Here is a 57,671-nt window from a genome sequence, read left to right as displayed (position 1 = left end):
ATTCGGGCGGGGACACCACGATCGCGGTCACCCCGACCCGCACCGGCTGCTCGGCCACGCCGTCGAACATCTCGACCGAGTAGTTGCGGTCGGCTCCGGCCTGCAGCGAACCCCGATTGAAGTCGGTGACCCACAGCAGGTCGTGGTCTTCGACCTCGTCGACCATCGTGCGCCATTTCGCCGGCCGCCGGCTGTGCACCAGCACATGCGCGCCCAACGCCAGCGACCGCAACACCACCTGCTGGGCCAGGTGCAGCGTGCCGGCGATCTCCACTCGGCGGATCTCCGGACCGAACAGCGCCAGCGCCACCGCGCGACCGTGCTCGTCGGCACCGATCACCTGTCCGCATCCGGACGCCGGTACACACAGCGAGGCAAAGTCCACGTCGGGATCGCCGGTCGAGTAGGCCCAGTTGCGGACCGGCCGCGCCGGTGGCGGCACCGGCAGACTCGCCGCCAGTGCCGAATACTGCTTTCCCCGCAGCGGAGTCAGGCCACGCAGCTGGATCCGGGCGCGGCCGTGGGTGTCGAACCGCGCCAGTCCGCGGATCGCGACGGGGCCGCGCGGATGGTCGCGGCGCAGCGACAGGCTCATGGTGGTGGAGTAGCTGGGGATGGTCCACAGCAGCCCGAGTCCCGCCGTCGTCAGCATGCTCGGCTTGATCGCGAAGCTGCGCAGCCGGAACCGGCCTTCCCGGCAGGTGCGCCAGGTCTCTTCGACGGTGACCAGATCCACCCCGTCGGTCAATTGATTGGTGGCCTGCCCGATCTCGGCGGCGGTCAGCACCCGGGTCCGCAAACCGCCCTCCGTCAGGCGGTTGGCCACCCGCCGCGTCGCGGTGGTGGCGGCCCGCAAGATCCCGTCCCGCCCGCCGCCGCGCCGGCGCACCGCGTCCGCGCACCGGGACGGGTCGAACCGGATCACGATCCACACGTAGCGGTGGGCGATCGCGGGCAGCGGTCCCAGCACGGCGTCGTACACGGCGGCCACCTGGCTACGTCCCTGCGAGCGCGAACCCTGGCTGAGCACGTCGATGGAATCCAGGGTGATGTCGAACTGTTGCAGGCTTTCGACCAGCGCCAGCACCGGCACGGTTTCGCCGGACAGCGTGCTGCCCGGCTCCATGATGGTCATGGCTTGCGGATTCTCTTCGATTTTCAGCAACGACATCAAAGTGCTTCCGTCCCAACGGAAGCCGATCAGGGACCCGTCGGGTATAGGCACATCGAAGGGTTCGGCCGGCGTCATCTTTCGGGATCTGACCCTTCGTTGCCGCCAGAATCCGGAGCGTGCCGCGATCAACCGCGGCAGGGTCGTGCCGCGGAATCGCAGTACCAGGATCAGCGCCACTGCGAAGCCGGCCAGGCTGCCCTGCCAGCCGGCGAATCCGAGCATCGGCGCCGTCACCGTCCCGGCGGCGACCAGCAGTTGCAGCACCAACAGGTCGGGCAGCGGCAACAGACGCTGGGCGCCGATGTCGATCGTCGACCGCAGTCCGTTCGGTTCCGATGACGCATCCGTGCTCGGACGCGTCGCTGCAGGGCGCGGCACAGTCGGATCCTATCCAGTGCGCTGCGCGAAAATTCGCGCGCATTTGGCTGGTGACGGCGTTATAGGCTACCGAGGCTCGGTGCTTGCCCGACTCTGATGGGGGTGGTTATGCCCGCGCAAGTGACGACACGCGCGCAGGTCAACGGCTATCGGTTCCTGATTCGCCGACTCGAGCATGCGTTGATTCGTGCCGACTCGCGGATGATCCACGACCCGATGCGGGGACAGATCCGATCGCTGTTGGTCGGGCTGGTGATCGCGGTGCTCATCACCGGTGCCGCCGGTGTGCTCGCCTTCTTCAAGCCGTCACCCAACATCGGGAACGCGCAGATCCTGCTCAGCAACAACGGCGGCTTGTATGTCCGCATCGGTGATCGCCTGCATCCGGTGCTCAATCTGGCCTCGGCGCGGCTGATCACCGGCAAGCCCGATGCCGCCAAGACGGTCAGTGACAAATGGCTCAATCAGCTGCCCCGGGGTCCGATGGTCGGAATCATCGGCGCTCCCAACAACATTCACGGCGGCGCCGATATGCGCATGTCGCTGTGGACGGTGTGCGACGCTGTCACGACCCCGGATGTGTCCAAGAACATCGGGCTGGCCAGCGTGCAGACCACGGTCATCGCCGGTGACCTCACCCTCGACGACGACATCCGCCGGGCATCGCCCGCACAGATGTTGCTGGTCCGTTCGGGTGACGCGGTCTATCTGATCTTCGACGGGGTGCGCGCGGTCATCGATCCCACGGACGCGGTCGTCGTCAACGCGCTGCATCTGCAGAATGCGCAAGTGCGGCCCATCTCGGTCGCGTTGCTCAACACCTTCCCGCTGGTCCCGCCGATCCGGTCGGTGACGATTGCGGGGGCGGGCCGTGTCCTGGCCGGCTTGGCGGCCTATCCGGTGGGTTCGATCGTGAAGACCGTCGACTCGCGCGGCGAGCAGCTCTACGTGGTGCTGCCCGACGGGTTGCAGCCGGTGTCGCCGGCGGCCGCCGACATCATCCGGTACAGCAATCCCAATGACGCTGCGGCACAGGGCAATCGCGAGGTGTCACCGGCGGTCGTCAGCCAGGTTCCGATCGTGCACACGCTGCCGGTGGACCACTACCCGAGCGTGTCGCCGCAGATCGTCGACGACGAGCCCGACCGGGTCGTGTGCATGGCGTGGGAACGCGGGAACTCCGCCGCGCAAGCCACCGTGCGCGTGCTGGTCGGGCACCGGCTTCCGATTCCGGACGGGGCCCAGCCGGTCGCGCTGGCCAGCGGCGACGGCAACGGTCCCGGCGTCGACGGCGTCTACGTCAAACCGGGCACCGGTGAGTACGTCCAGGCCACCGGCGGTGACGCGGACAGCCGGGCGATGGGTCAGCTGTTCTACATCTCTGATGCCGGCGTGCGCTACCACATCAAGGATCTGCCGACCGCGGCGGCGCTCGGTGTCACCGGCGTGCACGATCCCCGCCTCGACGCCGACGTGCCTCAGTTCGCGCCGTGGCCGGTCGTGGCGTTGCTGCCCGCCGGACCGGAGCTGTCCCAAGAGGCGGCGCTGGTGGCGCATGACGGGATGGGCGCCGACCCGCGCGGATCCAAGGTCGAACAGCCGAAGTCCTGAAACAAGCGGAGGGCTGGGCCGTGCGCCGCTCAGAGCCGCAGTTCGCGAAATACCGCGTACAACCGCACGATCCAGCAGCACAGCGGAAACACCATCACGATGGCGAGGAACTCCAGAAGCTCGACCTGGCGACGCATCACCGGGGAGAACTCCAACCTGGGCGCGACGATGCCGCAGGCGACAGCCAACACCATCAGCAGTATCAGCGCCAGCGTCGCGTCGAGCTCCCAATTGTCCAGGCCGACGGCCGTCTTGACGATGGTGAGCAACCCGATGGTCAGCCCGGCCCCGATCAGCGTGGCGGATTGCACCAGATCGTGGTGGCTGCGTCCGCGCAGGCACAGCACGGTTGCCACGGTGGCTGCGAATAACGTGCCCTGCCAATAGAATCCGCCGCTGACGTCGACCGCCAGGTAGCAGCCGACGGTGGCGGTGATCGCCGCGGCGGTCAGGATGCCGGTCAGGTACTGGCTGGCCCGGCGGACCCGCACGATCATGCCCTCCTCGGTCGGGATGACCTGTTTGCCGACGGCGTTGACGCCCTCCACCGTGGTCCCGCCCTGGGTTTCGATGTCGTCGAGCGGTTCCCCGGCCGTCGGCACCCGCGGCACCGGCAGCTTGGCCAGCAGGATCGTCACCCGGGGGGAGAGGTAGACGACGATCACCGACACCGTTGCCAACACCGCACCGATCGCGCGAGGCGGCGGGTTCCACAGCAGGGCAACCGCACTGGCCGTACCGCCGATCACCGCCAGCGCGATCACCGCCGTGTGCAGCGCGCGCCCGCGGCCGGTCACCAGCAACACCAGCAGCGACGCCAGCCCGGTCAGCGCGAACGCCATCGGCAGCGACTTCGTGCCGAAGCCGTCCGGCACCACGTACAGCGCGCCGCCGAACAACAACGGAGTCGCTACCGCCGCAACCCATTCCGACCGTCGTGCCCCGGCCGAGCGGTGCGCGATCACGCACGCCGCGAGCACTGCCAGCGTCCCGATGCCGAGCGCGGTGGCAGGCACGTAGATCTCGGCCGCATGCCGCGGCAGCAGAAAGGCGACGGCGACCGCAGCGGCCAGGCCCACGCCGAAACACGCGATCTGCCGCGCGTCACGGTGCAGCCAGCCCAGGACCGGGGACCGCGACCGGTCATGGTCGTCCTGCACGTCGTCGAAAAGCATCGGCCGGGCCGGGTGGTCGATCTCCCGGATGCTCAGCAGCTCCCCGTCGTAGACGTTGGCGTCGCTCAACGATCTGGCGGGGTCGATCGGGTCGTCACCGAGGCGGGCCAACGTCCACTTTCCCTCGGAGGTGTCGAAGACGACCTGCTCGAGTCCGGCGCCCGCAGCGGGGTGCGTCGCGATTTGCTCGTTGGCGATGTCGATGACGTCGTCGATGAAGGCGGAGATGCTGGTATTGGCCGGCAATCCGAAGTCCAACCGCAGGTTACCGACCACCAGCGTGACCCGGCTGAGCGTGGGTTCGGACTCTGATTCGGCGTCTAATTCCGAGAGCGACGGCGGTAGAGTCATCGCTGTCGGCCTCCTGCGTGTTGTGGCATTTCGCTGGTGACAATACCCAGGGGCGCCTTGAGAATTTGTCACGAGTTTCGGGGAATGACTATTTGAGTACGCAGGGTTTCGTGCGCCGAACGCGGCTGTCGCCGCCGCGCATGCCGGGCGGTGAAGTGAATCTGCAGGCGCCGCCCGAGGTGCCGCGGGTGATCCCCGGCAACCTCCTGATGAAGTTGCTGCCGTTCGTGATGATCGTCGCGGTCGTCGGGATGATCGCGCTGATGGTGACCGTCGGAGGCCGGGATCTGGCCCGCAATCCGATGTTCCTGATCTTCCCGATGATGATGATCATGTCGATGGCCGGCATGTTCATGGGCGGCGGCGGTCGTAGCGGCAAAGCGGCCGCCGAACTCAACGAGGAGCGCAAGGACTACTTCAGCTACCTGGCCAACCTGCGCGACGACGCCGAGGAGACCGGCGAGGGGCAACGCACCGCGCTGGAGTGGAGCCATCCGGACCCGCGGGCGCTGGCCGATGTGGTGGGCAGCCGTCGGATGTGGGAGCGCCGAACCACCGACAACGACTGGTGCCATGTGCGGGTGGGCATCGGCACCCACCGGTTGGCCACCCGGTTGCTGGCGCCCGAGACCGGCCCGCCGGAGGACCTGGAGCCGGTGTCGACGGTGGCGTTGCGGCGGTTCGTCAAAACCCATTCCGTGGTGCACGCCCTGCCCACCGCGGTGTCGCTGCGGGCGTTTCCCGCCATCACCTTCGAGGGCGACCGGAAGTTGGCCCGCCAACTGGTGCGGTCGATGGTGCTGGAGTTGTGTGCGTTCCACGGTCCCGACCAGGTCCAGGTCGCGGTGGTGACCGCCAACCCCGACAGCGAGAACTGGAGCTGGGCCAAATGGTTGCCGCACGCCCAGCATGCCACCGCCCGCGACGGCATGGGACCGCTGCGCATGCTGTTTCCGAGTCTGGAGCTGCTGGAACGTTCGCTGGCCACCGACCTGGGCGAGCGGGGACGGTTCACCCGCAACGCCGAGCCGACCAAGGGTCTCAAACAACTGGTGGTCGTCATCGACGACGGCTACATCACCGGAACCGAGCGGCTGGTCACCGACGCCGGTCTGGACAGCGTGGTGTTGTTGGATCTCAACGCTTCTGCGGCGCCCGCCAACCGACGAGGGTTGGCGCTGGTGGTGGAGAGCGACTCCGACGGTGAGCACGTGGGTGCCCGCACCGCTGTCGGTGTCGAGCGCTTCGCCACACCCGACACCATCACCGTCGCCGAGGCTGAGGCGACCGCGCGCCGCATCGGCCGCTACCGGCTGGCCAGCGCCGCGCACATCGTCAACCTGGAAGCCGACGCGCGGGCCACCGATCCGGGACTGATGTCGCTGCTGAAAATCTCCGACGCCGCCGAGATCGTGCCCGAGCAGGTGTGGCGCCGACGCTCGCCGCGGGAACGGTTACGGGTCCCGATCGGCTACACACCCAACGGTCAGCCGCTCGAACTCGACATCAAAGAGTCCGCCGAATCGGGCATGGGCCCGCACGGATTGTGCATCGGGGCCACCGGCTCGGGGAAGTCGGAATTCCTGCGCACGCTGGTGTTGTCGATGATCACCTCGCACTCACCCGAGGTGCTGAACATGGTGTTGGTCGACTTCAAAGGTGGCGCAACGTTTCTCGGACTGGAGGGGGTGCCGCACATCGCGGCGATCATCACCAACCTCGAGGACGAGCTGGTCCTGGTCGACCGGATGCGCGACGCATTGGCCGGTGAGCTGAACCGCCGGCAGGAGCTGCTGCGCGCGGCCGGCAACTTCCCCAACGTCAACGAATACGAACGCGCCCGGGCCAACGGCGCCGAACTCGACCCACTGCCTGCGCTGTTCATCATCGTCGATGAGTTCTCCGAATTACTTTCGCAGAAACCCGATTTCGCTGAACTGTTCGTGATGATCGGCCGATTGGGCCGGTCGCTGCATGTGCACCTGCTGCTGGCGTCGCAGCGTCTCGAGGAAGGCAAGATCCGCGGGCTGGAGTCCCACCTGTCCTACCGCATCGGCTTGAAGACTTTCTCGGCCGGTGAGTCGCGCAGCGTGCTCGGTGTTCCAGACGCTTACCACCTGCCCAGCGTTCCCGGCTCGGCCTTCCTGAAATGCGATGCCTCCGAGCCGATCCGGTTCAACACCTGCTATGTGTCCGGAGAGTACGTGCGTCCCCGACGGACCGCGCAGAGCGGCAGAGGGCGCCAACTGGGGGCGCTGGCGCCCAAATTGTTCACCGCCACGCCGGTCAAGAAGGACGCCGTGTCGGTCGGTCCGGTGCCCGGACCGGACGCGGAGCCCGGTGCTTCGTCCGCTCCGATCTCCTCCCCGACCAAGACCACATTGCTCGATGTCGTGGTGTCGCGCCTTCGGGGACACGGCCGACCGGCCCACGAGGTGTGGTTGCCCCCGCTCGACGAGAGCCCGGCGGTGAATCTGCTACTGCCGAACGCGAATTGGCCGGCGCCGGAGAATCTCGACGGCAGGCTGTGGCTGCCGATGGGGGTGGTGGACCGGCCCTACGACCAGCGCCGCGACGTGCTGATGGTCGATTTGTCCGGAGCGCAGGGCAACGTGGCCGTGGTCGGTGGTCCCCAGTCGGGCAAGTCGACCACGCTGCGCACGCTGATCATGTCGGCGGCCGCGACCCACACCCCCGAGCAGGTGCAGTTCTTCTGCCTGGACTTCGGCGGCGGGACGTTGACCAGCCTGGTCAATCTGCCGCACGTGGGCGGGGTGGCGGGCCGGATGGACGCCGACGGTATCCGGCGCACCGTGGCCGAGGTCGCCGGGGTGCTGCGGGCCCGCGAAGTCCGGTTCCGGGATCTGGGCATCGAGTCGATGCGTGACTTCCGCGCCCGCAAGGCGCATCTGGCGACGCTGCCACCCGAGGTCGCCGCGCAGGATCCGTTGAGTCAGGACAAGTTCGGTGACCTGTTCTTGGTGATCGATGGCTGGGCGTCCATCCGCAGCGACTTCGAGATGCTCGAGCCGACTTTGAATTCCCTTGCCATTCAGGGGCTTTCGTATGGTGTGCATCTGGTCATCTCGGCGTCGCGCTGGATGGAGGTGCGTGCTGCGGTCAAGGACATGCTGGGTACCAGGGTCGAGCTGAAGCTGGGCGATTCATTGGACAGCGACGTGGGACGCAAATTCAACGAGCTGATCCCGGTCGGCCGGCCGGGCCGGGGCATCAGTCACGAGCGGCTGCAGATCCTGATCGCGCTACCTCGGCTGGATTCCAGTTCGGGGGTCGAGGATCTGCCCGAAGGTGTCGCGGCCTCGGTCAACGCGATGCGCGCGCACTACGGCAGGCGACAGGCGCCCCGGGTGCGCATGCTGCCGCACAACGTGGATCGTGACGCGGTGGTACGAGCGGCGGGATCGGCCCGGATGCTGAGTCGGGCACGCGTGGCCATCGGCATCAACGAATCCGAATTGCGGCCCGTGGTACTGGATTTCGATACCCAGCCGCATCTGGTCGTGTTCGGCGAGGCGGAATGCGGCAAGACCGGTCTGCTGCGCAACATCGCCACCGGGCTGATGGAGAACGCGACGGCCGATCAGTGCAAGATCATCCTGATCGACTACCGCCGCTCGATGTTGGGCGTGGTGGACAATGACTATCTGGGGGGATATGCCACGGCGTCACAGTCGTGCACCGAGTTGCTGACCGCGCTCGCCGCCAGTTTGCGAGATCGGTTGCCGCCCACCGACATCACCCAGCAGCAGCTCAAGGAACGATCGTGGTGGTCGGGACCGGACATCTTCGTGATGATCGACGACTACGACCTCGTGGCGACCGGATCGATGAGCAGCCCGCTGAGCCCGCTGGTCGAATTCCTGCCGCAGGCACGCGATATCGGCCTTCGAGTCGTCGTAGCGCGCCGCATCGGTGGCGCCGGGCGCGCCATGATGGACCAGTTCATCGGTCGGCTCAAAGACCTGTCGTGCAACGCGTTGGTGATGAGCGGCACCAAAGACGAAGGTTCACTGTTCGGCTACAAGCCCACCGAACTGCCACCGGGACGCGGGATGCTGGTCTCGCGGACCGTCGAAAGCGGCATCATCCAACTGGCCAGAATGCCCGAGCTGTGACCGGCGTCAGCGAACTCAGACAGTTCCGCGTGATATCGGCTGCACCCGAACACGTCCGGGTCTCGGTGTTCGGAGGACACACGCAACTGGATATCGCACTTCCGCTGGATGTCCCGCTGTCGGGCTTCGTCCCGGAACTGGCGCGCCTGGTCGATTCCCGGGACACCGAGCAGGACGGTGCAGGCACGGCCAAGGATGAGCGCCGGAACTTCTGGGTCCTCAGCCGACTCGACGGCGAATCGGTCCTGGCGCCGGACCGCACGCTGCGCGAGGCCGGCGTGACGAACGGCGAACTGCTGCGACTCAGCTCGCAGCGGGCCTTGTCGCCGCCCGTCCGCTACGACGACGTGGTGGACGCGGTCGGACGGCTGAACAAGTCGGCCCACGCGGCCTGGAGCGCGGCATCGGCGCGCTGGATGGCGTTCGCCGGAGTCCACCTCGCCGCCCTTGCCGTCACCTATTGCGTGGTCGGACGACCCGACGCGGCCAACCACTATGTGCTCGTGGCCCTGGCCGGGACGGTGGCGTTGACGCTGGTCGGCGGTGCGGCCCTGGCGCACCGCTCCTACGGACTCGACGATGTGGCCGCCGCACTCGGGTGGGCGGCGATCCCGATCACGGCCGGCATCGCGTTTGCGGTGTTGGGGCGGTTCGGCTCGTACGGGTTGGCCGGCGCCTGCGGCGCGGTGCTGGTGCTGTCCGTCGTCTATTACCGGGTGGTCGGAACGGGACGCTGGGCGTATCTGGCCAGTGCCCTGTTGTTCGGGCTGGTCGGTGCCGGCCTGATGGCCCGGGGCCTGCATGCGCGCGCCGAGGTCGTCTTTGTGACGGCGACGGTGGCGGCGGTGCTGGCCTGCCTGGTCGTGCAGCGGTTGACGGCGCGGTTGAGCAGATTTCCGACACCGCGGGTTGCCGTCGAAACCAGCCGGGAGGACTGGGATTTCAAGAATCCGTTCGAACCGTCGACACCGGTCGACGGTGGCGATTCGGAAACGACGATGCCGACGGCCGAAGCGGTGTGGACCAAGGCGAAGTCGGCGGCCATCACGCGCGCGGGGTTGCTGACCGGATTGGCCGGCGCCGCCGCCGTGTATGTGACGTTGTTGCTGCACGCTGCGCCGGTGGACTGGCCGGCGGTCGCGTTCGGGTTAGCCGCTGCGTTGGTGCTGGCCTTGCACGGCAGGACCTTCCGCACCTGGGTCGAACGCGCCGCGCTGGCGGTGCCGGCCGTCACGATCCTGGTGGTCACCGGCGAAACCGCGCAGCACGGGCCGCCGCCGATGCCGGTGGTCGCCCTCGGCGTGCTGCTGGCGGTGGCGATCGGTGCCGCGTTGGCCGGGTTGCGGGTGTCTGGTGACGGGTCGCCGTCTCGAACGACGACATTGCTCGCTTATCTGCAGTACCTGGCGGTTGCATCGCTGATCCCGCTGGCGCTGTGGGTGGTGGGCCTCTACCAGCGGCTGGGCTTCTGATGAAGCGCGTCGGCGCGGTGCTGGGCGCTTTGCTGGTGCTCTCGGCAATGAATCCCGCGGTTGCCCAGGCGATACAGCCGCCCGTGGTGCAACCGGGGCCGCCGCCTGACGGGCCGCTCGGGCCGCCCGAGACGACGGAACTCAAAGCGATCTGCGGTGTGCCGACCGGGGTCTTGCCGCAATCGGATTTCAGCCTCCAGCCCGGCGCCGAGGCGATGCTCGACTTCACCGCCGCGTGGCGGTTCTCACGTGGTGCGGGACAGACGGTCGCCGTGATCGACACCGGCGTCAACCGGCACCCGCGATTGCCGCTGCTGCAGGGGGGCGGCGACTACGTCTCGAACACCGACGGCCTGCAGGATTGCGACGCCCACGGAACGCTGGTGGCCGGGATCATCGCCGCCCAGCCCAGCCCCGCCGACGGCTTCGCGGGGGTGGCACCCGAGGCGACCATCCTCTCGATCCGGCAGAACAGCACCGTGTACGGCCCGAAAGAGGGCGGCTCAGCGCAGACCAACGATCCCAACGCCACGTCGCCGGGATACGGCAACACCCTGACTCTGGCGTACGCCGTCACCCGCGCGGTCAACCTGGGCGCCACCGTGATCAATCTATCCGAGGTGGCCTGCACCCCGGTCGGCGGCGGTCTCGACGACGCGGCGCTGGGGCGCGCGGTTCGGTATGCCTTCGAGCGCAACGTGGTGGTGGTGGCCGCGGCCGGCAACTTCAGCAATCAGGGACTCTGCAAGACCCAGAACGCGATGCCTGACCCGAACATGCCGCTGCGCAGCGGTTGGGATTCGGTGCGGACCATCGCCAGCCCGGCATGGTTCAGCGACTACGTGTTGACCGTCGGGGCGTTGACGACGTCGGGTGAACCCGCCGATTTCAGCCTGCGCGGGCCGTGGGTGGGCGTCGCGGCGCCGGGCGAAAGGATCGAGTCGCTGGACTCCAACGGGCCCGGACTGATCAACGCGGTCTTGGGCCAGCAGGGTCTGTCGCCGATCAACGGCACGAGTTTCGCCGCGCCGTTCGTCTCCGGGGTGGCGGCCCTGATCCGGTCCCGCTACCCCGAACTGAGCGCCGCTCAGGTGATCGATCTGATCAAACGCACCGCGCATACGCCCGGCGCGGGTCCCAACGAAGCCACCGGCTACGGGGTGATCGACCCGGTCGCGGCGCTGACCTACCGTCTTCCCGCGTCCGGCCAACTGCCCAATCCCGAACGGGCGACACCCATCGCCGGTCGGCCACCGCGCGACCCGGGCAGTCACCGCGCCCAGATCATCGTGCTGTCGGTCACCGCAGGCGCGGTGGCGTTGGCCGGGGTGGCGTGCGCGCTGGCAGTGGCCCGCCGACGTCGCGAAGCACGGACGGATCCCGAACCGGTCGACGCGGTGCATTAGGCATGTCATCGGCCGGCATCGCGGTTCGTGCGTCGCGCGGATGTCTGGCAGCGTCCAACTGAGAATTAACCGTTTGACGCTACGTACGATTGACTACGGCGTGTCGCGTATTCACCAAATGGAAAGGGGGGACGACAGTGGCTGACCGAACGCCGAAGCAGAAGCCGGCGGCCGAAGAGCGTGGGTCACTGGCGCAGCCTCCCTGGCTGACCGGTGAAACGACGCAGCAGCGGCGTGTTCCCCCCGGCCGTGGCAAACAGGACGACGACGGCGAGCAGTCCACCAGGTCCCGCACGCGGCGCAAACCCAAGGAACCTGTTCGCGAACAGGAACCGGACCCGGTTTCACGTACCGAACCGCATGCCGCGCCGCCGCCAGACCCCGAAGACGTTGTACCGCCGCGGCCCGCGCGGGTCTCGGTCCGACGGAACCGTTTCGGCGCCGAGGAGGATTCCGGCTTACCCACGCCGCCGGTCGCGGACGACGCCGACGTGGCGGCGCCCCAGTCAGGTGCGTCGGGTCGGCATTCTGTGGAAGCGCGGATAGCCGATCCACCCGACTCCCCGGCCTTCCAAGCGTCCAATCTCCCGGCCGCGTCCGAGCTTTCGAGGCACGCGGCGCCCGGCCCCGCGTCGCCGAGACCCGAGTCTGAGCCGGAAAATCCGGCGGAAGCTGAACCTTCCGTTGATGTTTCGACTCAGACAGTTTTTGCGCGCGAGGCAGCCCCCGAATCGCTGGTTGAACCCGAGCCACCTGGTTCGAGTCCGGAGTCTTCGGCGCCCGACCGGCCGACAGCTGACGAGGCCACAGCGGGCGAACTCGACGAGATCGAATCGAGGGCGGCGGCGCTCCTCGAACAGATGCAGGCCAAGCGGGCACAGGTAGCGCAGACGGCGCGAGACCCCGAGATCGAAGAGGCAGTCGACCCGCAGCCGGACGTCGTTGTCGAAGATTGGCTGTCGACCGACGTCGAGGTAACCGAAGTTGCGGCGCCTCAAGATGATTGGCTCACCGAAGTCCATGAGCCGTCCGCAGTGGACCACGTGCAGGCCGCCGGCCACGGCGCGACCGTCGCGGAGCCCAAGGAGTGGCGATGGAACGACCTGCTGGATGATGTGGCCACGTCGGCGGAGCCGGTCGGTCAGCATCAACTTGCCGAGCCGACCGCTCAGACCGGACCGGAGTCGGACCACGCACAAGAATCGTCGCCGGAGCTTCGTGGCCCGACGGTGCCACCGCGACAGGTGGCGGGTCCGGGCACGCTGCCGGGGACCGAAGACACCCATGGGGCTCCCCAGCAACCGCCGCCCGCCTCCCCGACCCAGCTCGGACCGGCCGGTCCGCGGGTGCGGCGCGGTGGCGCACCGCCGTTCCCCCCGCCGCCACCACCCCCGCCGGGGCCGTTCCCGCCTCCGCCGTGGTGGCCCGGACCGCCGCCCGGGCGGCGCGTACCCCGCACGCAGCAGTCACCGGCCAACCGACCGCCGCGTCCCGGAGCGCCGCCGGCCCCACTGGGCCCGCCTCCGAACTATCAGCCGTTCCAGGTGCCGCCGCCCATCGACGAGGCCGAGGTGGCCAACCTGGACCGGTTCGCGCCGCCGTCGGGCTGGCGGCGTGCGGTGCACAAGGCGACCGCGGGACATCTCAACCCCGGAGCGTCCCGCAAGGAGCGTCGGCACGAGCATCTGCTGGCCGAGATCCGGCAGCCGATCGTCGGTGACTTCCGCATTGCGGTGTTGTCGATCAAGGGCGGAGTGGGTAAGACCACCACCACATTTGGGTTGGGTTCGGCCTTGGCGACGGTGCGACATGACCGGGTTATCGCCGTGGACGCCAATCCCGACCGCGGCACGCTGGGCGAACGAGTCGGCGACGTCTCGACCCGCTCGACCGTGCGCGACCTGCTCGCGGATCCTGACATCAACCGCTACGCCGACGTCCGAAACCACACCTTGATGGCCACCAGTCGACTGGAAGTGCTTGCCAGCGAACAGGATCCGGCTGTTTCGGAGATCTTCGGCGCGGACGACTATCGGCGTACCGTCGACATCCTTCGGCATTTCTACAACATCATCCTGACCGACTGCGGAACCGGCATCATGCATTCGGCGATGTCGGCGGTGTTGGACTTGGCGCACACTATCGTGCTGGTCAGCTCACCGGCCATCGACGCCGCGCGCAGCGCCTCGGCCACGTTGGATTGGCTGATGCAGCACGGACATTCGGGCCTGGTTCGGGAAGCCCACGTGGTGCTCAGTGCTTCTCGGCCCGGATCGGCGGCACTCAAGCTGGACAAGGTGTACGAGCATTTTCAAACGCGCTGCCGCTCAATTCATTTGATACCGTTCGACCCGCACCTGGCCGAGGGTGCCGACGTCGACTTCGACCGGCTGCGCCCTGCGACCAGGCAGGCGTACCTGGAACTGGCCGGGTCGGTGTCGGAGAACTTCGGACGGTTGCGCGGCGCCCGCGAAAAGGTTTAAGCACCAGCCCCTTTGAGGACACTCATCCGGCAGGCCTAGTCGAAGATGTCGGTCCCGGTGTCGTGTGCGGGTGGTGGGTCGACGGCGGGGTGGCGTTGGCGGAATTGTGCGGAAAGCTGACTGCTGACTTGTGCGGTGGGTGCGGTGGCGGGTGCGGTGAGGATGTGGTTGTCGTCGGCGACGTAGTAGTGGGTGTCGACGGGTTGGGTTGTGGTCATTTGCCAGCCGTCGCGCAACCGCGTGGGGCGAAGATCTGCGGCGGGGTAGGACGGGTCGTGGACGCTCAGATAGTCACCGACGATGGTTAGTGCCTGTGCGGGGGGCAGATAGGGGCTCTCAGCCGGGGACGGGAAGTAGAAGATCTCGTCGGCGGTGGGGACGGCGTAGCCGGCGCCGGTGAGGTCGCGCACCGGCTTCAGCGAGCCGTCCACCAGGTGGTAGGGCACGACGGCCATGGTCAGCCGGGCGGCTTCGAGGATGTCGATGGTCGCCCAGATATCGCCGGGGCCGAGTATTTCAACGTTGGGGAAATGCCCCAGCTCGTCGCGTGTCGGAGCGGGCGGTTCGGGCGCCTCGGCATTTTGCCGGCGACCGCCGTCGAGGCTCAGTCGTAGCGTTGGTCCGTCGATCCGCCGGATTGAGTACGGGTTGCCTTTGTAAGAGCACGCGGTGATTACCTTGTAGAACGCATCCACTTCCGATTCCGGTATCGCCTTGTAGGCAGTGGACTGTACGAAGGAGCGGCTCGAATCCTTGGGCTCGAATCCGGGTGGGATCGATTGTCCCGGGGAGACGATCAATTTGACCCGCGAGGCATTGATATCGCAGCGGAATATTCGCCCCTGGTAGTTGCAGTACAGATCGCGGGGCAGCAACTGTGTGCCGTCCAGACGTAGCGGGTGCTGTGGTGTGGGGGCAGCAGGGCTGCCGAATACTTCGTCGGTGACGGCGCTGACTTGCGCGGCCGTGACCTGGCGAGGTGCGAAGTCCTGTTCCCGCAGATAGTCGAGGAACTGTGTTCCCGGACTGAGGTGGTAGTGGCGCACGAAGTAGGTGACGGCGTCGTCCCAGCGCCAAATCCCGTCGGTGCGTTGGGTCAGGGGCACCTGTGCTGCGGTGTTGTCCGACCACGGATCAGGAATCCGGGCGGTGGTGCGGGCCACCACCGCTCCGGCGTCGAGGTAGTCGGCGACGCGCAGCGCGTCCTGTGCGGACAGCCGGGGTCGCGACTCGTCGGGGGCGATGCCGGAGGGGCTGCCCGGTTCGGGCCGCCATACCGACAGTGCGCGGGTTCCTTCACGAGGGCGTAGTCCCGCTGCCTTCCTGCCGGCCGGAGTGAGGTTCAACCACGTCTGATATTCCCAGGCGTCCGGGTCCGCCCATTGGCCGACGATCCGGTCGGCCAGCTGCTGCATCACCGAGTCCAGCCCGCCCGGCCATACCAGGAACCCAGAGTCGTCTGGTCCCGGGATATCACCGAGTTCTACCAGGCCGTCTTCAAGTAACGAGCGGATAGTGGTCAGCATCAGTTGCTGCCGCTCGGCCGGTGCGGCCGGGAGCCCGCGGCGGTCGAGTTGGCCACGCACGTCCGCCATCGATACCCAGTCCGCCTGGCCGAGTGCCAGGATGTCGCCGCGTAGCAGGGCTTGTGGCGTCGCCGCCGGTTCGGTCATTGCTTCGTGCTCCCATCGTGCTCGCCTGCCACCATTTCAGTGCTCGCAGACTTCGCGCCGGTTTCCCCGACGATCCTCAGCGACCTGCTGCGACGCAAGTCAACCGCCACGGCCCTCGATCTCCTGCCACTGTGTTTGCCGCCCCGCAGGTCCGGTTGCGGTCGACGGCGCACAATCGGCGGGCTCGGCGTCGCCCCGTGCCGTTTTCGGCCCAGGAACGTTCGGCTCGGCGCCCAACTCGCGATTGATATGCACCTTCCAATGTTCGGTGCCGGTGGGGCCGTGCAGATCAATGTCGAGCGCCGGCTTGCCCGTCGAGCCCGCCGCGCGGCGTTCGCCGACTTTGCTGCCGTCGGGGAGTTCAGTCCACGTGCCCTTGGCTGGGTCTCCATAACGGTTGCGGCCCTCGGTACCGCCCTGAGTCATCCACGTCACGAGTTGCTCCAGGCCATCGAGGGAGCGCACCAGGCGGATACCCTCTCGCGATCCCTCGGGCAGTTGGTCGAGTACGCCCCGGATGTCGGTGGCGCTCGGTCCGGACATCGCTGGAGCTGGTGGGACGGGAGGGGTTTCCGGGGACTCCTCGGGCTGATGATCTCCGTCGACGGTCTGTGCCGCCTGATTGCTCTTGTCGGACTGGGTGTCCCGAGGATGGTGAGGGGGTGAACCTTCGCTCTCCCCTTGGCGGCTGGATTCGTGATGGCGTGTGAGACCGTGTTCGACGCCGACATCTCCACGCAGTCGGCGGGGTAGGTCCGCGTTGCGGTCGCCCAGCGGATGGTCGGTGACCGACCCGTCGGGTACAAATCGGTTCCACTGACCGTCGGGCGGAATGCGCGGTGTCAGTTCGCCATTCGGGCCGCGTTCGAAACCGGTCAGCACCGGTTCCCGCCCATCGGGGAACGTCCACACCGGGCGGTCGGGAGCCGTTACGGGCACACCAAGTTCACGGGCCAGGTCAGCGGCGAAGGGGTGCGTGCCAGCACCGGTGTCGCACGACAGCAGCCGGATCGGTGTCTGCCCGTCCCAGCCGGTTTCGGTCCGCACTACGTCGGCGAATTGGCGCGCCGACATCCGATGCTCGACACCAGCGCCGTCCCGGACCGCTACTGCGTGTGCATCCCCGTGCACGTCGATGGTGAATTCGCCGGCAATAGCGGGCACGTCCCCGGCGGCCGAGCGCATGGTGGCATCTGTTGGGTCGAAGAAGGCCACGCCGGCCTCGGTACGTAACACCGAATCTTCGAACATCCGGGCTGCGACCGCAGGATCCCTGCCGGGCTCGATCGGCGGGCCGGTAGCAGGCGGATCACCGTCGGACTCGCCGCCACGGTGCACCGGCCCAACAGATCCGTCCGGCGGGTCCGGATGCGTGCCATGTTGCGGGGAATCCGGGAACACCCACTCGCCGCCCCTATGCGGAGGCCAGCCGTCCACACCATGGTCACCGAGTTCTTTGGCCGACACCCAAGTCGGTTCGCCCCCGAATTCCTGGAGCCGCGCAACTGTGTGCTTTGACCCGTCCGGGTCGATCCGGATCAATTCCGCTCCGGGCTGCCATTTCCCGTCGATCAGTTGGTATTCGGGGTTGAGACCATGTCCGAAACCTGTATAGCCAGTGCCGGTGTGCGGGGGATCGCCGCCACGAAGATCCTTAGTGTGCGGATCAACGATGCCGAGGTGCGTCGTGATCCGTCCGTTCGGCACAAAAAACTCACCATCCTTGTTGACGCGCCCCTCGATCACGTAAGCGTGATCGGTAGTGGTGAACACCTCGTACGGCGACCACTCTCCGTAGTCCAGCCGCAGCCCGCGCAACAGATCCGACGGCGTGCGCAACCCGGCGGTATCCGACGCCACCGACACACAACCACCGGCATCATCGGCCTTGTACGGCCCGCCGCCGCCATACTCCGAACCCGGATTCGCGACCTGGTCCAGAATCGATTTCACCGCCGATTCGCCGATCACCTTCTGGATCACGTCCGAGGGCCCCGGATGGGGATGGGCCATCCGCGCCTCGTACATCATTTGCAGATGTTCGGTGCTGAACGTGGCGACCAGTTCGTCGCGGCCCACCACCGCCGCACGTTCCTGCATCGCCATGAAGTCATCGAGGCTGACTCCGTAACGCTCCAGCACCGGCATGACCGCATCGACCGGGTCCGGTCGCGCGGGGAGTACATCGGGGGGTGCGGCCTCCCCATCAAGGCGCGGATCGAGGTCCGGGAAGACACCGTCGTGGTCGGGAAGTCGTTGCCCGATCGCGTCAGCAGACTCGATGCGGAAGTTCGGCTCCGCGTGCGGTGTGCGCTCGAAGGGGTGCGTCGGCGTTCCGTCCGGATTGAACGTGACGATCTTGCGTCCGGCCACGCTTGCGTCCTCGGGCAGGTGCGGCACGACGGTCACGGCACCGTTGTCGAATACCCGCACCCCGTCGGGATGGGGCTCGACGATGGTCAGGTGCGCACCGGGGTGCCCGGGGGGCAGGGCGGCAAGGTCGTAATAGTCGACGACCCACACCGACTTTCTCTGCCGCAGAGCGTCATTGATGTCTGCGGTGGTCGCGTCGCGGAGCAAGCCGCCGAGCGCTCTTTCCAATTCCGCCGACGGCACACCCCGTCCGTTGTGGTCGCCGATCTCGCCGATCCGGGCGTCCGGGTGGTGTTGGGAGAACCACTCGGCACCCTGGCGCACGCATTCGCCGGGACCCGGGTACCCGGTCGCCGGTTCAGCAGGCCGTGACGCCGCCGGATCGCCGGTGAACCGGTGCTGCGGGTCGTGGGGCGCTTCCAGGGTGAGCTTGTCGGCGTTGTTGGTGACGATCTTGCCGAGGTTGTCCAGTGACTCGCTGACCCGGACGTGGGGATCTTCGCGCAAGGACACGGGTCTGCCGTCCGGGCCGATTACCTCGGAGGCGAACATGTTGGTGTGCGAGCTGATGGCGCCCGGCAGCTCGGGTGCCTGGAATTCCGCCCGTACCCGCACCCCTCCCCAGAGCGGGTCGGCAGGATCGATGCCCAACCCGAACCGGCCGAGGATCTGTCCCGCCGCCGGATTCGCGAAACTGTTGAGCGCCAAGCTGATCCGGTCCAATGCCCGGCCGGCCCCCTCGAACACCGGGCCGAGCACCGGAATCCGGCCGAACTGGTGCAGCGGGCCGCCGTGGATCGGTAGGTCCGCGATCCTGCCGTATATCGGATAGCCGCGCTGCGGTGAGCTGCCGAATTTCGTGACGATGTCGCGGCTGGAGGATGCGACATAGACCCGCTCTCCGATGCCGAAGTCACGCGCATGCGCCAGTGGCCCGGCGCCCGGCGATCCGGCCAGGGTCACCGAGTGGACGTAATCGCCCAGCCGACCGCCCGTGCCGGCGAACGCTGTGGTCGTCGATCCGTAGGAGTGCCCGATCAGATGGATAGTGGGATTGCTGCCGAAGGAAGCGTGCAACGCGGCGACATCGTGAGCGAGCCGGTGCCCACCGGCTTCGGCGAAGGACGGAGTGATGGTCTGCCCGAGGATGCGCATCCCGGAGGGGGCGTCGTAACCCAGATAGGCCACCGTCAGCCGGGGCGCGTCCGGTTTGAGCTCCGTCGCCCGGATGTGCAGGTTCTCGGCGTCTTTCACGATGCCGTCGAAGGTCAGGGCTGTGCTCCGGATCCCGGGTGTGTAGACCGCGATGTCGCTGGGCGCGCGCAAGTCGCCGATGGCCATGACGACCTCGCCGTCGCCGCCGAACTCGCGCGGGTTGAACCGCAACAGGTGCCTCGGCCCGGCGCCCGGTTCCGGGTCGTACCGTTCGTGCCAGATGCGGTCCACCGCCCGCGTTTCGGCGTCCACCCGAAGGGCGCGCACAGCCTCAGCTGGCATTGCGCGCCGGCTGGTATCCGGCAGGTTCTCGAAGTCCTGCAATCTCGGCCGCGGGTGGTTCTCGGGATCGCGCAGATGCGCATCCATCTTCTGGGCCCAGTCGCGAATCGTCTCCGGACGGCATTCCGGATGTTGCTGCGCAAAGCGCTCCAGCAGGTTGTGCTCGACCAACTTCGCATGCACGTCCGGCGGCAGGCCGCCCTTGAGGTCACCGAGTTCGCTGTGACGGCCCGGCTGCATCTCGTGAGCGACGATCGCCTCGCGCATCGCCGGGTCGAGGTCATTCCAGCGTTGCAGCCGTTGAGCATTCTGTTCATGGATGGCCTGCGTCCAAGCTTTGCTGTTCTTCTCCAGCGGGGCCAACGCGTCGGCGGAGTCGCCTTTGAGGTACTCGATCGTGCGCGCGACGTCCTCGGGGCGCGACGAGTTCCAGGACGAAACCTCTTGTGGGACAGGATGATCGGCGTCAAGCCAGCTACCGGACTCGGGCGCGCCGGCCTTGTCCAGCCGCTCGGGCCCGGGCCGGGACGGATCCGCCGGTGCACCGATGCGGGGGTCGTCGACCGGTCGCGCGCCCGGGCGTTCACCACCGACCCCGTCTCCGGCCGACGACTGCTGGGGTGCGCGGGTCTCGGGTGGAGCGGCCGAATCGTGGTGGGCCGGCCGCAGCGAGTCGCCGGCTCCGCGGGTCACCGCTGGGTCTGCCGACCGCGGGGCGCCGGCCTCGCCGGGGGAGCGAGCCGTACTCGGGTCCGCGGTGGGCACGGTGGCGCGGGACTCGGCGACGTGGGCCACGGGAAGGCCGTTGTGCCCACTCGCCGAGGCGCCTACCGAGGTTGGGTTCGAAGACAAGGAGGCGCCGCGCGGTGACGCCGGCTCAGACCGGGGACCGGCTGCGGAAGGCTCTGCCGCGCGAGTGTCGGGTGCCGGCGGTCGCGTCCCTGTCGCGTCGGTGCCGCCGTGCGGCTGCACTGCGGGTGCGGGATCAGCTGGCACCGCGGGATGGCTGGTCGGGTCCGATCGCGGCGGCGCGCCGTCAAAGTTCGTACGGACACCCGGGTCGATACCGCGGTCGGCGACCGGATCCGCGCGCACCGACATCTGTGCGGGTGCGGGCTGCGAGTCGTGCCCCGGAAGTGACTGCAGGCCTTGCCGGTCGAGGGCCGGCGCGGCGATATCGTGCAGCGGCGCCGCGCCGATGCGGTCGCGGACGAACGAGTCGATCCTTGCTCCCGCTGAACGCATGGCCGGGTCCAGCGCGCTGAAGGCGGCACTGGACTGCAAAACGTGGGAGAGGTCGACTTTCCCCTGTTCGAAATATTGCGCGGCCGCCATCCCACTCGCGTTTGCGGCAAATCCTTCCACGGCATACCCCGCGCCGGTGAGCACGCGCGAGCCGACCGGCCCGACGGCGGCACCCATCGGAGCCGCGATGCGCCCCAGCGCGCCATGCGTCATCCGAGCGACCGGCGCCCCGACGCCACCCATAATTGCTCCCGACAAAGTCGACCTGCCCAGCTGATTCAGATCGAATCCCTGCCGATTACCGGCCGCGATCTCCAACCCCTGTGCCGTGGCGTCGTAGGTGGCCATACTCCCGGCGCCGACCACGGCGCCCTCTCCGACCACCAGGCCCGTCCTGACCGTTGCGTTGACAACGGCCTGCGTCAGCGGTTTCGTGGCCAGTTTGGTCAATACCGTGGCTGCTGCTCTCGCCACGATTTTGCCGACGGCCGTTCGGATCGCGAGCCAGATCGCTGCCCGGGCGACCCCGGCCGCGGCGGCGCTGACGGCCGGAGTCAGGAAGAACGAGATCACCACCGAGGCGGCCAACGCGGTCAGCGCGATGACAAAAGCCTCTTTGGCCGTCTTGATTTCGTCCGCGACGTGACGCAACCGACCTTCCATGTCTTTGAAGTTGGCGATCAGCGCGTCCATCCCACCCGGGATATGGTTGAGGTGCGCAGTCAGGTAGTCGTGGAATTCACCCGAACCGAAGCCTTCGAGCGCCTTGTTGCGGGCACCGTCGATGTCCGGACTGAGCTGCCGCAGTCTCTGGGCCAGCTGGCTCCACTGCTCGGCTTGGGCGCGGCAGGCGTCTTCGTCACCGCCGGGCCACTCCACGCCGACAATTTGTTCCAGCAGCCAGCGCAGTGCCGAAGGACATTCCATCCCCATGGTTCAGACGCCCCGCGCCGGCCACGCATGAAAGCGCGTCACAACGTTCGACCTAGACCCTCATCAGGTCAGGTTGCGGCTTTGCTCGCTGATGACGTTGGCCGCTTGGGTCAAGACCGGTTCGACGGACCCCACTGTCGTCTGGTAATCACTCGCCTGCTGTTGGACTTCTCGGCGGTCGGGCTCGAAATGTTGGTTGAATGCGTCACCGATTTCGCCGCCACCCCACGGCCTGTCGGTGATCTGCGCCGCCGCATCGGCCACCGACCTCAATGTTTCGGCCGCCTCCTGCCAGCCTCTGGCCGCTGCACGCGCCGCCGGCTCGTGGAAATCGAATGTGCTCACCACAGCCCCCTCGACAGTTCACATTCCTGAATCGTCATCGTAAGGCACCGTCCCGGCAATAAATCGCACGGAATTCGGCCGTCAGACGCGTGGGTAATAGCCGCTGTAGATGCGCAGTTCGAAATTGCCGACGCTTCCGGGATCGGTGATCGTGGCCATCAAGCCATCCCGGACATGGACGTCGACGCGAGCCCGTCCTGGCTGCTCGCCCTTGGTCACCGTGACCAAGCCGACGTAAGGCCGGGCGCGTTGCCAGAGCTGCTCCTCGCCAGCGTCCAACGTCACCGGCGCTGTCATTTCGTAACCCTCGTAGCCGGCGTCGCCAGACCGGCCTTCGCCCGGCTGCCAGTCGCCGTCGGTCGCCGGACCGACCGTGAAACCGAGAAACGCGCCCCAGTTCTGTACCTCGGCGAGCGTTCGCCGCGCGGCTGCGGGAACCGCGTCACGCGGTATGCGGCGCCGGCCGGGCTCCTCGTCGTACACGATCGGCCCGCGCTCGTCGGCCGGATCCAGCGGCCAGTGCCGGGACCCGACGGTGCCGGGCCAGTCGTGGCCGGCCTCGAGGTAGCGCCGGAAATAAGTGGCGCTGGTGACCACGATTTTGGCCGTGTTCGACGCGTGCGGCCGTTCCGGCACCTGCAGCGAAATCCGTGAGCCGTACGGCCCGGCCAGATAACGGGGCCGCCAGGCCGGATGCAACTCCGGAACCGGATACGGGGCGTTCACCTTCGGCAGGATCCGTTCGGCAAGCAGCCAGGAATCCACCGCGTCGCGCGGAACCGCCACCGCACTGCTCAGATACACGCCGTTGGAGTCGGTCGCGCTGATGAACAGGCGTTTGCGCCCGCCCCACGGCATCACTCCCGGCTCCTGGGCAAGCCAGGAATGGACCGGTCGGATGCCCTCGTCGGCCAGCGCCGCAACGATCTCCCGGATGAACAACACCCCGAACGCGCTGACCGCGTTGGCCTGCTGCCAGGTCAACCACCGCCGGCTGGACACCGAGCCGTCGGCGCAGCCGGGCAGATCGACCACCGGCACCGGCTCTTCGTGGGCATGCCCGAAACCCGACCGCAACTGCGCCCACGACCATTCGGCGAACCCGTATTCATTCCAGGGCTTCGGCACCCGCTGAGCTTACGGCGGACGGGCCAACGGATATTTCAGCGCTGGCCGCGGACCCGGCTCGCGAAACGGGACGCGAAGTCGAAGAACATCTTCTCCGGGTCGTGCATCGTCGTCGGCTCGACCACCGCGTCGTCCGCGACCAGGAAGATCGTCGCATCGATCTGGATCTCACCGGGCGCCACCGGCACATACAGGTCCCAACCGCCGTCGATGCGGACAGCGCGCAGCTGGTCGACCGGGTAGCCGCGCGTGGTGAAGCCGTGGTCACGGCAGTAGTCGCGCACCAGCGCGGTGGCGGTGGCCTGATCGATCGGCGGGAACGACGGAAGCAGCACATCGGCCGCGTCGAGCTGGGCCAGCGCCTCAGCCATGTCGAAACCCGGCGGCACTTGGTGGGCGAACAGTTCGCCGAGATGCCGCTCCGTGCAGATCCCGGCCTCGCCGGCACGCACCAACCGCGCGGGCGCCTGCGCGGTTGCCTCAGTGAACTGCACGCCGATGCGTCCCAACACCCGAGTGATCAGACTCGCGGTGCTGTTCACCGACCAGACTCCGGGGACTCCGCGCACGATCTCTTCGGTCGCTGTCCACGGCGGTTCAACCCCGGCCAGCGCGGCGGCCTCGGGAAGCTCGGCCCGATGCCAGTGCCCCGCGTGCCACCAATAGCAGAACGACAGCATCCCCGATGCCGCTCGCGGATCCAGATAGAGGTTGTGCAGCCAGGTCGGGGCACCTCGGTACAGGTCCGGCCAGGTGATCGCGCCCTGATAGGCCGCCGAGAGCAGCCGGGAGTCGTTGCGCCCGCCGGACAGCACCGCCCGATCGCCCGGCAGACGAGCCAGGATGCAGCCGCCGGCGTCGCCGGTGTGGGCTTGGAACGAGGGGTCGGTGCGCGGGCCGACCGTCGCTCCCGAACCGCGACAGATCGCGGCCAGGACCGCGATCCGCGCCCACAACAACGGCAGCGGCGGGATCTCGTCGTCGGCCAGAGCGACGTCGCCGAAGCCGACAGTCGCGCTGTTGCGAGCCTCGGCGGCGCTGCGCATCTGCTGACCCTCGTTACCGATATGCGCCAGCAACCACAGCGGCAGGTCGGCTCGCGGATATTGCTGAAGATCCCGCGAATACGCGTCGCTGGAAAGTAGCTGATCGGGTGGTAATTGGTTGTCCCCGTAGTCGAAACCGATCCGCAGCGTGCCGGTGTTGTCACATTCGAACAACAACCGCAGCCAGGGACCTGCCGACCCGGCGGTGACCGCGCGGTGCACCCGGATCGGTTCCAGCGCACTGGCGGCGACCGGGATCCTGACATTGCCGTCTGGTGTTTCGGCCAGCACCTGTGCGATCTCTTCGCCGCCGGCCATGCTGAACGCGCCGTGCAACATCGTCCAGCCCGCCGGCGCCAATCCCGCCAGCGCTTGTACGGTCCGCTCCACCAACACTTTTGGGTCTTGGTCGGTAGCGGGCTGCTCGTCGACGACCACGGGGATGCCGGAGTCGGCAAGTGCGTCCGCGGCGTACCTCAACGGGTCGGTGTCCCTAGGATCGGTCATTTGGCCAGTCAACCCCGGTCTGAAACTCTCACGTGCCATTCCCCGTCGTCGCGGTCGTCTTCCTGCGATCCCGCAGCCAACTTCGCGACGGCGGCGCGGCGTTCGGGCGAATCGGGCGCCGACAGCGGCACCGTCGGATTGAGTTGTTGGTACTGCGGAAGCTCGTCGAGCGGCCGTAGCTCCGAGGATCCGAAAGCCCCCAAAGCCGAGGCCTGTTGAAACAGACCCGCCTGCAGTGCCTCGGTCTTCTCCTGCACCTTCGCCGCCGCAGCCTGGGCGGCTCGCACCACCGCGTCGGCCACTTCAGCCGGCGTGGCCTCAGCGAAGCGCCGTTCGTCGAATTCAGCCTGGATCACCACGTTGCGCGCGTTCACCCAAATCCGAGCCAGACCGTTGGGAGACGTGGCGTCGGCGGTCTCGACCGCAACCCGCTGCGCGGATTCGGCTGCCGCGGACTGCAACTTCTGCAAACCGGCCAACATCTCGTCGATCTCGGGATCGCCGGTGGCCTCCCCGTCGAAAATTCCGTCAAACAGTCCCATCCGGTTCCCTCCTGCCCGCCGACGGCAACCTCGAACCATTCTGGCATCACCTGGCGCGGGTAATTCACGCAGGAATTTGCCGGATGCGGCCGGATTAGGCTTGCCCGGTGAGCATGGACGCCGACGTAGCGGGGGCGGGGGACGAGCGCGGGTTGGTCGAGGATGCGGTGCGGCTGTTGTTGGCGCAGCTACCGACGGGATGGCGCTGCCTGCACGCCGAGGTCGAACCCGCCGCGCTCCCGGTCATCGCGCTGGCCACCGCCACGGGCGGTGCCGGCGAATCACATCCGGTGGAGGTCCCGCCGCGGGTGATCGACTTGCTGGCCGAGCATCAGCGCAGGGCCGCCTCGACGGGAGAGTCCTGGCGGCGGATGATCATCGACTGCGACAGCGACCGGACGCTGTCGGTACGCACTGAACCCGTTGTGTCCGTTACGGGTTCGCGCCGACCGCGACGGTGGCCGGTGCCGGTGTTGGCTGCCGTCACGTTGGGTTGTTTCGGCGCAGCGGCCGTCGTATACGTGACGGGGCGGGCGGAAGATCCGCCACCGCGCGCGGGGCTCATTCCACTGCCGCCGCGCCCGGCCCGCCAACAGGAAGCCGCCGACGTGATTGCCCGCTGGGTCGACGCCGAAAATCACGCCGATGTCGCGACGATGCGCGAATTGGCTTGTGCTGAACCGGCGCCGTCGGTGCAGAGGTGGTTCGCCTCTCTCCAAGAATTCGGCCAGCGTCAGGGCCTGGTGTTCCCCGATGCCGTCACCGAGTTCCGCGACGAAGGATCGCGCGTCTGGGTGACGGTCGCGGTCCGGGTCCGCCCGCTGAACGAAACACAGCAGCAGGAAGTGCAGGCGGTCCAGGAGGAAGGCGGGTTCTTCGACGACAACTTCACGCTCGGCGATGAGGGCGGTGCGCTGAAGGTATGCGACGTGTCCATGGCGCGGAGCTGAGTCGCGACTCATGGATCACGACGACGTCGACCAGCGCTCACGGGCGGCCGGGCGCCGGCACCGGTTGGCGGTGTGGCTGTGGGGGGCGGCTGCCCTGGTGGCCGCAGCGGTATTGGTGGTCGCGATCGTCGAACGAAAACCCAAGAGCGACATCACCTTACGGCCGATGGCGGCCGACGAGTCCATGACGGACGAGCAGGCGCGGGTGGTCGCGATCAACACGGTGCGGGTGTGGGTGCGGGAACGCAACGAACGGCACCTGGCCAACCTGAAGGAATTGTCGTGCCCTGACCCACCGGGCATGGTGGGCCGCGAGATCGAAGCCATCAAGGCGGGCAAGCCTGATGGGCGGGAAATGCGAGTGGTCGCCACGGGTGCGTTGAATCGGCGCGGGCCGGTGTGGGGCCTCAATACCCATCTGGCGAATCAGAGCATGGTGTTTGTGTTGAAAGTTGCCGACGGCGAGTTGCGGGTCTGCGCGATCGGTTCGGCGCCGGTGCCGTGAGGGGGATTTGGTGACGGAACCGGGTGCGCCGGACGGGTTTCGGTGGGTGCAACCAAGCAGAGGCGAGTCCTCGGGTTCGGCGACCGGCGGCGGCGACCGGCGGTGGTGGTGGGTGGCGGCGGTCGTCGCCGTGGTCATCGTCACCGGCGTCGGCGCCGTGGTGTGGTGGCAGACGGGTGGTCACGACACGGCTTCCGCTAAGGGCAGCGATGCTCCCGCGGAGGCGCCGATCGGCACCCCGAAGGATCGGCTGATCGGATTTCCGCTGAACCGCCAGCCGGTGCCGGCCTGGCAGCTCAGCGCTGCGCAGATCGGATTGCCCCCCGAGGCCAAGATCGGCGATCTCTTCGCCGCGGTCGGCGACAAAGCCTTCCTCGTGGCTTCCTATTGCGAGAAACCGCGGTGTTTGAATCCGATGGGGTGGGTCTACGGAGTCGACACCCGCAAAGGGGAGCTGGCGTTCCCGCCCATCGCGCTGAACGGGTTCTACGGCAAGACTGACGACTGCGCCCTCAATGGCCCGTCCACCGCGGTGTGCATCAACCCCGACTGCGAACAGGCCCGCTACTGTCTGGGCCGGGAGCGGGTGTGGGTCATCGACGTCGATCGCGGCGCGGTGAAGTTCACCGGCCCCCCGCAGGTGCACAGCTACAACAGTCCCGGCGAGCCTCGGCTGAGGGCGATCGGCAGCCGGCACGGAGAGACGCGGTTGGTTGCTGCCGCCAAAGGCAAAGGTGTCTACGGGGTTGGGGATCATGCCGAACCGACCTGGTTCCTGCCGGGCAGCGGCGAGATAAATGAATTCAACAATTATCAGACCACGGATTCGGCACCTCTGACTATCGGCATGCAGGCCGCCGATTCTTTGCTGGGGCAGGGCATACGAATGTTTTCCCTGGATGGCGTCGATCTGACCCCGACTCCGCCGCAGGGTCTCAGCCTGGGTTACGCCGAGGCGTACATCGGTGGATTCGCTTACGAGTTCAGAACTTCCCGCGATGGCAACGCCGGTGTAGCGCTGTATGACACTGCCGGTCACCAGATCGCTGTGATACCAGATGCGATCCGACCGCAGCCGAACCTGGTCATGCCGAGTGTTCTCGGTGGCGGCGGTCTGCGGATCTACACTGCCGCAGGCAAACTCGTCACCCAACTGCCCACGTCGGGCAACGGCTACCAGACGATCGACACAAAACTCTATGTCGGCGGCATCAATCGGTGGCAGGGATGGGACCTGCTTACCGGACAAAGCGGCCCGGTCTGCGACATGGAACTCGGCGAACCCTACGTCGGATCTGATGGCGCCACCATCATTACCAGGATCGTTGACATTGACGAGGCGTCGTCGCGCCGCAAATTTGTCGCGGTTGATCCGTCGACCTGTCAGACCCTTTGGGAGATCTCCGGCGATCCGTCCCCTTCCCTCGCCAAGGCCGGGACCGCGCTCATTGAAATGACCGAAGACGCTGTCATCGGACTGCGGGCCCCTGGCTGACCGGGACTAGTGAGACAGATCCCGAGCCTGCCGTATCGCGGCCACATCTTCGGCGATCAGTTCATCTATCCGTCTAATGAGCGTGCGGGGGCTCATCGGCGTCAAGTGCGTGAATCCCGGTCCATAGATGTAGTCGCCGTCGTCGTTGATCTGCACCCACACCACAGCTTTTTTGCTGCGATCGAATCCGTGCTCACGGGGCGGCTGCCAGCGGCTTTGTATCCGAGCGAACATCGCCACGTCGGCACGTGACAGCGACACCTCAGCGGGCAAGCCGACCTGCTGCTGAACCACTATGTCGGCCCCGGCGTCGTCGGTGCGCCTACCCCCGAGGTCGGGGATGGTGACCTTCGGATGCTTCCCTGGCCTGGTCAGGGGAGAGCACGCGGTGATCGCCGCGCCAAGTTCGTATGGCGGCAAGGTGTAGACGTCGACCACATCCTCATCGGATTGCTGCGCCGCCAGGAAACCGTACTGGTCCAAGCGGTGCGCGACGATCCGCTCCCGGCGCGCAGTCGGCGTATCGACCGTGCATTCCACTCGCAGGTCAGCATTGACGTAGGTGGTGAACCACTGTCTGAATCCGACCAGATCCCCGTGCATGACGCGGTCGACGACGTCGGTGGCGTAGGCGGTGTATTCATCGAGATCGGCGAACGGCGACGAACGGGTGTGCGCAAGGGGATGTGGCATGAATTCGCGGCCATGGGCTTCGCTGAGTGCATCCACGCCGACAACTTGGATCATCCCTAATTGATTGAGCGACGCCCGGTCCACGCCTTCGGAGAATACGGTGGTGCGACTCAGTTCTTTTTGTCCGGAACGGGTTCCGTGGCGTCTTCGCCGACGACCTGCACGACGGCATCGCCCTCGCTGATCATCCCGTGCTTGTTGTGGTGAAGCGCCTTGCTTACCTTGTGCACTTTGTCGGCTCCGCCGCCTCGAGGGCCCGCGACCGGGGCGCCGGCACCGGGTGCCCCGGAGGTACCGCTGCTGACACCTGCGCGGGATGCAGGGGCTGCGGTCTTGCTTCCCGCGGCCAGATCGGCGGCCGGTTTGGCGGTCATGAGCCCCGGCCTTCCCGCTCCTCCCGACCCACCTGACTTGGCGCCGCCGGAGCCTCCGGACTTGCCTGCGCCGGTGAGGCCGTTGGGTCCTAGGCTCAGCGCACCTTCGGGCAGCTTGGCGTTCTTCTGTTTGAGTGCTTCGCTCAGCGCTTGCTGCGCGGCGGCGGCGCCCTGCTGCCCAGCGTTGGCCCCCTGTTGCGCAGCCTGCTGCACTCCCTGTCCCGCCTGTTGTGCCGCATTCCCGGCGGCGTCACCGATCCCGTTGAGTCCGCCGTTTGCCGGACTCGCCGAGCCCGGATAAGCCGCCGACGGAAGAGTCGATTCGCCCGGCAGCGTGGGTATACCCAGGCCGCCGCCAGGTAGCCCGGTTCCGGGCACCCCCGGCGCACCTCCCGCCGGCATGGGGGTCGGCGTCCCCGACGGCATGGTCGGAACGGTCGGTGCCGGCGGCAGATCGGGATGGTTGTAGCCGATCATGTCGATCGGCGGGTTATACGAATCTCGGATCGTCACTTGGGTGGCCCAATTCAACGAGTCGACCGTCTGTTGGTCGTGGGTGTCGAAACGACCATCCCGACTCACGAACCACTCTTGGGTCCGGCTCATATCCTGGGAGAACATATCGACGAGAAAACCCATCCGCTGCGCGCCGCTGGCTGAATGCTGAAGACTGCGCAGAAGGTCCTTCACCCTGTTACGGATGGCATTGGCAGTGGCTCCCTGCATCTGGTCGTTCCCATCGATGATGGGCGCCAACTCACTTGCCGCTCTCTGCACAGCGGTGCCGGCGTCGCTCCATTTACCATGCTGGTTTGGCGCTACGTCGCTATTGGCTCCTATTATTCCGTCTCTGCCCTCTACGAACGTCGTAATATACGCCAGAGCTACGCGCCGGTACTGTTTACGGGCGTCTGTTCCACCTCTGGCATTTAGCTCGTTTATGTTTCCGGCGATATCGAAGATCTGGGAAGTAGGCTTCAGTAAGGGAAGGGGCTGCAATAATCCAGTCGGAGTGAGTACCGCCGGATTGCTGTCGAAATCTGGTCCGTACGGGTCGTTTCCGTTGCCGACTGTCCACGACATGCGTTAACTCTCTTATTTTTGTGCTTATTTTATGCGCAGCCGTCAGCGGCCAGATTGAACCCTGATCCGGTCGAACGCTGACTGAATTATTTCTTGGATTGCTACCGCTACCTCCAAGCCGCTTTGGATATTGTCTTTAACCCTTTTGCCCGAGTCGTTGAGATTGCTTGCCGTTTGTAGTGCAGAGGCATATGCGGCACTCACGTTGCCGACATCGACGTGATTGGCGGCTACCAACCCGTGCGCTTGCCGGAGATCTTCGACGACCCTGTCGATAGCCCTCTTCCAGTCGGCCAAACCAACTTCACCCACCTCGACGAGCAGTTGGTCGGGTGACTGCTGCCGGACTTGGTCGGCATAGCCGCGCAATTGCTCGATCGACGGCGGATTGTCACCACTCATGGCGATCCCTTCTGCTCAGGCGAAAACGGTTGATGCCGACAGGCCCTATCCCACGCCTTCGTTGACGCCGGCCGTCGCGGAACGAGTGCGGCTCGGCGGCCGACGCCCCCCGGCTAGATGTTGCTCAACCGCTGGTCCAGGCTGAACATGTCGTGGAGTTCACCCGGCGCGGTCTCGGCAAGCAACTTGATGAGCTGCTGATGCACGTCCTCGAACTTTTCGTTGATGATCCGATGGTGCTCGGAGATGGAGGCTGAGGCACCCGCCGCGAATACCTGCGGTATCTGGGTCTGGAACACATGGTTGATTTCTTGTGCCAAACTGCCGGCTTGCTGGATCACGCCGTGCGCTTCCTCGTATTGCGTCAAGGCCGCCGGGTCGTAATGAACGTCAGCGTCAGACATGTTGGATCCTTTCGTCGTTGATTGTGCTGCTAGGCGGGCATCGGCATCGGAGCATGCCCGGCCTGTTGCAGGAGAGCGTTTCCCTTCTGGTAAACCTCGTCCCTCGTCTGCGTCATTTGGTTGACGATCTCTCTGAGATCGCTTTCGAGGTGGTTCGCGTCATTCATGATCGCGGTGGCGTTATCGCTGACATGCAACCGCTTCACGTTTTCGAGCACCTCGACCATCTGGTCGATGTGATGCCGCGTATTGGTCAGGCAGTCTTGCACGCTGCTCATCGCGCTGCTGACTGCCGGAACATTAATGCTTACTGTTCCCATTGGGACTCCTTATTGTCGTTTCTGGATATGCGCGACGGGCCACTTCGCGGGGATTTCACGAAAGGCGGCCGGCCGAAATCAGCCGAGGATATTTGCTGCTTGCCGCTGGTCGAGTTGCTGCACGTAGTCGTGCTGATTGACCGCGTGCGCATGCGTCTGGTGCAGATCCTGGATGATCCCGTCCATCCTGGTGGAGATGTCCTGCCGCCTGGTCTGCATTGCCTCGGCGCCCTGACCGTGATAGGCCTCCTCGACGAGGACCTGGAACAGTTTGTCGACCTGTGTGCGCATGTCTTCGGCGTCCCGCGTGGCGTTCTGAATCACGTCCAGAATCTCGCGGTTCGTGTCGAACTCGTATTTGATTTCGTCGTTGTAACCCATCGTTGAAACCTTTCTTGTCAGGCGTCGGCGCCGACGTGCTCTTGGATGTTCTGCTTGCCCATCTCGGCGAGTTCGGTGGTTTCGTCGAAGATTCTGGTGAGATCGGCGACGTGCTCGTGCATGGCCGCTTGGAACTTGGCTCCTTGATTGCCGAGCCAGGTGCCCCCCAACACCTCGACCTCGCTTCTGACCTTGTTGATCAGTGCATGGGTGTCCTGCAGGGTGTTGTCGATCTTGTGTTTCACTGCGTCAGCTTGGGATTGTGAGACGAAGAACGTCATATCTCGCTCCAAATTTTGTGTGCTCGGCGTCGCCGGACACGGTTCGACAAATTACTCGTCTGAAAAAAATCGCTAAACCAATGACGCCTCCCATTGGTCCGTCGATAGTTCGACAAGCTGACCGATCGCCTGCGCAATCGCGTGATCCGATCCCGGCTTCAACGTGGTCCACAATTGCCCGCTGGGTGAGGCGCTCGGCGCCCCGACGATCCGGCCACGTTTGGTGTAGAACACCCCGACCGCGGCCGGCCGACGAGAGATGCGGTCCTGGTCGCTGCACAGCGCGTAGTAGACGATCTCGGCGAACGCCATGCGCGACGACAGCGCCGAGCCCAACTGCATCGCCGCACGTGGCTCGGCGCCCAGAGCCCGGACGCGGTCCGCCAACTGGGCCGCATCGTGGGTCCCGATCAACTTCTGGGTAACCGCCTCCGAAGGCGCGCCCACCGGCGAAACCGAGGCGGCCTCCGAGCGCGGCAGCCCACCCAGCAACGACTGGGTCGCCCAGGACAGGTCGGGGGAGCCTTCGGCCACCCGCAACCGAATCTCGTCGCCGACACGTCGTGCCACCACGCCGGCGGCGCCGCACCGCACCACCGACACCCGGGCCATGCCGTCCGGGGTCATCAGACGCATGGCCAGTTCCCGCTCAGGTCGTCGCAACGCCCGCAGCACCGGCAGCAGGTCCGGATCCAGCGCCCCGTCCACGATCAGACCCCGCGAGATCAGGCTGCGGGTTGCCGCGTCGAATGCTGTCTGGAGCGCGTCCACCGTGCCGTACCGGGGCCGCACACCCAACACCGTCGGGAAGCTCTGCACGCCGATCCGCTGCCCGACCACCTGGAGTTCGTCGTCGGTCAGGGTGAATGCGGACAGCGTCGCGGCGGTCACAGGCTCACCTCCTCGGCGCCGATGACCGCCGGTGAGACCCAACTGTCAGACAATTGCTGCAGTGTCCGTTCGGGCTCGGCCGCAAAACCCTCCACCTGCTGCGGCTCGGGTGCCGCGAGATCGTCGAAGATCGCGGTGTTGGGACCCCAACTGACGTGGGAAACCGTGAACGGCGCATCGCTCTGCTGCGCGGCGGGCAACCAGGACTGGCCGCCATCAGACAAGCCGGCCCCGGCTTCGCCGGCGCCCTCGAGGGTCTCGGCCTCGCGGAAGGACTCGTAGGCCTGAGCGCCGCCGTCGCGGCGGGTGCCCGCCATCGGGGCATAACCTCCGCCGCCACGTCCGAGGCCGTTGCCGCCGGAGGAATCACTGGTGAAGCGGGTCTGACGCACCTGGTCCGGCTGCTTGCTAGGCGCCGCCGGGTTGGCCAGCATCGGCGAGAGCTGCCTCGGTGCCGCACCGCCACCACCGCCGCCGCCGCGGGAACCGCCGCCCTTGCCTTCCTTCTCGGCCTTGAGCGCACCGCCGTTGACGACCTGCGGAGGAACGGGCTGTTCCCACGGCGCGGCCAGCTCGGCGCACGCCTCTTCGTAGCGGTTCATCACCGCTGCGGCATCAGCCTGCTGAGCCGACGCGGCGTCGTCGAACTCGGCGAAACTGCCGTGCAGAATCGCGCCGTTGTAGGCCGCCAGCGAGGCCATCATGTCCTGGGCCGCCTTGGCCTCGACGGCCTCGGAGACGGTGGGCATCGACAGGATCGCGACCGTGTTCGCGACGGCGGCCTCCTCGGCCCGTCGTCCGTTGGCCGCGGCGCTCAGGCTCGCCGCTTGCAGCCATTTGCCGAACGCTTCCAGCTTGCGGACGACGGCATCCGAGGTGTTGCTCTCCCACGCCGCGCGGAAGGATTCGATGAGCCGGTCGTAGTCGCCGGAGACCTTGGCGAATTCGTTGGCGACCCGGATCCACGCGGCGCCGGCCTCGCCGACCGAGGACGGGCCGGGGCCCTCGGTCAAGTCACGCGCCAGCTGCTCGGTGCTGCGCGATTCCCACACCACATTGGTGAATCCCATGACTGTCTGAACCCCCTTTCACTGCAACGCTTTTCACATGTGCCGATCGCTGGCAGCGATCGACGACTCAGTCCGCCAAGTCGGCGGCGGCGATCCGGCCCGAATGCGCCCGCAACGCGGCGGACGCTTCGTGAAGCTCGTTGGTGCCCCGCTCGGACGCCGTGGTGAACGACGTGAGTACCTCGTTGAGGGTGTGAGCCACCCGCTGGGAGACCTCGTCCTGGCCCGACGAGATGGTGGTCAGGTTGGGTCGCTCGGTCTCCATCACGCGTTGCAGGCGATCGGCGAGTTCGTCGAGCTGGCGGGTGGCCTCGGTGAGTTCGCTGGGCCGGATGGACAGGTTGTCGCTCATGTGTCTTCCCCTTGTTAGATGCGGAGTTTGACGTCAGGGTCGTCTTCGAGATTGACCGAGTTGTCGCCGATCACGGCCGGACTGGCAGTGCCGAGATCGCCCACGATCGCGCCGCCCTGGTCGGTCGTGTGCAGGAAGGACGCCGACGTGTGGCTGCCGCTGGCCCCGGCCTTGCCGCCCGGCGCTCCGTACCCGGCTCCGCCCGCGCCCATCATGCCCGCGGCGCCGCCCATCCCGGCGACTCCGCCGGTCGGCCGCGCAGCCACGGATCGCGACATCGCGGCGGCGCTGGAATTCTCGCTCTGCACCATCGGCGACGACGGGGTCGCCCGGGCCGGGCTGGTGGCTCCGACCCCGCCACCGCCGCCGTGTCCGGCGCCCCCGGCCGGGTGAGCCGCGCCGACCATCCGCGCCGGCTGGGCCAGCGCCGATGAGGCACCCGCGCCGCCCTGACCTGCCTGCCCCACAGCCGACATCAGCCCGGTGCCGGCCTGCATGCCGGCCTGCAGCACCTGGGTTCCGGCCTGCATGCCCATCGCCAGCGGCATCATGCCCATCTGCATCGCGGGACCCATCATGCTCATCCCCACCGACAGCAGCGGACCCATCATCTGCATGGCCATCTGGGGGCCCTGTGCCACCGCGATCGGAGCACCCGTCGCGGCGGTCGAAGCGGCCTGGCCGGTAAGCGTGCTCTCCAGCTCCGTGATGCACTCGGTGGCCATCGCGCTGGCTCGCGCAGCGGTCTCGACCATCTTCGGCGCCGTCCACGGCAGCCCACCCGACAGCGCCGCGAGTTCGTCCTGGCACTCCTCGATGATCTGGATCAACCTCGCCTGGCCCTGCGCGACATTTGCGGCCGCGGCGCTGTACTCGCCGCCCAAGGCGGTGCCCTGCGCGGCGACGGCAGCGCCGTCGGCCACCGTTTCTCCGGTCTTCGCCGCGGCGGCGGTTGCTCCGGCACCCGACCAGCCCTGGCCGCCCGCGCCACCCATCATCTGACCCAGCGCCTGCTGCAAACCACCGGCTGCCTGCTGAAACGCCTGGCTGATCCCACCAAACATCTGCGTCGGGTTCATGCCCTGAAATACGCCGTTGCCCAGGGTGCCGAGCATGTCGGTCATCGGCTTCATCAGCCCGCCGGCGAAGTTGCTGCCCATCCCGCCCGGAGCGCTGGTCAGGTCGGCGGGGACGGCATCGCCCACGCCGGAGAACTCCGGACCGCCGGTAGGCAATTGTCCGAGGTGGAACTGGTTCAAGATGTCTTGCACCGGGCGATTCAGCCAGGCCTGCAGATCGTTCTCCATCTGGTTGACGACCGGCTGATGGTCGTAGTCCGCCAGTTGGTCGAACTGTCCGGGTGGCCCTGGCTGGGGAGCAGGGTCGTAGGTGGCCATTCGGCTCGGTGCCTAGACTTCGGTGGTTCCGTCGGCGGCATCGGCCGCGGCGTGCTCGGCGTCGGTGACGTGAGTGGCGACCCCGAGCAAACCGTGCTTTGCGGCCGTCATCATGCCGCTGCCGACGTTGTTGGCCGCGGTCTCGAACATCGCCGGGATCATGTTCGCCGCCGCGATCGGCCCGAGGGCCATCGAGAAATTGCCCAACTCGGTCGAGGTGACCGTGCTCAGCGCGGTGCTGATCAGCGTGCCCGCCGTGTCTTGCGCGACCGTGAGCCCCTGCATGAAGTCGGGCTGCAATTCAAATGCCATGTCAGCTTCTCCCCGTCCAATACCGCTTAGCGGCAGCTAGCGCTGGTGTCTTCACCCTAAGCAGCCCCGCCGGCATTAAGTTGCACGAATTTAAGCAGACCGCCGCCCGGTTCGCGATTCACACGTGTGTAATAAGAAAGTGATTGTTATTTGCGCATGTTGAATAATGGCGCGCCGCTCGTTATTCCGGTTCGAAGACGGTGCCGTCCGAGCGGGTCAGCGGCGTTTTCTGCAGCTCGTCCATGCGGGTCATGAACTCTTTGAGCAGGAAGTTGTACCGCTCGGCGGACACCTTGGCGGCGGCCTGGGCGGTTTCGACAATGAGCGCGGCCAGGGTGTCGGGGTCCAGTCGACTGGCCGGCGGCCCCAGCCACAGTCCGGTCAGGCTGCCCAATCCGTCGACCTCGGCGCTCACCGCCCGGTCGCGGCTGGTCACCCGCGCCGAGATCGTCTTGGTCTGTTCGGTCATCGACTGCAACAGGTCGCGCTGTTTGATCGCCCTGGCGATCACCGACTGCGCCAAGCTGGTCATATCGACCTCATCCAGGTCCCCGGAAGCTCGTCGTCCTCCTCGTCGCCGAACAGCTCCTGCTCGGCGCGGGCCAGCTCCTCGTCGGTCGGCAGCCCGAGCTCGCGAATCGTCGACGCACTGAACCCCTTGTCGACCAGCCCGCGACGGTAGGCCACCTGGGCGCGCAATGCCGACAGTTTGCACAACGCCAGGATCTCGGCCGCCAACTCCTGCGGCGGTCTGGCCAGCTCGGTGCGGTCGATCTTCAGCGCCGTGGGCAGCCCGCGCTCGGTGGTGGCGACGACGATCGTGCCGGTGCGGGAGCGCACGGGCTGCGGTCGTTGTTCCGCTGGCACTAGGCTTCACCTCCACAGTGGCGTCGACGTGCCCGAATTTCGTTCCGGATTTTGGCGCGACAATGCAACTCAACAGATCGGTACAATAACTTTCTACCGCTAGACGCGGGCTAAATGGACGTTTCTGCTCGCTTTTGCCGCCAGACGGTAGTCACCAGCTGTGCTAGTAGTAAGGACACCAAGTAGATGCCTGGCACCAGGGACGCGCAGCGCGTCTTCGACGCCGGAGTGTTGTCACTGGGAATCCCCATCGACGGGTTGGAAACCGACCGCGACGTGCAGTACGCCGCCCTGGCTTTCAAGCGCGCCACCGAGCACGACCCGCAGATGAGCGATGCCTGGCTGGGCCGCGCCGCCGCCGGCGACACCAGCGGCGAGGTGATCTATCAACTGTGGCGGACCAGCAAGGAGAATCTGAACCGCGAGCAGCGCCGCCTCGGGCTGCCCCGGCACGCGCTCGCCGGGCGGTTCCAGACCGGGTTGTACCTGGACTACACGCTGAGCACCCTGACCGAGGTGTGGCTGGCGTACGCGGCCAGCATGATCGCCGGCAAGGACTACGACGAAGCCGAGCGGGTGCTCGACGAATTGGACGACATGCGTCGCTCCATGCCCGGCGGCGACACCGACTCCGCCGAGATTTGCGCCTACGTCCGCGCGGTGTTGCACTTCACCACCCAGCGGTGGCCGGATGTGCTTGTCGCACTTGCTAATTCGGCTTCCTTTGACGACGAGTACATCGCCGCGGGCGCGCATCTGATGGTGGGATCGGCGTGCGCGCAGATGGGGTTGTTCGGCGAGGGCATCCGCCGTCTCGACCAGGCGATCGAGGGGCCGATACCGGCCGCGAGCCGGGCGGCGGAGTTCTGCAAAGGCCTGACCCTGCGGGAGATGGGCAAAGAACCCGAAGCCAGGACCATCTTCGAGCGGATCTACAGCGAGGAGCCGGGCTTCGAGGCCAACGCCGCCGCGCTGCACGACCCGAAGTTCCGGCTCATCATCACCAGCAAGGACGACATCGAATCCCGCACCGACAAGTGGGATCCCAGCACCGCCCGCCGAGCCGGCGAACTCGACGCAGAAGGCCTGAACGAGCGCAGCAACTCCTACCTGCGCGCCGCGCAACTGGAGCTGGACCGCCAGATCGGTTTGACCGACGTCAAGCTGCAGGTGGCCAAGTTGCGCTCGGCCGCCAAGCTGGCCAAGGTCCGGGAAGGCAAGGGGCTCAGCGCCGCCGCGCGCAGCCTGCACCTGGCCTTCACCGGGCCGCCCGGGACCGGCAAGACCACCATCGCCCGGGTGGTCGCGCAGGTCTACTGCGGGCTGGGGCTGCTCAAAACGCCCGCGGTGATCGAGGCCAAGCGCGCCGATTTCGTCGGCGAACATCTGGGCAGCACCGCGATCAAGACCTCCGCACTGATCGACACCGCGATGGACGGGGTGCTCTTCATCGACGAGGCGTACACGCTGATCCAGAGCGGACTGGCCGGCGGCGACGCGTTCGGACGGGAAGCGGTGGACACCCTGCTGGCGCGGATGGAGAACGACCGGGACCGGTTAGTGGTCATCATCGCCGGTTACGACGCGGAGATCGACCGGTTCCTTGCCGCCAACGAGGGAATGGCCTCGCGGTTCACCAAGCGGATCCGGTTCGCTTCGTATAACGCGGTCGAACTGGGCGACATCGGTCGGCTGATCGCCAAGACCCGCGACTCCGAACTCACCGAGGCCGCCTACGAGGAATTGGTCGACGCCTGCCGGGTGCTCTACGACAGTCAGTCGGTCGACGAGTCCGGCCAGTTGCGCCGTGAGGTCGATCTGGTCGGCAATGGGCGGTTTGTCCGCAACGTGATCGAGACGGCCGAGGAGGAGCGGGAGTACCGGCTGAGCGAGCGTCCGGATGTCAGTGTCGAGGACCTCGGCGAATCGGAGCTGATGCGCATCGAGCTCGGTGACATGCGCGCCGCGCTGGAAAGCGTGCTCGGAATGTCCACCCGGCAGCTGACGTCGAGAACGCGCTAGTGAGCCAATCCGACACGCCCCGACCGGGTTTCAAACGCAGCAGTGACGCGGACACCAACCCGATCCCCGTCGCGCTGATCCAGGCCAAGCTGGCGGAGGAATCCGTTGTCGACGAGGCGCGGCCGGGTCCGATGGAGGCGGGCACGAAAGTCATCGACCTGCCGCCGGCGGAGGTGGACGATGTGCCGCCGGATCCGGAGCCCGAACTGGAAGCCGAACCCGTGCCCTTGTCGGACCCGGAACCCGTGGCCCTGCCGGAACCGGAACCGGAGCCCGTGTCCTTGTCGGAACCGGAACCGGAGCCCGTGTCCTTGTCGGAACCGGAGCCCGTGTCCTTGTCGGAACCGGAGCCCGTGTCCTTGTCGGAACCCGAACCGGAATCGGCGCGTCCGGAACCGGAATCGGCGCGTCCGGAACCGGAACCCGTGCCAAAACCCGAACCGGAATCGGCGCGTCCGCAACCGGAATCGGCGCGTCCGGAACCCAAACCGGAGCGTCCGGGACCGATGGCCGAGGGCACCCGCGTGATGGAGCTGCCGCCGGTGCCGCCGCCGCCCCCGCCGCGTGACCGTCCGGGCCCGATGTCCGACCGCACCGCCGTCTTCAGGCTGCCGCCTCATCCCCGGACACGTCAGGCTCCTTCGCCCGCGGGCGGGGAAGCACCCGCCGCACCGCCGGTGCGTCCGGCCCCGCTGCCCACGCGCCCCGCGCCCCCGCCCATCGAGGTACCGCGCACCCCCGCGGCCGTCCAGCACCCCGCGCCCCCGGCGCCCGGTCCGGATCCCCGGCTGCATCCGCCCGGATCCCCGCCTGTGGCAACACCTTTCACCCGCGCCAACCCGAACGCGCCGGGACCGCAACCGGGCGGACCGGACCCGCGGATCCCGTCGCACACCGATCTCGGACTGGTGCGCCGTACCCGACCTCTGCCGCAGAGCGGTTGGCGCAGAGTGGTGCACCGTTTCACCGGCCTGAATCCCGGTGAGTCCGAACTGGAGAACACCCGTCAGAAGTTGGTGGCGCGGGTGAGCCAACCGGTCCGCGGCGACTACAGCATCGCCGTGTTGTCGATGAAGGGCGGTGTCGGCAAGACCACGACCACCGTCGGACTGGGTTCCACCTTCGCCGCCATCCGCGGCGACCGCGTCATCGCCGTCGACGCGAACCCCGACTTCGGCACCCTGGCACAACGCGGGCCCGACCAGAGCCGGTCGACGGTGCGAGATCTGTTGTTGGACGACAACATCTTTCGTTACTCCGACATCCGCAGGCACACCTCACAGAGCACGAGTCGGCTGGAAATCCTTGCCTCCGAACGTGATCCGGCAACCTCTGAGGCGTTCTCCGACGCCGACTACCGAGTGGTGATCAGGTTGCTGCAGCGGTTCTACAACCTGATCCTCACCGACTGCGGCACCGGACTGGTGCATTCGGCGATGTCGGCTGTCCTCGACGAGGCCGACGCGATCGTGCTGGTCGCGTCGCCGGCCATCGACGCGGCCCGCAGCGCGTTCGCGACGCTGGACTGGCTGGAGCATCACGGCCGCGGGCATCTGGTGCCCAACGCGACGGTGGTCATCAGCGCCGCACGCCCGGGCAAGGCGTCGGTGGATCTGGACAAGCTGGCCACGCAGTTTTTGACCCGCATCCGCTCGGTTCATGTCATCCCGTTCGACGACCACCTGGCGCAGGGGTCAGAGGTCGTCTTGGACCTGATGGCCAACCGCACCCGCCAGGCGTTTCTCGAGTTGGCGGCGTCGATCGCCGACGGATTCGCCGACACCAAACGCGCGCGGGGCTGAGCAGGCCCGCCGAACCGATCGGCGGATTCGGGCCGTCGAACGGGCATCGCTCTGATATACGTGTCAGATCGTTATGCAAAGCAGGGGGTGCCGTGAAAGCAGCGGTCGTTGCGGTCGTCGAGTTGTTGGGGATCATCGTCGCCATGGCGGCGTGGGTGTACCTGGATGCCAGAGCGCACGCCGGGCGCGGCCGCCCAATCGTCTCTTCCTATGGTTCGCTTCGACTCGCCACACCGGTGGCGTGGTTCTTCGCGTGTCTGGTGATGTGGGAGACGTTCTTTCCGCACTACATGGATATGCGCAGCCTGGTCTAGGCGCCGCGGGTGCTGCTGCCGGGTGGGGGCGCGGCAGTCGAGATTGCATTTTGGCGGGTGTGCGCTCGATCTTTTGCTGCAGATTTTCGGTCTGGGCGCACTAGCCTCCCCGCGCCGCGATCATCGCCGAGCGGTTGACCTTGGTGGCCGCGGTGCGGGGGATTTTGTCGACGAATTCGACCGTCTTGGGTGCCTTGTAGGGGGCCAGGCGACCCTTGGCGTAATCGATCACCTGCTGCTCGGTCAGCGGCGCGGCGGCGTGCGCGGACACCTGCACCACGGCGTGCACCCGTCGGCCCCACCGCTCGTCGGACAGCCCGATGACGACGACGTCGGCGATGTCGGGGTGCCCGGACAGCGCGGACTCGACCTCGGCCGGGAACACATTGGCCCCACCGCTGATGATCATGTCGGCACGGCGGTCGGTGATGTAGAGGAAGCCGTCCTCGTCGAGGCGGCCGATGTCGCCGGCGGATCGAAACCCGTCCTCGGTGGACGGCAACGGCGGTGCGCCACCCAGATAGCGGTACCCCGCGCTCATCGGCGCCCGCAGGTAGATGTCTCCTTCTTCACCGGGCCCCAGCGGATTCTTGTCGGCGTCCAGGATCCGGATCTCGGTGTCGCGGAAGCCGCGGCCGACGCTGCCCGGATGGGTCAGCCACTCGTCGCCGCGCAGTGCGGTCAACCCGAGATTCTCGGTCATGCCGTAGGCGGTCACGATCTGCTCCGGGCTGAGCAGCTCGAACCAGGTGCGTAACAGCGACGGCGGCATCACCGCGGCGCCCTGCAGGATGAACACGACGCTGGAAAGGTCGCGCTGGCGGATGTCGGGCAGCGCCGCCACGCGCGCCAGCATCGTCGGTGTCGCGGTGAAGTTGGTGATCCGGTAGCGCTCGATGGTGTCGACAAACAAAGGGGCGTCGAACTTTTCGAGAATCACCAGATGGTCGCCGCTCAACAACATCAGGAACGTGGCGAAGCCGTTGGTGTGATACATCGGCGCGGGCACCATGATCCGCTGCGGCTTGGCCACCGGCGTCCAGTTCGACAGAAATGGCTCGCCCTGTTGCGGAATCCACAGCGACGGCGCCAGGTTGAGAATCACCTTCGGCACGCCGGTGGAGCCGCTGGAACAGATCCCGTTGGCGGTGGGAGAGACCGCCGCCGGCAGCGGGCTCGGGGACGCCGCGGCGGCGAGTTCGTCGAGTTCCCAGCGGGTCGCGTCGTCGACGACCACGACGGGATCGATCACCTCACGCACCCGGCTGCGTTCCCACTCGGGCAGATCCCAATGCATCGGAATCGGAACCGCGCCGATCTTCCAGCAGCCCAACGTGGCCAACACCAGGTGCACCGAATTCGGGATCGCAATGGCGACAAACGAACCCGTCTGCGCGCCGCGGTCGGCCAGCGCCCGTCCCCACTGGTTGGCGCGGGCATCGAGTTCACCAAAGGTCAACGACTGCTCGCCGCCGTCCAGGGCGACCACCGTCACCCCGAGGTCGTCACGCTGGTGCTCGGCCAGCTGCTGAAGTTTGCTGCTGAACGGTATTCCGTCCGCGAACGGGTTGACCGGCGCGTCCGGGGAGCCGGGCTGGGTGGTCATGCCGAAGTGCGTCCGCTGAACAACGTCTCCAGATGACCGCTGCGCACCTCGGGTATCAGTCGCAGGCTCAGCGCCTCGGGGCCCAGCGGCAGCCGGATCAGCGGCTGTACGTGACGGTCCAGGACGCTGACATCGGATTCGTCACAGAATCCCAACGCGCCGAGCAGTTGGTGCGCGGTGCGCAGCACCTGGCGTGCGGTCTCGGCCGCCTTGAGTCGCAGCACCAGTGCGTCCGCCGAAAGGGTCTGCGCCGGAACGGTTTCGGGTCGGCAGATGGTGTATTTGGTGAGTTCGTGCAGCCCGCGCACCGCGACCGATGCGTCCGCGACGGCGAATCTGACGGCCTGGAAATCCGCCAGTGGCTTGCCGAACTGTACGCGCGCCTGCACATGCTCGGTGACGATGTCCAGTGCCCGCTGCACCGTCCCCAGAATCCGCCATGATCCCAGCACGAGATGCAGGTCGATGTCGGCCTGCGGAACCGTTGCGCCGGCACCTGTCAGCGTGACCGGCGCCAGGAACGGACCCAGCTTGGCGCCCGTCCGCGCCGCTGGAAGCGCCCGGAAACTGTTGCCGTCCAGGTCCGCGGCGATCCATTCGCCGGGCAGGTCACCGTGGTCGATGCGCGGAGCCTCCGGGTGGACCAGCGCGAGTCGCGCGCCGTCGATCGCCAGCAGCTCCTCGACCAGCGGATAGGGCAACGCCGTGGCACCGGCGACCCGGCACAGCACCGCGGCGGCCAGTAGATCGTCCGAGCCCGAGCGGACGTCGAGTTCGAACGCGCCGAGTTCGCTCAGCGCATCTCGTGCCGCGTCGCGCACGGTGTCGTCGGTTTCGGCGCGCAGCGCCGCCTGCGGCCCGCCCAGTCGGGTCAGCCGTTTGAGGGCCACCGCCGCGAAGTCGGTGATATCCTGTGGCAGTTCGGTATTCATCGGCGTTCTCCCAACACGTCGCGCGCCACCATCATGCGTTGGACTTCGATGGTGCCAGAGGCCACCGTCGCGGCCTGCGCATAGCGCCAATGGTCGTCTACCGCGCCGTGCAGCGCCGCGGCGGCCCCGCTGTCCAGCGCCGTGGGACCCAGCACGTCGAAAAGCAGTTCGGCGACCACCTGGTCACAGGTGGTGGTGGCGATCCGGGCCGCACTGGCCGCCGCGCCGGCCTGCGGGTCGTCCTGCAGCGACACGGCCCGGTACGCCATCAGCCTGGCCACCCGCAGATCGACCAGCGCTCGCACCCATCGGCTCCTGATGGACTCCGGCAACCGGTCCCAGCCGTCGCCGAGTGCGGCCTGCATACGGTCCAGTAATGCCTCACAGCGTGCGTAGCGCGCGATGCCGACGCGTTCGAACGCCAGCGCCTCGCGCATCACCCGCCAACCGTCGCCGGGCTCGCCCAGGATGTCTTCGTCGGTGGCCTGCACCCCGTCCAGGAACACCTCGTTGAGATGATGCGGCCCCAACATCGACGGAATACCCCGGACGGTGAAACCGGGACGGTCCATCGGGATCAGAAACAGGCTGAGCCGCTTGGACTTCGGCGCGTCCGGATGGGTGCAGGCTGCCAACACGCACCAGCACGCCATCCGCGCGTAGGACGTCCACACCTTCTGTCCCTCGATGCGCCACCCGGTGCCGTCCGGTACCGCGCGGGTACGCAACGACGCCAGGTCGGTGCCGGCTTCCGGTTCGGAGAAACCCTGACACCAGATCACCTCGCCGGAGGCGATGCCGGCCAGGTGCTTGGCCTTCTGCTCCTCCGTCCCGTGTCGCATGATTGCCGGGCCGACCCAGTTGATCCCCATGTACTGCGGCCCACGCGGCTCGTAGTTGGCCCACATCTCCTCGCGCAGCACGGTCTGCTGCCAGATCGAACCGCCGCCGCCGCCGTGTTCCTTCGGCCAGGCCAGGGCCAGTAAGCCTTCCGACGCCAGCAGCTTGCAGAACGACTCGGTGGTGGCCAAGTCGTCCGGATCGTCGGTGCAGGCGCCCAGGAAGTCAACCGGAATGTGGTCGGCGATCAACTGGCGCAACCGGTTTCGCAGTTCGCCGGCGTCGTCGCCGAGATCGTAATCCATCGTGGTCATCCCTTCGGCAACCCGAGCACACGCTCGGCGATGATATTGCGCTGAACCTCAGAGGTTCCGCCGTAGATGGTCGCGGCCAGGGCGTCCTGGCGTTCGAACAGCAGGTCCGGGTCGGCGGTCGACCCCGGACCGGCCGCAGCCGCGCTCAACTCCCAAACGCGTTGCAGGGTAAGCGACCCCAGGAGCTTCATGGTGTCCGCCTCCGGGCTGGGCCGCCCGGCGAGCTCGTTGTCCAGCGCGCGATACCCGGTGGCCCGCAGTGCTTCGGCGTCGGCCAGCAGCATGCCCAGTTCGGTGTGGATGTCGGGGTTGTCGACGACCGAAGCCAGCCCGCGCTTTATCTCGACCCAATTCATGATCCAAATCATCTGGCGCTCATGGTGTAACGACGACAACGCCACATTCCAGCCGCCGTTGACCGGTCCCAGTAGATTGGCGACCGGCACCTCGACGTCGTCGAGGAAGACCTCGCAGAAGGTCTCGTCGGAGATCGACGACATCCGGATGGGCTCGATCCGCACCCCGGGCGACTGCAGATCGAGGATCAGGCAGGAGATGCCGCGGTGTTTCGACGCATCCGGGTCGGTGCGCGCGTACAGGGTGCACCACCGCGACAGGTGCGCCTGGGTGGTCCAGATCTTGTGTCCGCTGACCCGGAACACCTCACCGTCGCGCTCCGCGCGGGTACGCAGGCCCGCGAAATCCGACCCGGCCTCCGGTTCGGACATCCCCAGCGCCCACCACTCGTCGCCACGCAGGCAGGGAACCAACAGGCGGTCGATCTGTTCGGGGGTGCCGAATTGGCGGATGCCGGCCGCGGCGACGTTCGGGCCGGCGATGTTGGGCAGTTTGGGCGCGCTGCGCAACGCGGCCTCGATGCGGATCTCCATGGCGTCGCGCAGACCCAGCGAGCGCCCCCCGTGCTCACGGGGCCAGGTGGGTTGGATCCACCCCGCTTCGAACGCGGCCCGTTGGTAGTCGCGCCGCAGCGGTATGTCCCAGCGGTATTCGCGGTACCGCTGGTAGTAGTCGTTGGGCAGGAACTCGGTCAGCCACGCGCCGAACTCGTCGACAATCGTCATACCGACCCTCCTACGAAACGCCGGCCCACTTCGTTGTAGAGCGCGCGGCTGTCGCCCAGCAGCGCGGCACCCTGCCAGGCGTGCCGGACGAACAGGTGCGCGTCGTGCTCCCAGGTCTGGCCGAGCGCGCCGTAGATCTGGACCGCCGTGCGTGCGCAGGCGGACGCGGCGTCCCCGGCGGCCGCCTTGGCCATCGCCGCCGCGGTCCACCCCTCTTCGCGCGGGCCTTCCTTGCGCGAACCTTCCTTGCGCGAGCAGACGCAAAAGCCCCCTGAAACGCACGTTTCCAGGTGCTTTTGCGTCTGCTCGCGGTTAGTGAGGTGCGCGGCGGCGGCGTAGGTGAGGCTGCGGGCGCGCTCCAAACTCACGTAGTTGTCGGCCAGCGCGTGCTTGACCCCCTGAAACGCGCCGATCGGCGAGCCGAACTGGCGGCGCGTCTTGGCGTGTTCGACCGATCGCTGCAGCGCCGCTCCCGCCACCCCGACCAGATCGGCCGCGGCCGCGACCAGCGGTGCGGCCAAAGCGGATTCGATGCTGTCGACGGGTGCGACGGCGAGCGGCACGGCGTCGATCTCGGCGTCCGCGACCGGTTGGGCTGGATCGGTGGACTCGCCGGCCAGCACGGTCACGCCGTCGCCGGCGCGCACTACCGCCGCCACCAAACCGTCCTCGGAGTCGGCCAGTGTGACGATCAGCTCGGCGCGCGAGAGGTGGGGGATCGCGACCGCGCGCCCGCGCACCCGGCCGTCCCGCAGCGTCATGGGCGCACCGGGCAGCCGCGATCCGGGACTGTGTACGGCCAACGTCGCCGCCACACCCGAGGCGATCTCCGCAAGATGTTCGTCGAGCTCGGGCCCGGCGGCCTGCAACACGCCCGCGGCCAGTCCGACACCGCTCAACAGCGGGACGGGAGCCAGTGCCGCCCCGCACTCCTCGAGCACGACCACCAGCTCGGCCGGACCGTATTCGTCGTCGGCGTCGCGGGCGGCCAGCTCCGTCCAGCCGAGGTCGACGACCGTCTTCCACAGCGTGCGCCAGTGCTCCTGATCTTCCAGGGCCTGGCGGGCGGCCCCTGGTGGGCACTCGGTGCGCAGGATGCCGCGCACGGTGTCGCGCAGCGCCAACTGCTCCGTAGTCAGACCGACATCCATAAGACCCCTAACATAGTAAAAATAGTAAACTAGCCACCCGCGCGCAAACCCACCCGGTGTGGCCATGCTTAAGTGATCGGATGACCGAGTGGTATCTGTTCCTGCCGCAGGTGCGATTGCCGGTGCCCGACATCGTCGGCCGGGCGCAGCACGCCGAGGCTGCCGGTTTCGACGGGATCGCGTTCATCGACCACCTCGAAGCCCCGGGACAGCCCGGCGAAAACATCTGGGAGGCAATGGGCGTCGCAAGCTGGGTAGCCGCCAAGACGCAACGCCTGCGGGTCGGTCACCTGGTCCTCTGTGACGCGTTCCGGCATCCAGCGGTGCTGGCCAAACAGGCCGTGACCCTGTCCGAGGCCTCGGAAGGACGGTTCGAGCTTGGTCTGGGGTCGGGATCCTGGCCGGCGGAGTTCACCAGATTCGATGTCGGACAGCAGGATCCGGTGGCCCGGGTGGAGCAGCTCGGACGCCACCTAGAGCTGATCCGGCAGTACTGGGCCGAAGGTCAGCATCCCCGGCCGACGTATCCGATACCGCTGGTTCTGGGTGGCAGCGGACCGCGGATGATGAAACTCGTTGCCGAACACGCGGATTGGTGGAATCTACAGGCCAACCACCTCGACCGCCTGCCGCGGCTGGCCGGCGCCACGGGCCGGGCACGGGTATCGGTTCAACAAATGGTGGGCTTCGCGCGGCAAGGCAGCGATCCCGGCCAGGTCACGGAGATCAGCACCCGCCGCTTCGGCCACCTGGGATCCGGCCTGGTCTGCGGGGATGCCGACGGGTTGACCGCGCACTTCACCGGACTCACGGCGCAACGGGTGGAGCGGTTCTACGTGTGGTTCGCCGACTTCGCCGACCCGCAATCGCTGACCGAATTCGGCGAATCGGTGATCAAGAACTTCCCTGCGCCGTAGCGCGGCGGCGGGCTTCGGTCGGCACCACCGGGGGACGGGCGTAGGGCCCGCGCTGCACCGCGCTGAGCCGGATCTCGGGCAGGTCCACCGAGGGATCGACGGTGTCCAGCCACGCGACCGCGCTGGCGATATCGGCCGCCTGGATCGCGTACATCTCGAACGGAACATCTTGCAGCATCTCGGTTTCCACCGGGCCGGGAGTCACCAGGTGCACGGCGATGCCGTCGCGGTCGACCTCCATCGCCAGGGCGCGGGCGAAGGCGTTCATGCCGGCCTTGGATGCCGAGTAGGCGGTGCGCGCCATCATCGGTTCGTGCGAGGCCGAAGAGGAGATGAAGATCAGTCGTGACCCCGGCCGCATCCGCGGCAATACCGCCGAGGTCAGCACGAAACACGAGTCGAGGTTGGCCGAGATGATCGCGCGCCACTGTTCGAAAGTCTGCTTGCGCGCATAGGTTCCGCCCAGCGCGCCCGAGGCGTGCACGACGAGGTCGATGCGCTCGAGCGGACTTATCGCAGCGGCGAACCCATCCGCGTCGGACGCGTCGGCAGCGATCGCGCGGGCGCCGATCTCGGTGGCCGCCGCCCGCAACGGGGCTTCGCGCCGGGCCACCACCGTTACGTCGTAGCCGAGATCACACAGCTTGGCGGCGCACGCTTTTCCGATGCCACCGCTGCCGCCGGTGACCAAGGCGGATCGGGGAGTGGTCAAGGGCGCCGGACGTCTCGCGGACGGGACAACGCCTGCGGGGACAGCGCATAGATCCGCTGCTCGGCACGGTCGGACAACACGTAGTTCTGGGTGTCGGCCAGATGCCGGCCCGCGATGCGCCGGGCCCGGTCGACGTCGCCCTCGGCGATGGTCTCGGTCAACTTGATGTGGGTGTTGAGCGCGGCGCGCCGCCTGGCCAGCGACGGGTAAGTGCCGCTTGCCGAACTCTCGTCGGCCCACTGCTGCTCGTGGCTGGTCCACAGCGTTTCCAGGCTGCCCACCACCGCGATGATCGTGTGGTTGCCACAGCCGCGAACGATGAGATTGTGGAATTCCCGGCCGATTTCGGTGAATTGCCGGCCGTCTTCGAGGTTTTCGGCCATGGATTCGTTGACCTGCTTGAGTTCGGGCACCAAAGTGTCGGCGCGGTCGGGCCGCTGTGCGGCCAGCGCGGCGCAGGCGGGTTCGAGTTCCTGCAGCGCCGAACCCAGGTCCCGGACGACCACGTTCTCGCTCTGCAGCAGCAGCCCGAGCATGTAGGCGGCGCTGGTCTTGGCCGGTGCGTGCACCACGGCGCCGCCGCGATTGCCCCGCCGCACCGAAACCAGGCCCTCGGTCTCCAAGATCCGCAGCGCTTCGCGCAGCGAGACCAGGCTGACCTTGAACTGTTCGACGAGCACTTCCTGGCGCGGCAGCAGGTCGCCGTCGGACAGTTCGCCGTCGATGATCTGGCGCCGCAACTCGTCGGCTACGATTTCGGCGATCCTCGGCGCCGACAACCGCCGACGGGCGTCGGGTCCAATTCCCAGGGCGGTCATCCGATTCCCTCCTGCAGCAGGAAAGAGCGCACGGCCGCGGCCTGCTTACTCGTCTGGCTTAGCTATTTTAGCAGTAATGGTATAAATAGCCGCGTGAGTCACGGGGCCGATCGCCGGCCGACGCCGCTCGATGATCTGCGTGTCGTCGAGATCAGTGACCGCGTGGCCGGCAGCTATTGCGGCAAACTTCTGGTGGACGCCGGCGCTGAGGTCCGGAAACTCGAACCGCCACAAGGAGATCCACTGCGCCGGTACTCGGCCACCTGCTCACCGGTCCCCGACGGCCGCGACGGCCCGTTGTACTGCTACCTCAATGCCGGCAAGAGCAGTGTGAGCGTGGCGGCGGATTCGGATCGCTACCGTGCCGAAATCGCCGGCGCCGACGTCGTCATCGTCGCGGCCGGACGCACGCAGGCGGCCGCGCTCGGCATCGACCCGCAGCGCCTGCTGGCGCAGTCTCCGCAAGCGGTCGTCGTCACCATCTCCGACTTCGGCTGGACCGGCCCGTTCGCCGAGCGCGCGGCCACCGAGTTCACCCTGCAGGCGTGGTCGGGCTGCACCGGCTTCCGCGGAGACCCTTCCGGCCCGCCCATTTCCATCGGCGGCGACCTCGGGGAGTACATGGGCGGGGTGTACGCGGCGTTCGGTGCCCTCGCCGTACGCCGCCGCGTCGAGCACGGCGGGCCGGGGGAGCACCTGGACCTGTCCATGCTCGAAGCGATCACCGCGATGCAGAGCAGCGAATGGCTGCACTCCCAACTCCTTCAGGTCCCTGCGATCCGGCGCACCCTGGAGGTGCCCTCGATTCTCGCCGCCAAAGACGGCTACGTCGGCATCACCATGGTCACCGGACAGCAGTGGCTGGACTTCGCCGCAATGGTGGAATGCCCGCAGTTCGAGGACATTCCGCAGCTGCGCTTCCAGATCGGCCGCTGGGAGTACCGCGATCTCATCTACGAAGCGATCGGGCCGTGGATGGCCGAACGGACCGTCACCGAAATCGTTGAACTCGGGCAGTTGTTCCGGCTGCCTATCGCCCCGTTGGGCAACGGCGCCACCGTGCGCGACATGGACTACATGGTCGAACGCGGTGTGTTCGTTGCCAATCCCGCCGGTTTCGGGCAACCGCGGCCGCCGTGGCTGATGTCGCGGTGCGCCCCGGCGCCCGTGGGGGAGACCGCCGGGCTCGGGGCGGGCAACGACGAATCAGTCTGGCAACTAAGGGAACACGTGGCAACAGGGCCGGATTCCCCGCTGCCGCTGCAGGGTGTGCGCGTCGTCGATCTGACGGCGTTCTGGGCCGGCCCGGCCGCGACCCATCTGCTGGCCGCGTTCGGCGCCGACGTCGTCAAAGTCGAGTCGATCCAGCGCCCCGACGGCATCCGGTATTCCGGCGGCATGCGCACCGACGTAGACGACTGGTGGGAATACGGCTGGGTGTTCCATGCAATGAATACCAACAAACGTTCGGTCACACTGGATCTCGGGTCGGCGGAGGGACGCCGGCTCTTCACCCGGTTGGCCGCCGATGCCGACGTCGTGATCGAGAACTTCTCGCCCCGGGTGATGGACAACTTCGGGCTCACCGCCGACGCGCTGCTCGACATCAATCCCGGCCTGGTCGTCGCGCGGATGCCGGCATTCGGGCTGGACGGACCGTGGCGTGAGCGGGTCGGGTTCGCGCCCACCATGGAGCAGATCGCCGGCCTGGCTTGGGTGACCGGGCTGCCGGAGGCGCCTCCGGTGACCCCGCGCGGTGCCTGCGATCCGTTGGCCGGTGTGCACGCCGCGTTCGCGGTACTGGCGGCGTTGCACTTCACCGATCGCACCGGATCGGGCCAGCAGGTCGAACTGCCGATGGTCGAAACGGTGTTGAACACCACCGCGATTCAGCCGATCGAGCACGAGGTGTTCGGCCGGACGCTGACCCGGCGAGGCAACCGCGGGCAGGGCGGTGCCATCCAGAACATCTACCGGTGTGCCGGTCCGGGCGACGAATGGATCGCGCTGAGCGTCGGTGACGACCGGCAGTGGACGGCGCTGGTGGACCAGCTGGGCCGGCCCGCCTGGGCCAACGGGCTGGACACGGAGGCGCGACGACGCCACCGGGCCGACGAGATCGACGACCGATTGCGGGACTGGTTCGCCGACCAACCGCGCGACGCCGCGGTGGAACGGTTGTTCAGTGCGGGTGTCGCGGTGGCACCGGTCGTCTCGCCCACCTTGGTGACCGAGAACATCCAACTGCGCGAGCGCGGCTTCTTCGAGTCGTTGGATCATCCGCGCACCGGTCCCGGCCTGTATCCGACGCCGCCGTTCGCGTTGTTGACCGGGCAACGTAGGTGGTTGATGCGCCCACCGCCGACGCTCGGCGAGCACAATGAAGAGGTACTCCGCGACGAGTGCGGCCTGACCGACGAAGAACTCGCGCACCTTGCCGCCGGCAAGGTGATCGGGACCCGACCGGTGGGCATCGAACGAAAGTAAGGGGACATCTGATGCGCGTGATCGTTGATCCGGACTTGTGCGAGGCCAACGGGTTCTGTGAGTCGCTGGCCGCCGACATCTTCGAGTTGGGCGACGAGGACGTGGTGCAGATCGCCGACGGGCCGATTCCCGCCGACCGGGAAATCGACGTGCGCGCCGCGGTCGACCAGTGCCCGCGGGCCGCGCTGCGACTCACCGATTGACCCACCGCCGTTAGAGCAACCAAAGCCGTTCGGCGACAGCGTGATCGGTGTGCGGCATGGTGACGATCCCGACGGTCTCACGAGCTTGCCGGACGAGATCGATGCCGTCGACGCCGCGACGCTGCTGGCCAGGCGCGTTGACGTTCAATGTCTAAAATAGTAAAAATAGACTAATCGCCGGACCCTGGTGAAGTGTGGCGACCGATTGACACGCGGACCGCGTGCGAAACGGAGAACTCGTGACGGAGACATCCACAGACTTGAGCTCGGTCGGCGACCCATCGGAACGGGAGTTCGGTCCGTCGGGCATCGCGCTGTCGACGTATCGTTTCCCGACCGGCTGGTTCATCGTCGGCTTCGCCTCGGACCTCGCGCCCGGAGAGGTCAAGCGCGTGCACTACTTCGGCGAGGAGTTGGTGCTGTTCCGGACGAAGTCCGGCTCCGTGCACGTCCTGGACGCCTACTGCCAGCATCTCGGCGCCAACATGGGCGTGGGCGGCACCGTGGAAGGCGAGCACATCGTCTGCCCCTGGCACGGCTGGCAGTGGCGTGGTGACGGCACCAACGCGCTGATCCCGTACAGCAAGATCGGCTGCAAGAACAACGTCCGCATCCGCACCTACCCGACCACCGAGTGGTACGGGTTCATCCTGGTCTGGCACGAACGGCACGGTCGCGCGCCCTACTGGCAACCGCCGGTGCTGCCCGAGCTGGAGACCGACGAGTATTACCCGCTGCACCCGCACACCCGAATGGTGAACCGGGTCAAAGTGCACGCGCAGATGATCATCGAGAACGCCGCCGACCCCTATCACGTCCAGTACGTGCACAAGGCCGCCAACCCGGCCAACACCGCCTCGTTTCAGGTCTCCGGTTACCACCTGCACGCCACCGTCAACGCGCATTTCGGTGGCGGCCGGGCCAAGACCTGGCTGACGCCGAACGGCCCGGTCGACGCCAAGATCATCTACGACAACTATTCGCTGGGCTTGGGCATCGTGCGCTTTCCCAGCGACCTGGTGAACACCGTCCAGGTGACCGGCCAGACACCGGTCGACGAGGATTACACCGATTACTTCTACACCCAGGCCTCCGTCCGGGAGCCCGGCGACACCGGTGATGTCCCCACCGGACGGGCCGCGAAATTCCTGGCGCTGCAGCAGGAAGTCATCAAGCAGGACTTCTTCACCTGGGAGAACATGAAGTACCTGGAGAAGCCGAACCTGGCGCCGGAAGAGGCGCACGACTATGCCGCACTTCGTCGTTGGGCCCACCGCTTCTATCCGGGCACCCAACCGTCGCCAACCGACTTCGGCTACACCGCCGACGGTGAGCCGGACCCCGCTGCCGCTCCAGCCTGATGGCGCCCGCCGGTCCTGCCGATTTCGGTGTCGATCGGTTCACCGTGCCGGCCGTGCTGGATCGTCGCGCCGAGCAGTTCCCCGACCGGGTGATGATGTCGGTCGGCGGTGTCGACATCACCTTCGCCCAGATGCGGGAGCGGTCGTGCGCGGCGGCCGCGCTGTTGGCCGATCTCGGTGTCGGACAGGGTGATTGCGTCGCGCTGTTCAGCGCAACCTGCCCGGAATGGATCTATTTCTGGTTGGGGGCGGCCCGGATCGGTGCGGTGAGCGCCGCGGTGAACGCGGCGAATAAGGGCGACTTCCTGCTGCACAACCTCGAGCTGTCGCGGTCGAAGGTGATCTTCACCGACGCCGAGCGACGGCCCCGCGTCGACGACGTCGTCGCCCGGCTGCCCTGGGTGACCGACCTTGTGGTGCAGGGTGATTCGCTCACTCAGGCGTTGCTGCGCGGTGCGGGCGTGCCGGACGATCCCGTCGAACCGGGCGAGGTCGGCGCGCTGTTCTTCACCTCCGGCACCACCGGGCCGTCGAAAGCCGTTGCCACGTCCTGGCATTACCTGTTCTCGGTGGCCGCCACCGTCGCCGCCGCGTGGGAGTTCGCCGCGGGAGAGGCGGTGTGGTCGGCGATGCCGCTGTTCCATCTGAGCGCCGCGCCGAGCGTGCTGGCGCCGCTGCTCGTCGGCGGAAAGACGGTATTGGCGAGCGCTTTCCATCCCGGTGAGGTCTGGGACGACGTACGGTCGCACGGCGCCGTCGGCTTCGCGGGCGCCGGCGCGATGGTGTCCATGTTGCTGAACTTGCCGCCCGATCCCGGCGACGCACGGCTGCCGTTGCGGTTCATCTCGGCCGCACCCATCGCCGCCGATTCCTACCGGGTGATCGAACACCGCTACGGTTGCCGCATCGTCACGATGTACGGCCTGACCGAAGCATTTCCTGTTGCGGTCAGTGGTGTCACTGATGACGGTGTCTCGGGCACGTCCGGGCGGCCCAATCCGAACTTCGACGTGCGCATCGTGGCTGCCGACGGCACAGAACTGCCGGCCGGCACGGTGGGGGAGATTGCTTGCCGCCCACGGTTTCCGCATGTGATGAGCGAAGGTTATGTGCGTCCGGGCACGGGGTCAGGCTTGTGTTTCGAACCGCATCCGGACTGGTTTCGCACCGGCGACCTGGGCAAGCTCGACGGCGACGGGAATCTCACCTACGTCGACCGGAGCAAGGATGCGCTGCGCCGCCGTGGTGAGAACGTGTCCTCCGTGGAACTGGAGACCATCGTCGCGAGCCACCCTGCGGTGCTGGAAGCCGCGGCGGTCGCGGTCCCCAGCGACCTCGGCGAGGACGACATCCTGCTGGTCGTGAGGCTGCAACCCGGTGCTGCCGCACTGGATTTCGTCGACTTGCTCGACTTCTGTGCGGCGCGGATGCCCTACTTCTGCGTGCCCCGCTACGTCGAGACAGTCGACGAACTGCCGAAGAACGTCATCGGCCGGGTACGCAAGGACGTGCTGCGCGCCCGTGGCTTGACCGCTGGCGCATGGGACCGTGAAAGCCATGGATACACAGTGAGCCGGTGAAAGGCTGGGAACAGAAATGCCGCTGACCTATCAGGAACAACAACTGCTGCAAGCCGCTACCGCGCGCGGAGCCATCCTGGATCTCACCGCCCGGCACAACCGCGCCCATTCCGAGGGTGACCGGGACGCCTGGATCGCCACCTTCCGTCACTCCGGCGCCAGTTACGTGCGTGACGGAGAGTCGTTCGCTGATCTGCGGGCTGCCTTCGACGGCGGCGGCGGACAGCGTTTGGTCACCGTCGACCACGAGATCCACGTCGACGGCGTGAAGGCGACCCAGCATTGCGTCGCAATCCTTTTCGCGGCGGTGCATGGCGAGACCGCCCTGCAGGCCACCGGGACCTACCAGGATCAGCTCGTCTATGAGCGTGGCGGCTGGTATTTCACCTCTCGTGAACTGCAATGGGATTCGATGCCGAGTCGCCACCTCGTCAGCTAGGTCGTTCGTACAGGATTGTCGACTTCGCCTGCGAGCGTTGGGAAGTCCGTGCTGACGCCGTCGGTCCTATTGATGTGATGGCTGGCGCCTCCGTGAGTCGCAGCCCGGAGGTCGGGCGCCATATGCCTCGTTAGCACAGCGGCTGCCACTGCCGGGAACCACTTTCATCGACGTGGCCAAAGATGAATCCGCGGCCGGAGCGGTCCCGCGCGGTCGGGTGGGCCGCTGCTCCGCGGTTGGCCGGCGCTATCTCGTCGACATCGAGATCGAGGCGAGCCCAGCGCGGCGCGTTGTGCTGCCTGATGCAGGTCTGGGTGTGTGATGGATATGTCGCCGAATTGAGTTTGCGCAAAACGGGCGGAATTACCGCTGGAAACGGTTATGTTGGCCGCCGAGCCAAATATTTCTTGTCGCGTCAATTTCCGTGCGTCAAGTCCTGATGACTTGCGTCGAGTCCTGATGATGGGTGTGCTATGTCGTCGTACGTCTTTGTGGTGCCCGATGTTCTGGTTGCGGCGGCGGCGGATTTAGGCGGCGTTGAATCTGCGGTGGGTGCGGCTTCGGCGGCGGCGTTAGCGCCGACGACCGGGGTGCTGGTGGCGGCGGGCGATGAGGTGTCTGCGGCGATTGCGGCGATGTTTAGCACGTATGGGCGGGAGTATCAGGCCGTCAGTGCCCAGGCGGCAGACTTCCATGCTCGTCTAGTGCAGGCGTTGACGGGTGCGGGCCGCCTGTATGGGGTTGCGGAGGCCGCGAGCGCTGCGTCGTTGGAGTCGTTTGAGACGCTCGGGCAGGCTGTTTTGGATGCGATCAATGCGCCGACCAATGCGTTGTTGGGGCGTCCGCTGTTGGGCCCCGGTACCGATGGCGCGGCGGGGTCGGGGGCTGCTGGTGGTGCGGGTGGGCTACTGATCGGTCGGGGCGGCAACGGCGGGTCAGGTGCGTCGGGCCAAGCAGGCGGGGCCGGGGGGGCGGCCGGCCTCTTAGGTGCGGGCGGCGCGGGCGGTACCGGCGGTGCTGGTGCTGCTGGGGGTGCGGGTGGCACTGGTGGCTGGCTGTTCGGCAGCGGGGGCACTGGAGGCACGGGCGGATTCGGCGGTGGCACCGGAGGTGCCGGAGGTGGCGCGTGGTTGCTCGGCCATGGCGGCGCCGGTGGCGTGGGTGGGAACGGGGTGGCGGGTGCGCTCGGTTCTGCCGGTGCGGCGGGTACGCAGTTCGCGGCCGGCGGCACGGGTGGAGTGGGGGGTGATGGTTGGGCTGCGGGATCGGGTGGTGCTGGTGGTCGTGGTGGGCTGATATTCGGAGATGGCGGCGCGGGTGGCGCCGGTGGAGTGGGCGGCGTCGGGGGTGCCGGCGGGGCCGGTGGCGCGGGTTGGGAGGCGACCACCGTCGGTGGCTCGGGCGGCGATGGCGGTGCGAGTGGCGCGGGCGGGCAAGGCGGTATCGGTGGTACCGGCGGAGTCGGTGGACAGGGTCATGGGTTGTTCGGTCGTCCGGGTGTCAATGGCAACGGTGGGGTCGGCGGCGGTGGCGGCAATTCGGGCATTGCGGGGACTGGCGGAACGGGCGGGGCCGGAGATGCGGTGACCGCTGGAGGTATCGGCGGGGTTGGTGGCGACACCGGCGGCGGTGGTGCGGGCGGCACGGGCGGAGCTGCGGGCGGTGCTGGTGCAAGTGCGGGCGCTACGGGTGCGGTGGGCATGGCAGTGGCCGGCGGCAATGGCGGCGCGGGTGGGAAAGGGTTCAGCGCCACGGCAGCGGGCGGGTCCGGCACTGCCGGTGGTGCCGGCGGCGCGGGCGGCAACTACGGCAATGGTGGTGCCGGCGGTGCGGGTGGTG

47 protein-coding genes and 1 pseudogene (1 of these 48 running past the window's edge) are annotated in these 57,671 nt (G+C 67.2%); 18 read left to right on the top strand and 30 right to left on the bottom strand.

The annotated features are described in order from the left end of the window. Window positions 1-1,552, bottom strand: the 5' portion of a protein-coding gene (gene eccE / locus AC5Y47_RS00240; RefSeq protein ID WP_499940908.1) for a type VII secretion protein EccE. The gene continues 158 nt to the left of window position 1, outside the view; only the first 1,552 of its 1,710 coding nucleotides appear in the window; it begins with the start codon at window positions 1,550-1,552; its stop codon lies off the left edge, out of view. A gap of 120 nt (window positions 1,553-1,672) precedes the next feature. Between eccE and eccB the strand changes: the two genes are divergently transcribed. Beyond that, window positions 1,673-3,163 (top strand): type VII secretion protein EccB, encoded by a 1,491-nt coding sequence (eccB, locus tag AC5Y47_RS00235; protein ID WP_499940907.1) that lies wholly within the window; start codon window positions 1,673-1,675, stop codon window positions 3,161-3,163. A 29-nt stretch (window positions 3,164-3,192) separates the two neighbouring features. Here eccB and eccD (AC5Y47_RS00230) read toward each other — a convergent pair whose 3' ends face one another. Beyond that, a complete protein-coding gene (gene eccD, locus AC5Y47_RS00230) occupies window positions 3,193-4,689 on the bottom strand; it encodes a type VII secretion integral membrane protein EccD (protein ID WP_499940905.1) in 1,497 nt (498 codons plus the stop codon). Window positions 4,690-4,781: 92 nt separating this feature from the next. On the opposite strand from eccD (AC5Y47_RS00230), the gene eccCa reads away from it, so the two are divergent. The 4 genes and pseudogenes from eccCa to AC5Y47_RS00210 all read left to right on the top strand — a co-directional run. After that, a complete protein-coding gene (gene eccCa / locus AC5Y47_RS00225; protein WP_499940904.1) occupies window positions 4,782-8,825 on the top strand; it encodes a type VII secretion protein EccCa in 4,044 nt (1,347 codons plus the stop codon). Further along, on the top strand, window positions 8,822-10,297 hold the full coding sequence (eccD, locus tag AC5Y47_RS00220; RefSeq protein ID WP_499940902.1) for a type VII secretion integral membrane protein EccD: 1,476 nt from the start codon (window positions 8,822-8,824) through the stop codon (window positions 10,295-10,297). Before eccCa ends, eccD (AC5Y47_RS00220) begins: the two co-directional genes overlap by 4 nt. Beyond that, window positions 10,297-11,703 carry a type VII secretion-associated serine protease mycosin gene (mycP, locus tag AC5Y47_RS00215; protein ID WP_499940901.1) on the top strand — a complete coding sequence of 469 codons (1,407 nt, stop codon included), beginning with the start codon at window positions 10,297-10,299 and terminating at the stop codon, window positions 11,701-11,703. Before eccD (AC5Y47_RS00220) ends, mycP begins: the two co-directional genes overlap by 1 nt. Before the next feature lie 1,073 nt (window positions 11,704-12,776). Then, window positions 12,777-14,186, top strand: a pseudogene (locus tag AC5Y47_RS00210) (MinD/ParA family ATP-binding protein); the annotation flags it as partial. A 35-nt stretch (window positions 14,187-14,221) separates the two neighbouring features. Here AC5Y47_RS00210 and AC5Y47_RS00205 read toward each other — a convergent pair. From AC5Y47_RS00205 to AC5Y47_RS00180, 6 genes are all read right to left on the bottom strand, one after another. Then, window positions 14,222-15,859, bottom strand: a complete 1,638-nt coding sequence (locus AC5Y47_RS00205; protein ID WP_499940900.1) for a hypothetical protein — start codon at window positions 15,857-15,859, stop codon at window positions 14,222-14,224. A 99-nt stretch (window positions 15,860-15,958) separates the two neighbouring features. Beyond that, window positions 15,959-21,901 (bottom strand): DUF8616 domain-containing protein, encoded by a 5,943-nt coding sequence (locus AC5Y47_RS00200; protein WP_499941377.1) that lies wholly within the window; start codon window positions 21,899-21,901, stop codon window positions 15,959-15,961. 69 nt (window positions 21,902-21,970) lie between these two features. Beyond that, window positions 21,971-22,252 carry a hypothetical protein gene (locus tag AC5Y47_RS00195; RefSeq protein ID WP_499940899.1) on the bottom strand — a complete coding sequence of 94 codons (282 nt, stop codon included), beginning with the start codon at window positions 22,250-22,252 and terminating at the stop codon, window positions 21,971-21,973. 81 nt (window positions 22,253-22,333) lie between these two features. Next, complete coding sequence (locus AC5Y47_RS00190) at window positions 22,334-23,380, bottom strand: hypothetical protein (protein ID WP_499940897.1); 1,047 nt, start codon at window positions 23,378-23,380, stop codon at window positions 22,334-22,336. A 35-nt stretch (window positions 23,381-23,415) separates the two neighbouring features. Continuing rightward, window positions 23,416-24,933 (bottom strand): hypothetical protein, encoded by a 1,518-nt coding sequence (locus tag AC5Y47_RS00185; protein WP_499940896.1) that lies wholly within the window; start codon window positions 24,931-24,933, stop codon window positions 23,416-23,418. Window positions 24,934-24,941: 8 nt separating this feature from the next. Beyond that, window positions 24,942-25,475: a YbaB/EbfC family nucleoid-associated protein gene (locus tag AC5Y47_RS00180; RefSeq protein WP_499940894.1), complete on the bottom strand. Its 534-nt coding sequence runs from the start codon at window positions 25,473-25,475 to the stop codon at window positions 24,942-24,944. A gap of 107 nt (window positions 25,476-25,582) precedes the next feature. Here AC5Y47_RS00180 and AC5Y47_RS00175 point away from each other — a divergent pair, with 107 nt between their 5' ends. The 3 genes from AC5Y47_RS00175 to AC5Y47_RS00165 all read left to right on the top strand — a co-directional run bounded on the left by AC5Y47_RS00175 (window position 25,583) and on the right by AC5Y47_RS00165 (window position 28,425). Further along, window positions 25,583-26,425: a hypothetical protein gene (locus tag AC5Y47_RS00175; RefSeq protein ID WP_499940893.1), complete on the top strand. Its 843-nt coding sequence runs from the start codon at window positions 25,583-25,585 to the stop codon at window positions 26,423-26,425. A 10-nt stretch (window positions 26,426-26,435) separates the two neighbouring features. Then, window positions 26,436-26,930, top strand: coding sequence for a hypothetical protein (locus tag AC5Y47_RS00170; protein ID WP_499940891.1), 495 nt, complete (start codon window positions 26,436-26,438; stop codon window positions 26,928-26,930). A gap of 112 nt (window positions 26,931-27,042) precedes the next feature. Continuing rightward, window positions 27,043-28,425, top strand: coding sequence for a 9-bladed beta-propeller domain-containing protein (locus AC5Y47_RS00165; RefSeq protein WP_499940890.1), 1,383 nt, complete (start codon window positions 27,043-27,045; stop codon window positions 28,423-28,425). Between the two features lie 6 nt (window positions 28,426-28,431). Here AC5Y47_RS00165 and AC5Y47_RS00160 read toward each other — a convergent pair whose 3' ends face one another. From AC5Y47_RS00160 to AC5Y47_RS00095, 14 genes are all read right to left on the bottom strand, one after another. After that, window positions 28,432-29,172, bottom strand: coding sequence for an ESX secretion-associated protein EspG (locus AC5Y47_RS00160; protein WP_499940888.1), 741 nt, complete (start codon window positions 29,170-29,172; stop codon window positions 28,432-28,434). A gap of 56 nt (window positions 29,173-29,228) precedes the next feature. Next, window positions 29,229-30,074, bottom strand: coding sequence for a hypothetical protein (locus AC5Y47_RS00155; protein WP_499940887.1), 846 nt, complete (start codon window positions 30,072-30,074; stop codon window positions 29,229-29,231). Window positions 30,075-30,617: 543 nt separating this feature from the next. After that, on the bottom strand, window positions 30,618-30,977 hold the full coding sequence (locus AC5Y47_RS00150) for a hypothetical protein (protein WP_499940885.1): 360 nt from the start codon (window positions 30,975-30,977) through the stop codon (window positions 30,618-30,620). A 113-nt stretch (window positions 30,978-31,090) separates the two neighbouring features. After that, the gene (locus tag AC5Y47_RS00145; protein ID WP_499940884.1) at window positions 31,091-31,381 is read right to left on the bottom strand and encodes a hypothetical protein; all 291 of its coding nucleotides are present in this window, start codon (window positions 31,379-31,381) and stop codon (window positions 31,091-31,093) included. 29 nt (window positions 31,382-31,410) lie between these two features. After that, a complete protein-coding gene (locus AC5Y47_RS00140) occupies window positions 31,411-31,701 on the bottom strand; it encodes a hypothetical protein (protein ID WP_499940882.1) in 291 nt (96 codons plus the stop codon). Between the two features lie 78 nt (window positions 31,702-31,779). Further along, window positions 31,780-32,082 carry a hypothetical protein gene (locus tag AC5Y47_RS00135; protein ID WP_499940881.1) on the bottom strand — a complete coding sequence of 101 codons (303 nt, stop codon included), beginning with the start codon at window positions 32,080-32,082 and terminating at the stop codon, window positions 31,780-31,782. Between the two features lie 17 nt (window positions 32,083-32,099). Continuing rightward, window positions 32,100-32,327 (bottom strand): WXG100 family type VII secretion target, encoded by a 228-nt coding sequence (locus AC5Y47_RS00130; RefSeq protein WP_499940879.1) that lies wholly within the window; start codon window positions 32,325-32,327, stop codon window positions 32,100-32,102. A 108-nt stretch (window positions 32,328-32,435) separates the two neighbouring features. Beyond that, entirely contained in the window at window positions 32,436-33,254 is an 819-nt protein-coding gene (locus AC5Y47_RS00125; protein ID WP_499940878.1) for an ESX secretion-associated protein EspG, read from the bottom strand. After that, a complete protein-coding gene (locus AC5Y47_RS00120) occupies window positions 33,251-34,324 on the bottom strand; it encodes a PPE domain-containing protein (RefSeq protein WP_499940877.1) in 1,074 nt (357 codons plus the stop codon). Before AC5Y47_RS00120 ends, AC5Y47_RS00125 begins: the two co-directional genes overlap by 4 nt. 67 nt (window positions 34,325-34,391) lie before the next feature. Continuing rightward, window positions 34,392-34,676: a PE domain-containing protein gene (locus tag AC5Y47_RS00115; protein ID WP_499940875.1), complete on the bottom strand. Its 285-nt coding sequence runs from the start codon at window positions 34,674-34,676 to the stop codon at window positions 34,392-34,394. Between the two features lie 14 nt (window positions 34,677-34,690). After that, window positions 34,691-36,073: a hypothetical protein gene (locus AC5Y47_RS00110; RefSeq protein ID WP_499940873.1), complete on the bottom strand. Its 1,383-nt coding sequence runs from the start codon at window positions 36,071-36,073 to the stop codon at window positions 34,691-34,693. A 12-nt stretch (window positions 36,074-36,085) separates the two neighbouring features. Then, the gene (locus AC5Y47_RS00105) at window positions 36,086-36,385 is read right to left on the bottom strand and encodes a hypothetical protein (RefSeq protein ID WP_499940872.1); all 300 of its coding nucleotides are present in this window, start codon (window positions 36,383-36,385) and stop codon (window positions 36,086-36,088) included. Between the two features lie 181 nt (window positions 36,386-36,566). Continuing rightward, window positions 36,567-36,917 carry a YbaB/EbfC family nucleoid-associated protein gene (locus AC5Y47_RS00100; RefSeq protein WP_499940870.1) on the bottom strand — a complete coding sequence of 117 codons (351 nt, stop codon included), beginning with the start codon at window positions 36,915-36,917 and terminating at the stop codon, window positions 36,567-36,569. After that, entirely contained in the window at window positions 36,914-37,252 is a 339-nt protein-coding gene (locus AC5Y47_RS00095) for a hypothetical protein (RefSeq protein ID WP_499940869.1), read from the bottom strand. The genes AC5Y47_RS00100 and AC5Y47_RS00095 overlap by 4 nt, the downstream gene beginning before the upstream one ends. A 186-nt stretch (window positions 37,253-37,438) precedes the next feature. On the opposite strand from AC5Y47_RS00095, the gene eccA reads away from it, so the two are divergent. The 3 genes from eccA to AC5Y47_RS00080 all read left to right on the top strand — a co-directional run bounded on the left by eccA (window position 37,439) and on the right by AC5Y47_RS00080 (window position 41,390). Beyond that, window positions 37,439-39,274 (top strand): type VII secretion AAA-ATPase EccA, encoded by a 1,836-nt coding sequence (eccA, locus tag AC5Y47_RS00090; RefSeq protein WP_499940867.1) that lies wholly within the window; start codon window positions 37,439-37,441, stop codon window positions 39,272-39,274. Continuing rightward, complete coding sequence (locus tag AC5Y47_RS00085) at window positions 39,274-41,076, top strand: nucleotide-binding protein (protein WP_499940865.1); 1,803 nt, start codon at window positions 39,274-39,276, stop codon at window positions 41,074-41,076. The genes eccA and AC5Y47_RS00085 overlap by 1 nt, the downstream gene beginning before the upstream one ends. 92 nt (window positions 41,077-41,168) lie before the next feature. Then, a complete protein-coding gene (locus tag AC5Y47_RS00080; RefSeq protein ID WP_499940863.1) occupies window positions 41,169-41,390 on the top strand; it encodes a hypothetical protein in 222 nt (73 codons plus the stop codon). 100 nt (window positions 41,391-41,490) lie between these two features. On the opposite strand, the gene AC5Y47_RS00075 is transcribed toward AC5Y47_RS00080, so the two are convergent. Genes AC5Y47_RS00075 through AC5Y47_RS00055 form a run of 5 tightly spaced genes read right to left on the bottom strand, consistent with a single transcriptional unit; the run spans window position 41,491 to window position 47,315 of the window. Beyond that, window positions 41,491-42,996: a class I adenylate-forming enzyme family protein gene (locus AC5Y47_RS00075; RefSeq protein ID WP_499940861.1), complete on the bottom strand. Its 1,506-nt coding sequence runs from the start codon at window positions 42,994-42,996 to the stop codon at window positions 41,491-41,493. Beyond that, window positions 42,993-43,928 (bottom strand): acyl-CoA dehydrogenase family protein, encoded by a 936-nt coding sequence (locus AC5Y47_RS00070; protein WP_499940859.1) that lies wholly within the window; start codon window positions 43,926-43,928, stop codon window positions 42,993-42,995. The genes AC5Y47_RS00075 and AC5Y47_RS00070 overlap by 4 nt, the downstream gene beginning before the upstream one ends. Then, window positions 43,925-45,082, bottom strand: a complete 1,158-nt coding sequence (locus tag AC5Y47_RS00065; protein WP_499940857.1) for an acyl-CoA dehydrogenase family protein — start codon at window positions 45,080-45,082, stop codon at window positions 43,925-43,927. The genes AC5Y47_RS00070 and AC5Y47_RS00065 overlap by 4 nt, the downstream gene beginning before the upstream one ends. After that, entirely contained in the window at window positions 45,079-46,164 is a 1,086-nt protein-coding gene (locus tag AC5Y47_RS00060) for an acyl-CoA dehydrogenase family protein (RefSeq protein ID WP_499940856.1), read from the bottom strand. The genes AC5Y47_RS00065 and AC5Y47_RS00060 overlap by 4 nt, the downstream gene beginning before the upstream one ends. Further along, window positions 46,161-47,315, bottom strand: coding sequence for an acyl-CoA dehydrogenase family protein (locus tag AC5Y47_RS00055; protein ID WP_499940855.1), 1,155 nt, complete (start codon window positions 47,313-47,315; stop codon window positions 46,161-46,163). The genes AC5Y47_RS00060 and AC5Y47_RS00055 overlap by 4 nt, the downstream gene beginning before the upstream one ends. A gap of 80 nt (window positions 47,316-47,395) precedes the next feature. Between AC5Y47_RS00055 and AC5Y47_RS00050 the strand changes: the two genes are divergently transcribed. Then, window positions 47,396-48,232, top strand: a complete 837-nt coding sequence (locus tag AC5Y47_RS00050; protein ID WP_499940853.1) for an LLM class flavin-dependent oxidoreductase — start codon at window positions 47,396-47,398, stop codon at window positions 48,230-48,232. Here AC5Y47_RS00050 and AC5Y47_RS00045 read toward each other — a convergent pair. Both AC5Y47_RS00045 and AC5Y47_RS00040 read right to left on the bottom strand, forming a co-directional pair. Then, window positions 48,210-48,944, bottom strand: a complete 735-nt coding sequence (locus AC5Y47_RS00045) for an SDR family oxidoreductase (RefSeq protein ID WP_499940851.1) — start codon at window positions 48,942-48,944, stop codon at window positions 48,210-48,212. The two genes, AC5Y47_RS00050 and AC5Y47_RS00045, sit on opposite strands and share 23 nt — an antisense overlap. Next, window positions 48,941-49,762 carry a FadR/GntR family transcriptional regulator gene (locus AC5Y47_RS00040; protein WP_499940849.1) on the bottom strand — a complete coding sequence of 274 codons (822 nt, stop codon included), beginning with the start codon at window positions 49,760-49,762 and terminating at the stop codon, window positions 48,941-48,943. Before AC5Y47_RS00040 ends, AC5Y47_RS00045 begins: the two co-directional genes overlap by 4 nt. 81 nt (window positions 49,763-49,843) lie before the next feature. Here AC5Y47_RS00040 and AC5Y47_RS00035 point away from each other — a divergent pair, with 81 nt between their 5' ends. Further along, the gene (locus AC5Y47_RS00035; RefSeq protein ID WP_499941375.1) at window positions 49,844-52,249 is read left to right on the top strand and encodes a CaiB/BaiF CoA-transferase family protein; all 2,406 of its coding nucleotides are present in this window, start codon (window positions 49,844-49,846) and stop codon (window positions 52,247-52,249) included. Window positions 52,250-52,260: 11 nt separating this feature from the next. Further along, on the top strand, window positions 52,261-52,452 hold the full coding sequence (locus tag AC5Y47_RS00030; RefSeq protein WP_499940847.1) for a ferredoxin: 192 nt from the start codon (window positions 52,261-52,263) through the stop codon (window positions 52,450-52,452). 10 nt (window positions 52,453-52,462) lie between these two features. Here the strand turns inward: AC5Y47_RS00030 and AC5Y47_RS00025 are convergent, their stop codons facing one another. Next, a complete protein-coding gene (locus tag AC5Y47_RS00025; protein WP_499940845.1) occupies window positions 52,463-52,600 on the bottom strand; it encodes a hypothetical protein in 138 nt (45 codons plus the stop codon). Window positions 52,601-52,691: 91 nt separating this feature from the next. Here AC5Y47_RS00025 and AC5Y47_RS00020 point away from each other — a divergent pair, with 91 nt between their 5' ends. The 4 genes from AC5Y47_RS00020 to AC5Y47_RS00005 all read left to right on the top strand — a co-directional run. Next, window positions 52,692-53,813: an aromatic ring-hydroxylating oxygenase subunit alpha gene (locus tag AC5Y47_RS00020; protein WP_499940843.1), complete on the top strand. Its 1,122-nt coding sequence runs from the start codon at window positions 52,692-52,694 to the stop codon at window positions 53,811-53,813. Next, complete coding sequence (locus tag AC5Y47_RS00015; protein WP_499940841.1) at window positions 53,813-55,393, top strand: AMP-binding protein; 1,581 nt, start codon at window positions 53,813-53,815, stop codon at window positions 55,391-55,393. The genes AC5Y47_RS00020 and AC5Y47_RS00015 overlap by 1 nt, the downstream gene beginning before the upstream one ends. Window positions 55,394-55,409: 16 nt before the next feature. Continuing rightward, a complete protein-coding gene (locus AC5Y47_RS00010) occupies window positions 55,410-55,832 on the top strand; it encodes a nuclear transport factor 2 family protein (RefSeq protein WP_499940839.1) in 423 nt (140 codons plus the stop codon). A 473-nt stretch (window positions 55,833-56,305) separates the two neighbouring features. After that, the coding region (locus AC5Y47_RS00005) for a PE family protein (RefSeq protein WP_499940837.1) at window positions 56,306-57,671 on the top strand (1,366 nt) is incomplete at its 3' end.

This window comes from Mycobacterium sp. NGS22 (assembly GCF_059813095.1).
The sequence above is the reverse complement of the archived record's forward strand: the minus strand, read 5'-3'. Positions and strand labels throughout refer to the sequence as shown.

Coding starts and splice junctions, on each gene's coding strand:
- eccD (WP_499940905.1), bottom strand. CDS start 4,689: ATGACTCTACCGCCGTCGCTCTCGGAATTAGACGCCGAATCAGAGTCC.
- AC5Y47_RS00070 (WP_499940859.1), bottom strand. CDS start 43,928: ATGAATACCGAACTGCCACAGGATATCACCGACTTCGCGGCGGTGGCC.
- AC5Y47_RS00075 (WP_499940861.1), bottom strand. CDS start 42,996: ATGACCACCCAGCCCGGCTCCCCGGACGCGCCGGTCAACCCGTTCGCG.
- AC5Y47_RS00120 (WP_499940877.1), bottom strand. CDS start 34,324: ATGGGATTCACCAATGTGGTGTGGGAATCGCGCAGCACCGAGCAGCTG.
- AC5Y47_RS00150 (WP_499940885.1), bottom strand. CDS start 30,977: ATGAGTGGTGACAATCCGCCGTCGATCGAGCAATTGCGCGGCTATGCC.
- AC5Y47_RS00205 (WP_499940900.1), bottom strand. CDS start 15,859: ATGACCGAACCGGCGGCGACGCCACAAGCCCTGCTACGCGGCGACATC.
- AC5Y47_RS00010 (WP_499940839.1), top strand. CDS start 55,410: ATGCCGCTGACCTATCAGGAACAACAACTGCTGCAAGCCGCTACCGCG.
- AC5Y47_RS00065 (WP_499940857.1), bottom strand. CDS start 45,082: ATGACCACGATGGATTACGATCTCGGCGACGACGCCGGCGAACTGCGA.
- AC5Y47_RS00100 (WP_499940870.1), bottom strand. CDS start 36,917: ATGACCAGCTTGGCGCAGTCGGTGATCGCCAGGGCGATCAAACAGCGC.
- eccA (WP_499940867.1), top strand. CDS start 37,439: ATGCCTGGCACCAGGGACGCGCAGCGCGTCTTCGACGCCGGAGTGTTG.
- AC5Y47_RS00160 (WP_499940888.1), bottom strand. CDS start 29,172: ATGATCCAAGTTGTCGGCGTGGATGCACTCAGCGAAGCCCATGGCCGC.
- AC5Y47_RS00050 (WP_499940853.1), top strand. CDS start 47,396: ATGACCGAGTGGTATCTGTTCCTGCCGCAGGTGCGATTGCCGGTGCCC.
- AC5Y47_RS00110 (WP_499940873.1), bottom strand. CDS start 36,073: ATGGCCACCTACGACCCTGCTCCCCAGCCAGGGCCACCCGGACAGTTC.
- mycP (WP_499940901.1), top strand. CDS start 10,297: ATGAAGCGCGTCGGCGCGGTGCTGGGCGCTTTGCTGGTGCTCTCGGCA.
- AC5Y47_RS00105 (WP_499940872.1), bottom strand. CDS start 36,385: ATGGCATTTGAATTGCAGCCCGACTTCATGCAGGGGCTCACGGTCGCG.
- AC5Y47_RS00060 (WP_499940856.1), bottom strand. CDS start 46,164: ATGACGATTGTCGACGAGTTCGGCGCGTGGCTGACCGAGTTCCTGCCC.
- AC5Y47_RS00140 (WP_499940882.1), bottom strand. CDS start 31,701: ATGGGAACAGTAAGCATTAATGTTCCGGCAGTCAGCAGCGCGATGAGC.
- AC5Y47_RS00185 (WP_499940896.1), bottom strand. CDS start 24,933: ATGACCGATCCTAGGGACACCGACCCGTTGAGGTACGCCGCGGACGCA.
- AC5Y47_RS00180 (WP_499940894.1), bottom strand. CDS start 25,475: ATGGGACTGTTTGACGGAATTTTCGACGGGGAGGCCACCGGCGATCCC.
- AC5Y47_RS00040 (WP_499940849.1), bottom strand. CDS start 49,762: ATGACCGCCCTGGGAATTGGACCCGACGCCCGTCGGCGGTTGTCGGCG.
- AC5Y47_RS00030 (WP_499940847.1), top strand. CDS start 52,261: ATGCGCGTGATCGTTGATCCGGACTTGTGCGAGGCCAACGGGTTCTGT.
- AC5Y47_RS00015 (WP_499940841.1), top strand. CDS start 53,813: ATGGCGCCCGCCGGTCCTGCCGATTTCGGTGTCGATCGGTTCACCGTG.
- AC5Y47_RS00115 (WP_499940875.1), bottom strand. CDS start 34,676: ATGAGCGACAACCTGTCCATCCGGCCCAGCGAACTCACCGAGGCCACC.
- AC5Y47_RS00145 (WP_499940884.1), bottom strand. CDS start 31,381: ATGTCTGACGCTGACGTTCATTACGACCCGGCGGCCTTGACGCAATAC.
- AC5Y47_RS00055 (WP_499940855.1), bottom strand. CDS start 47,315: ATGGATGTCGGTCTGACTACGGAGCAGTTGGCGCTGCGCGACACCGTG.
- AC5Y47_RS00170 (WP_499940891.1), top strand. CDS start 26,436: ATGGATCACGACGACGTCGACCAGCGCTCACGGGCGGCCGGGCGCCGG.
- AC5Y47_RS00200 (WP_499941377.1), bottom strand. CDS start 21,901: ATGGAATGTCCTTCGGCACTGCGCTGGCTGCTGGAACAAATTGTCGGC.
- AC5Y47_RS00135 (WP_499940881.1), bottom strand. CDS start 32,082: ATGGGTTACAACGACGAAATCAAATACGAGTTCGACACGAACCGCGAG.